General features: G+C 71.1%; 53 protein-coding genes and 1 tRNA gene (2 of these 54 running past the window's edge). 29 read left to right on the forward strand and 25 right to left on the reverse strand.

Translation table 11 applies throughout. From position 1 onward, the window contains the following. Window positions 1-519: the 3' portion of a FadR/GntR family transcriptional regulator gene (locus ACZ5L9_RS04030; protein ID WP_464534211.1), read on the forward strand. The gene continues 228 nt to the left of window position 1, outside the view; the window shows 519 of its 747 coding nt (coding positions 229-747); its start codon lies beyond the left edge, outside the window; it ends in the stop codon at window positions 517-519. A gap of 29 nt (window positions 520-548) precedes the next feature. Here the strand turns inward: ACZ5L9_RS04030 and ACZ5L9_RS04035 are convergent, their stop codons facing one another. Beyond that, complete coding sequence (locus tag ACZ5L9_RS04035) at window positions 549-710, reverse strand: hypothetical protein (RefSeq protein ID WP_464534213.1); 162 nt, start codon at window positions 708-710, stop codon at window positions 549-551. A gap of 101 nt (window positions 711-811) precedes the next feature. On the opposite strand from ACZ5L9_RS04035, the gene ACZ5L9_RS04040 reads away from it, so the two are divergent. Then, window positions 812-2,245 carry a GMC family oxidoreductase gene (locus tag ACZ5L9_RS04040; RefSeq protein ID WP_464534215.1) on the forward strand — a complete coding sequence of 478 codons (1,434 nt, stop codon included), beginning with the start codon at window positions 812-814 and terminating at the stop codon, window positions 2,243-2,245. A 16-nt stretch (window positions 2,246-2,261) separates the two neighbouring features. Here the strand turns inward: ACZ5L9_RS04040 and ACZ5L9_RS04045 are convergent, their stop codons facing one another. The 9 genes from ACZ5L9_RS04045 to mftA all read right to left on the reverse strand — a co-directional run bounded on the left by ACZ5L9_RS04045 (window position 2,262) and on the right by mftA (window position 10,332). Next, complete coding sequence (locus ACZ5L9_RS04045; protein WP_464534217.1) at window positions 2,262-3,077, reverse strand: mycofactocin-coupled SDR family oxidoreductase; 816 nt, start codon at window positions 3,075-3,077, stop codon at window positions 2,262-2,264. A 112-nt stretch (window positions 3,078-3,189) separates the two neighbouring features. Further along, window positions 3,190-4,821, reverse strand: a complete 1,632-nt coding sequence (locus ACZ5L9_RS04050; protein WP_464534220.1) for an FAD-dependent oxidoreductase — start codon at window positions 4,819-4,821, stop codon at window positions 3,190-3,192. 113 nt (window positions 4,822-4,934) lie between these two features. Beyond that, complete coding sequence (locus ACZ5L9_RS04055; RefSeq protein ID WP_464534223.1) at window positions 4,935-5,180, reverse strand: hypothetical protein; 246 nt, start codon at window positions 5,178-5,180, stop codon at window positions 4,935-4,937. Window positions 5,181-5,249: 69 nt separating this feature from the next. After that, window positions 5,250-6,713 (reverse strand): mycofactocin biosynthesis glycosyltransferase MftF, encoded by a 1,464-nt coding sequence (gene mftF, locus ACZ5L9_RS04060; protein ID WP_464534225.1) that lies wholly within the window; start codon window positions 6,711-6,713, stop codon window positions 5,250-5,252. Then, entirely contained in the window at window positions 6,710-7,399 is a 690-nt protein-coding gene (mftE, locus tag ACZ5L9_RS04065) for a mycofactocin biosynthesis peptidyl-dipeptidase MftE (RefSeq protein ID WP_464534227.1), read from the reverse strand. The genes mftF and mftE overlap by 4 nt, the downstream gene beginning before the upstream one ends. A gap of 28 nt (window positions 7,400-7,427) precedes the next feature. Beyond that, window positions 7,428-8,654, reverse strand: a complete 1,227-nt coding sequence (gene mftD / locus ACZ5L9_RS04070) for a pre-mycofactocin synthase MftD (protein WP_464534229.1) — start codon at window positions 8,652-8,654, stop codon at window positions 7,428-7,430. A gap of 11 nt (window positions 8,655-8,665) precedes the next feature. Next, on the reverse strand, window positions 8,666-9,940 hold the full coding sequence (gene mftC, locus ACZ5L9_RS04075; RefSeq protein ID WP_464534231.1) for a mycofactocin radical SAM maturase: 1,275 nt from the start codon (window positions 9,938-9,940) through the stop codon (window positions 8,666-8,668). Beyond that, window positions 9,937-10,233, reverse strand: coding sequence for a mycofactocin biosynthesis chaperone MftB (mftB, locus tag ACZ5L9_RS04080; protein ID WP_464534234.1), 297 nt, complete (start codon window positions 10,231-10,233; stop codon window positions 9,937-9,939). The genes mftC and mftB overlap by 4 nt, the downstream gene beginning before the upstream one ends. Window positions 10,234-10,239: 6 nt before the next feature. Continuing rightward, on the reverse strand, window positions 10,240-10,332 hold the full coding sequence (mftA, locus tag ACZ5L9_RS04085) for a mycofactocin precursor MftA (RefSeq protein ID WP_464534236.1): 93 nt from the start codon (window positions 10,330-10,332) through the stop codon (window positions 10,240-10,242). A gap of 88 nt (window positions 10,333-10,420) precedes the next feature. Between mftA and ACZ5L9_RS04090 the strand changes: the two genes are divergently transcribed. From ACZ5L9_RS04090 to ACZ5L9_RS04100, 3 genes are all read left to right on the forward strand, one after another. Further along, window positions 10,421-11,011 (forward strand): acyl-CoA-like ligand-binding transcription factor, encoded by a 591-nt coding sequence (locus tag ACZ5L9_RS04090; RefSeq protein WP_464534239.1) that lies wholly within the window; start codon window positions 10,421-10,423, stop codon window positions 11,009-11,011. 63 nt (window positions 11,012-11,074) lie between these two features. Next, entirely contained in the window at window positions 11,075-11,305 is a 231-nt protein-coding gene (locus tag ACZ5L9_RS04095; protein WP_464534242.1) for a hypothetical protein, read from the forward strand. 29 nt (window positions 11,306-11,334) lie between these two features. Then, window positions 11,335-11,688 carry a PadR family transcriptional regulator gene (locus ACZ5L9_RS04100; RefSeq protein ID WP_464534244.1) on the forward strand — a complete coding sequence of 118 codons (354 nt, stop codon included), beginning with the start codon at window positions 11,335-11,337 and terminating at the stop codon, window positions 11,686-11,688. On the opposite strand, the gene ACZ5L9_RS04105 is transcribed toward ACZ5L9_RS04100, so the two are convergent. After that, window positions 11,664-12,881, reverse strand: a complete 1,218-nt coding sequence (locus ACZ5L9_RS04105) for a cation:proton antiporter (protein WP_464534247.1) — start codon at window positions 12,879-12,881, stop codon at window positions 11,664-11,666. The two genes, ACZ5L9_RS04100 and ACZ5L9_RS04105, sit on opposite strands and share 25 nt — an antisense overlap. A gap of 65 nt (window positions 12,882-12,946) precedes the next feature. Then, window positions 12,947-14,155, reverse strand: a complete 1,209-nt coding sequence (locus ACZ5L9_RS04110) for an ROK family protein (protein ID WP_464534249.1) — start codon at window positions 14,153-14,155, stop codon at window positions 12,947-12,949. Between the two features lie 133 nt (window positions 14,156-14,288). On the opposite strand from ACZ5L9_RS04110, the gene ACZ5L9_RS04115 reads away from it, so the two are divergent. The 3 genes from ACZ5L9_RS04115 to ACZ5L9_RS04125 all read left to right on the forward strand — a co-directional run bounded on the left by ACZ5L9_RS04115 (window position 14,289) and on the right by ACZ5L9_RS04125 (window position 18,104). Next, complete coding sequence (locus tag ACZ5L9_RS04115; protein ID WP_464534251.1) at window positions 14,289-15,287, forward strand: TauD/TfdA dioxygenase family protein; 999 nt, start codon at window positions 14,289-14,291, stop codon at window positions 15,285-15,287. Between the two features lie 123 nt (window positions 15,288-15,410). After that, window positions 15,411-16,757, forward strand: a complete 1,347-nt coding sequence (locus ACZ5L9_RS04120; RefSeq protein ID WP_464534253.1) for a peptidoglycan-binding protein — start codon at window positions 15,411-15,413, stop codon at window positions 16,755-16,757. 87 nt (window positions 16,758-16,844) lie between these two features. Beyond that, complete coding sequence (locus ACZ5L9_RS04125; protein ID WP_464534255.1) at window positions 16,845-18,104, forward strand: intradiol ring-cleavage dioxygenase; 1,260 nt, start codon at window positions 16,845-16,847, stop codon at window positions 18,102-18,104. Window positions 18,105-18,108: 4 nt separating this feature from the next. Here the strand turns inward: ACZ5L9_RS04125 and ACZ5L9_RS04130 are convergent, their stop codons facing one another. Both ACZ5L9_RS04130 and ACZ5L9_RS04135 read right to left on the reverse strand, forming a co-directional pair. After that, window positions 18,109-18,729 (reverse strand): VC0807 family protein, encoded by a 621-nt coding sequence (locus ACZ5L9_RS04130; RefSeq protein WP_464534257.1) that lies wholly within the window; start codon window positions 18,727-18,729, stop codon window positions 18,109-18,111. A 216-nt stretch (window positions 18,730-18,945) separates the two neighbouring features. Beyond that, the gene (locus tag ACZ5L9_RS04135) at window positions 18,946-21,309 is read right to left on the reverse strand and encodes an arylsulfatase (RefSeq protein ID WP_464534259.1); all 2,364 of its coding nucleotides are present in this window, start codon (window positions 21,307-21,309) and stop codon (window positions 18,946-18,948) included. 213 nt (window positions 21,310-21,522) lie between these two features. Between ACZ5L9_RS04135 and ACZ5L9_RS04140 the strand changes: the two genes are divergently transcribed. Both ACZ5L9_RS04140 and ACZ5L9_RS04145 read left to right on the forward strand, forming a co-directional pair. Beyond that, entirely contained in the window at window positions 21,523-23,058 is a 1,536-nt protein-coding gene (locus ACZ5L9_RS04140) for a long-chain-fatty-acid--CoA ligase (RefSeq protein WP_464534261.1), read from the forward strand. 69 nt (window positions 23,059-23,127) lie between these two features. Next, window positions 23,128-24,348, forward strand: coding sequence for a TetR/AcrR family transcriptional regulator (locus tag ACZ5L9_RS04145; RefSeq protein WP_464534263.1), 1,221 nt, complete (start codon window positions 23,128-23,130; stop codon window positions 24,346-24,348). Window positions 24,349-24,384: 36 nt separating this feature from the next. Here the strand turns inward: ACZ5L9_RS04145 and ACZ5L9_RS04150 are convergent, their stop codons facing one another. Then, window positions 24,385-26,097, reverse strand: coding sequence for a class I adenylate-forming enzyme family protein (locus ACZ5L9_RS04150; protein ID WP_464534265.1), 1,713 nt, complete (start codon window positions 26,095-26,097; stop codon window positions 24,385-24,387). 190 nt (window positions 26,098-26,287) lie between these two features. Between ACZ5L9_RS04150 and ACZ5L9_RS04155 the strand changes: the two genes are divergently transcribed. The 11 genes from ACZ5L9_RS04155 (at window position 26,288) to ACZ5L9_RS04205 (ending at window position 39,265) form a co-directional block, all read left to right on the forward strand. Next, on the forward strand, window positions 26,288-27,448 hold the full coding sequence (locus ACZ5L9_RS04155; protein ID WP_464534267.1) for a thiolase family protein: 1,161 nt from the start codon (window positions 26,288-26,290) through the stop codon (window positions 27,446-27,448). A gap of 5 nt (window positions 27,449-27,453) precedes the next feature. Beyond that, window positions 27,454-28,917 (forward strand): aldehyde dehydrogenase, encoded by a 1,464-nt coding sequence (locus ACZ5L9_RS04160; protein WP_464534269.1) that lies wholly within the window; start codon window positions 27,454-27,456, stop codon window positions 28,915-28,917. An 8-nt stretch (window positions 28,918-28,925) separates the two neighbouring features. Beyond that, window positions 28,926-30,005: a zinc-binding dehydrogenase gene (locus ACZ5L9_RS04165; RefSeq protein WP_464534271.1), complete on the forward strand. Its 1,080-nt coding sequence runs from the start codon at window positions 28,926-28,928 to the stop codon at window positions 30,003-30,005. 34 nt (window positions 30,006-30,039) lie between these two features. After that, window positions 30,040-30,843 (forward strand): SDR family NAD(P)-dependent oxidoreductase, encoded by an 804-nt coding sequence (locus tag ACZ5L9_RS04170; protein ID WP_464534273.1) that lies wholly within the window; start codon window positions 30,040-30,042, stop codon window positions 30,841-30,843. Between the two features lie 10 nt (window positions 30,844-30,853). Further along, a complete protein-coding gene (locus tag ACZ5L9_RS04175) occupies window positions 30,854-32,008 on the forward strand; it encodes an acyl-CoA dehydrogenase family protein (protein WP_464534274.1) in 1,155 nt (384 codons plus the stop codon). Window positions 32,009-32,218: 210 nt separating this feature from the next. Further along, a complete protein-coding gene (locus ACZ5L9_RS04180; RefSeq protein WP_464534275.1) occupies window positions 32,219-33,070 on the forward strand; it encodes an ABC transporter ATP-binding protein in 852 nt (283 codons plus the stop codon). Next, window positions 33,067-33,855, forward strand: coding sequence for an ABC transporter ATP-binding protein (locus ACZ5L9_RS04185; protein WP_464534276.1), 789 nt, complete (start codon window positions 33,067-33,069; stop codon window positions 33,853-33,855). Before ACZ5L9_RS04180 ends, ACZ5L9_RS04185 begins: the two co-directional genes overlap by 4 nt. Further along, the gene (locus ACZ5L9_RS04190) at window positions 33,852-34,739 is read left to right on the forward strand and encodes a branched-chain amino acid ABC transporter permease (RefSeq protein ID WP_464534277.1); all 888 of its coding nucleotides are present in this window, start codon (window positions 33,852-33,854) and stop codon (window positions 34,737-34,739) included. Before ACZ5L9_RS04185 ends, ACZ5L9_RS04190 begins: the two co-directional genes overlap by 4 nt. After that, on the forward strand, window positions 34,732-35,940 hold the full coding sequence (locus ACZ5L9_RS04195) for a branched-chain amino acid ABC transporter permease (protein WP_464534278.1): 1,209 nt from the start codon (window positions 34,732-34,734) through the stop codon (window positions 35,938-35,940). Before ACZ5L9_RS04190 ends, ACZ5L9_RS04195 begins: the two co-directional genes overlap by 8 nt. A gap of 41 nt (window positions 35,941-35,981) precedes the next feature. After that, window positions 35,982-37,238, forward strand: a complete 1,257-nt coding sequence (locus ACZ5L9_RS04200; RefSeq protein ID WP_464534279.1) for an ABC transporter substrate-binding protein — start codon at window positions 35,982-35,984, stop codon at window positions 37,236-37,238. Between the two features lie 101 nt (window positions 37,239-37,339). Continuing rightward, window positions 37,340-39,265: an alkyl/aryl-sulfatase gene (locus ACZ5L9_RS04205; protein ID WP_464534280.1), complete on the forward strand. Its 1,926-nt coding sequence runs from the start codon at window positions 37,340-37,342 to the stop codon at window positions 39,263-39,265. Between the two features lie 19 nt (window positions 39,266-39,284). Here the strand turns inward: ACZ5L9_RS04205 and ACZ5L9_RS04210 are convergent, their stop codons facing one another. Genes ACZ5L9_RS04210 through ACZ5L9_RS04220 form a run of 3 tightly spaced genes read right to left on the reverse strand, consistent with a single transcriptional unit; the run spans window position 39,285 to window position 42,243 of the window. After that, complete coding sequence (locus ACZ5L9_RS04210) at window positions 39,285-40,052, reverse strand: enoyl-CoA hydratase/isomerase family protein (protein ID WP_464534281.1); 768 nt, start codon at window positions 40,050-40,052, stop codon at window positions 39,285-39,287. Continuing rightward, the gene (locus ACZ5L9_RS04215) at window positions 40,049-41,110 is read right to left on the reverse strand and encodes an acyl-CoA dehydrogenase family protein (protein ID WP_464534282.1); all 1,062 of its coding nucleotides are present in this window, start codon (window positions 41,108-41,110) and stop codon (window positions 40,049-40,051) included. Before ACZ5L9_RS04215 ends, ACZ5L9_RS04210 begins: the two co-directional genes overlap by 4 nt. Then, on the reverse strand, window positions 41,107-42,243 hold the full coding sequence (locus ACZ5L9_RS04220; protein WP_464534283.1) for an acyl-CoA dehydrogenase family protein: 1,137 nt from the start codon (window positions 42,241-42,243) through the stop codon (window positions 41,107-41,109). The genes ACZ5L9_RS04215 and ACZ5L9_RS04220 overlap by 4 nt, the downstream gene beginning before the upstream one ends. Before the next feature lie 168 nt (window positions 42,244-42,411). Here ACZ5L9_RS04220 and ACZ5L9_RS04225 point away from each other — a divergent pair, with 168 nt between their 5' ends. Genes ACZ5L9_RS04225 through ACZ5L9_RS04250 form a run of 6 tightly spaced genes read left to right on the forward strand, consistent with a single transcriptional unit; the run spans window position 42,412 to window position 47,574 of the window. Continuing rightward, window positions 42,412-43,578 (forward strand): thiolase family protein, encoded by a 1,167-nt coding sequence (locus tag ACZ5L9_RS04225; protein WP_464534284.1) that lies wholly within the window; start codon window positions 42,412-42,414, stop codon window positions 43,576-43,578. A gap of 8 nt (window positions 43,579-43,586) precedes the next feature. Continuing rightward, on the forward strand, window positions 43,587-44,048 hold the full coding sequence (locus tag ACZ5L9_RS04230) for a MaoC family dehydratase N-terminal domain-containing protein (protein ID WP_464534285.1): 462 nt from the start codon (window positions 43,587-43,589) through the stop codon (window positions 44,046-44,048). Beyond that, the gene (locus tag ACZ5L9_RS04235) at window positions 44,045-45,163 is read left to right on the forward strand and encodes a CaiB/BaiF CoA transferase family protein (protein WP_464534286.1); all 1,119 of its coding nucleotides are present in this window, start codon (window positions 44,045-44,047) and stop codon (window positions 45,161-45,163) included. Before ACZ5L9_RS04230 ends, ACZ5L9_RS04235 begins: the two co-directional genes overlap by 4 nt. A 44-nt stretch (window positions 45,164-45,207) precedes the next feature. Next, the gene (locus tag ACZ5L9_RS04240; RefSeq protein WP_464534287.1) at window positions 45,208-46,008 is read left to right on the forward strand and encodes an SDR family NAD(P)-dependent oxidoreductase; all 801 of its coding nucleotides are present in this window, start codon (window positions 45,208-45,210) and stop codon (window positions 46,006-46,008) included. Window positions 46,009-46,010: 2 nt separating this feature from the next. Beyond that, window positions 46,011-46,391: a MaoC/PaaZ C-terminal domain-containing protein gene (locus tag ACZ5L9_RS04245; protein WP_464534288.1), complete on the forward strand. Its 381-nt coding sequence runs from the start codon at window positions 46,011-46,013 to the stop codon at window positions 46,389-46,391. 25 nt (window positions 46,392-46,416) lie between these two features. After that, window positions 46,417-47,574 (forward strand): acyl-CoA dehydrogenase family protein, encoded by a 1,158-nt coding sequence (locus ACZ5L9_RS04250; protein ID WP_464534289.1) that lies wholly within the window; start codon window positions 46,417-46,419, stop codon window positions 47,572-47,574. Between the two features lie 318 nt (window positions 47,575-47,892). Here the strand turns inward: ACZ5L9_RS04250 and ACZ5L9_RS04255 are convergent. Then, window positions 47,893-47,973 (reverse strand) — tRNA-Tyr (locus tag ACZ5L9_RS04255). 84 nt (window positions 47,974-48,057) lie between these two features. Here ACZ5L9_RS04255 and ACZ5L9_RS04260 point away from each other — a divergent pair. Beyond that, window positions 48,058-48,549, forward strand: coding sequence for a YajQ family cyclic di-GMP-binding protein (locus ACZ5L9_RS04260; RefSeq protein WP_464534290.1), 492 nt, complete (start codon window positions 48,058-48,060; stop codon window positions 48,547-48,549). Window positions 48,550-48,552: 3 nt separating this feature from the next. Here ACZ5L9_RS04260 and ACZ5L9_RS04265 read toward each other — a convergent pair whose 3' ends face one another. The 6 genes from ACZ5L9_RS04265 to ACZ5L9_RS04290 are packed head-to-tail and all read right to left on the reverse strand — an operon-like array spanning window position 48,553 to window position 55,503. Then, the gene (locus tag ACZ5L9_RS04265; protein WP_464534291.1) at window positions 48,553-49,356 is read right to left on the reverse strand and encodes an ABC transporter ATP-binding protein; all 804 of its coding nucleotides are present in this window, start codon (window positions 49,354-49,356) and stop codon (window positions 48,553-48,555) included. Next, window positions 49,353-50,345, reverse strand: a complete 993-nt coding sequence (locus ACZ5L9_RS04270; protein ID WP_464534292.1) for an ABC transporter ATP-binding protein — start codon at window positions 50,343-50,345, stop codon at window positions 49,353-49,355. The genes ACZ5L9_RS04265 and ACZ5L9_RS04270 overlap by 4 nt, the downstream gene beginning before the upstream one ends. Continuing rightward, window positions 50,345-51,148: an ABC transporter permease gene (locus tag ACZ5L9_RS04275; RefSeq protein WP_464534293.1), complete on the reverse strand. Its 804-nt coding sequence runs from the start codon at window positions 51,146-51,148 to the stop codon at window positions 50,345-50,347. Before ACZ5L9_RS04275 ends, ACZ5L9_RS04270 begins: the two co-directional genes overlap by 1 nt. Further along, window positions 51,145-52,089 carry an ABC transporter permease gene (locus tag ACZ5L9_RS04280; RefSeq protein WP_464534294.1) on the reverse strand — a complete coding sequence of 315 codons (945 nt, stop codon included), beginning with the start codon at window positions 52,087-52,089 and terminating at the stop codon, window positions 51,145-51,147. The genes ACZ5L9_RS04275 and ACZ5L9_RS04280 overlap by 4 nt, the downstream gene beginning before the upstream one ends. 16 nt (window positions 52,090-52,105) lie before the next feature. Then, window positions 52,106-53,797 carry an ABC transporter substrate-binding protein gene (locus ACZ5L9_RS04285; RefSeq protein ID WP_464534295.1) on the reverse strand — a complete coding sequence of 564 codons (1,692 nt, stop codon included), beginning with the start codon at window positions 53,795-53,797 and terminating at the stop codon, window positions 52,106-52,108. Window positions 53,798-53,823: 26 nt separating this feature from the next. Beyond that, the gene (locus ACZ5L9_RS04290) at window positions 53,824-55,503 is read right to left on the reverse strand and encodes an amidohydrolase (protein WP_464534296.1); all 1,680 of its coding nucleotides are present in this window, start codon (window positions 55,501-55,503) and stop codon (window positions 53,824-53,826) included. Between the two features lie 110 nt (window positions 55,504-55,613). Between ACZ5L9_RS04290 and ACZ5L9_RS04295 the strand changes: the two genes are divergently transcribed. Beyond that, window positions 55,614-55,815, forward strand: partial view of a TetR/AcrR family transcriptional regulator gene (locus ACZ5L9_RS04295; RefSeq protein WP_464534297.1) — the 5' portion only. 515 nt of this gene lie beyond the right edge of the window; 202 of the gene's 717 nt are visible here — the first part of the coding sequence; its start codon is at window positions 55,614-55,616; its stop codon lies off the right edge, out of view.

A 55,815-nucleotide genomic window follows, 5' to 3' on the forward strand; every position in this document is an offset into this window, starting at 1 on the left:
CGCGGCGGTGCCCGCGCGATCAAGCCGGACATCTCGGTCGCGGCGCGCTACCTCGGCGTGATCATGCAGTTCGACAAGGTGCAGCTGCTGGACGTCTTCGTCGCCCGCGCGCACTTCGAGCCGCTCGGCTTCCGGCTGCTGGCCGAGAACCCGGACCGCAAGGAGGCGGCCGAGGAGCTGCGCGGCCTGCTCGACGAGCTGGCCGAGAGCCCGTCCATCCCGCAGGCGTACGTCACGTTCTTCCTGCGCCTGTTCAGCCTCGCCGGCAACCGTCCGCTGGAGCTGCTCTACGGCGCGCTCACCGAGGTGGTCGGCACCGAGCTCGAGGACGCGACCGAGACCACGCCCTCCACCGCGGCCGCGGTCAAGCGCGTCCTGGGCAAGGCCCTCGACCTGGCCGAGAAGGGCGACGGCGGCGGTGCCGCCGACTACTGGACCAAGCAGATGCTGCGAGCGGTCGACGGGGTCGCCGAGAACCACGCGGGCCGGACGCTCGTCGAGGCGCCCGAGGGCTTCTGAGCCCGCTCTGAGCCCGCTCTGGGCCGGCGTCAGCCGGCGTGCGCGTACGGCTCGGCGTAGAGGTCGCGCTGCTCCGGGCGGCTCGGCTCGGGCAGCAGGACCGGGGGCTCGAGGATGCTGCCGTAGTACCCCAGCGGAGCCCACAACGGCCGGCTCATCACGTGGTTCAGGAACGAGATCACACCGGACACGACGACTCCCTCAGCCTGATGGATTGTGGCTCGCGTCACACTCAAACGCGCTTCCGTGGTACATGTCAATAGATCCAATGATCTAACCGAAAGTGGTCTGGATGAGGTGCGACGTCCTCGTCATCGGAGCGGGCGGCTCGGGCGCGGTGGTCGCCGCTCGATTGAGCGCGAGCCCCGACCGCGAGGTCGTGCTGCTCGAGGCCGGCACGGCGCGATCCGACGGCGTCGGGGAGGCCGCCGACCTGCTGCGCGATGCGGCCACGCTGCGGGCCTCGATCGATCCCCGCACCTCCTGGGCCCACCCCGCGGAGCTGATGCCGGGACGCCCGTGGACGCTGGCCCGCGGCCGCGCACTGGGTGGATCGACGGCCGTCAACGCCGGCTACTTCCTCGCTGCCGGGCCGGTCGACGTCGAGCGGTGGCACGAGCGGATCGGCTGGGCACCGGAGGCGGTCGAGGAGGCGTACGCGCGGGTGGCCCGGGCCATCCCGGTCGAGCGCCCGCCCCAGGACGACCCGATCACCCGCTCCCTCACCGAGGCCGCCACCGCGCTCGGCCTCCGCCTGGCGCCCCTCCCCCTCAACGTCGCCGGGCAGCGGCGCTGGGACAGCGCCCGCGCCTACCTGGAGCCCGCGCGCACGCGCCCGAACCTCGACGTCGTCACCGGCGCCGAGGTGCTCCACGTGGAGACCCGGCGCACCGCGTCCGGTGGGATCCGGGCGACCGGTGTCCGGGCACTCGTCGACGGGGCGCAGCGGCGCTACGAGGCCGCCGAGATCGTGCTGTGCGCCGGGGCGATCGGCACCGCGCACCTGCTGCTGCGCTCGGGCATCGGGCCCGCCGCAGACCTGGGGTCCGCCGGCGTCCCGGTGGTCGCGGACCTGCCGGTGGGCCGGGCGACGAGCGATCACCCGCAGGTCGCGCTCCGGTGGACACCGCGCCTGCGGCCGCCGGCGGGCACACCGCTGCGCAGCGTCATCGAGGCGGGGGACATCGAGCTGCTGCCCCTCCTGACGCCGACCGACGAGCTCCTCGGACTGCGACCGGCGGCCGCGAGCGCCGCACCTGCGATGCTCGACGTCCTGGTCGCCGACCAGCGTCCCGACGCACGCGGCACCCTCACCCTGGACCCGGGCGACCCGGCCGGGGCCCCGCTGATCCGCTCGGGCTATCTGGCGACGGAGCGCGACCGGCGCACGCTGCGCGAGGGCGTACGCCTGGCTGCGGCACTGCTGGACGAGGCATCCGAGGCGGTCGACGCGACCGCCGATCTCGACCGGGACACGCTCGCGACCGACGACGCCCTCGATGTCTGGGTCCGGGATCACCTGGGCACCGCGCTGCACCTCAGCGGCACGGCCAAGGCCGGGCGAGTGGGCGACCCGGAGGCCGTCACCGATCCGTGGGGCCGGGTGCTCGGCGTCACGGGCCTGCGCATCGCCGACCTCTCGCTCCTGCCGCAGGTCCCCGCACGCGGGCCGGCCGCGACCGCGGTCATGCTCGGCGAGCTGCTCGCCGAGCACGACCGCCCCTGAGTGGCTTCGGCGCGGCTCAGAAGGAGATGCAGCCCGCGTCGACCTTCATCTCCATCGACGTGACGAACTTCGACTCGTCCGAGGCCAGCCACAGGACGGCCTGGGCCTGGTCCTCGGGCATGGTGATCGGGACGTCGAGCATGTTCATCATCATCGGACCCAGCCGCGGGTTGCTCCCGAAGAGGTCCTGGATGGAGCTCATCCCCTCGCCGCTGCCCATGCCGGTGAGCACACCGGTCGGGTGCAGCGTGTTGACCCGCACGTTGTGCTGGGCGAGCTCCGCGGCATAGGCCTTCATCAGGCCCACGACGGCGTGCTTGCTGGCCACGTACGGCGACAGGAACGGCTGGCCCTTGAGACCCGCCACCGAGCTGGTCAGGATCATCGAGCCGCCGCCGGCGGCGATGACGTGCGGGGCGGCGAGCTGGATCGTGTTCCAGGTGCCGGTGACGTTGACGTCCTGGATGATCGCGAAGTCCTCGGGGGTGACGTCGTCCCACGCCTTCATGATCATGATCCCGGCGTTGGCGACGACCACGTCGAGCTTGCCGAACGCCTCGACGCCGGCGTCGATCGCGGCCTTGAGGGCGGCGCGGTCACGGGTGTCGGCCCGGGACGCGATGATCTTGCCGCCGACACCCTCGACGAGACGCACGGTCTCGGCCAGGTCGTCCTCGGTCGCCGGGTCGTACTGGACGCCCGGCAGCGGGGCGCAGACGTCGACAGCGATGATCGCGGCACCCTGCTCGGCCAGGAGGATGGCCTCGGCCCGGCCCTGACCGCGAGCCGCTCCGGTGATGAGGGCGACCTTGCCCTCGACGCGTCCTGCCATGGGAGTTCCTTCTTTCGGGTGGGCTTTCGGGTGGGCTTTCGGGTGGGCTTTCGGGTGGGCTTTCGGGTGGGCTTTCGGGTGGGCTTTCGGGTGGGTGGGAGAGCGGGTGGGGTTAGCGTGCCTGGGCGATCCGCAGCTGCTCGGCGGCATCGACGACCTTGACCCGGGGGCGGCCGGAGGCCGCGCCCTCGCTGACCTCGAAGGCGTCGAGCACCTTCCAGCCCTTGATGTCGAGGGTCGGCAGGCCGCGCTCGGTGAGCGCGGCGTCCAGCTCGGCGGCGCCGCCGTCGGGATCGGCGAGCCGGCCGGCGGCGTAGTCGTCGAGCAGGCTGTGCACGGTCTCGGCGGCGCACGACCGGTTGGTGCCGATGACACCGCTCGGACCGCGCTTGACCCAGCCGGCGGCGTAGGTCCCGACGACGGGCTCGCCGGACGCCGGGTCGAGGACGCGGCCGTTGTCGTGGCGGAACCGGCCGGCGGTCTCGTCGACGGCCACCCCGGCGACGCCGTCGCTGAGGTAGCCGGTGGCGCGCAGCACCAGACCTGCCTCGATCTCCTCGCCTGCCGCGCCCCGCAGACCGGTCACCCGGTCCGCGCCGAGGATCTCGGCCGGCGTGAGGTTGAAGCGCAGGACGAGCCGCTTGCCGCCGGTGCGCGAGCGGCCGGCCGCCCGGGTCAGCAGGGCGGCCTTCTGCTGCATGGCGAAGCCCGCCGGGCTGACCTCGTCGATCGCCGCCGTCGCCTCGGCGAGCTCGGCGGCATCGGCGGCCTCCACGACCAGGTCGATGTCCGGGTCGTTCACCAGCGCCCGCAGCTCGGGCGAGGTGAAGGCGGCGTACGCGGCGCCGCGCCGGCCGACCACCACGACCTCCTCCACGGCCGAGCCGGCCAGGGCGGCCAGGGCGTGCGGCGCGATCTCCGACTCGTGCAACCGCTCGCTCGGGAGCAGCAGCTGGCGGGCCATGTCGAGGGCGACGTTGCCGTTGCCGATGATGACGGCGCGCTCGTGCGAGAGGTCGAACTCGTGCGCGGTGTGGTCCGGGTGGCCGTTGTACCAGCCGACGAACTCGGCGGCCGACGCGCTGCCCGGCAGCTCCTCGCCGGGCAGTCCGAGTGTGCGACCGCGCGGCGTACCGGTGGCGTAGACGACCGCGTGGTGCGTGTTCAGCAGCTCGTGGTGCGTCAGGTCGCGGCCGATCTCGACGCCGAGGCGCACGGTGGTCTGCTTGTAGTTCGCCACCCGGGCGAAGGCCGCGGCAGCGCCCTTGGTCTCGAGGTGGTCGGGGGCGACGCCGTGCCGGACCAGCCCGTACGGCACCGCGAGCCGGTCGATCACCGTCACCTGCACGTCCGTACGACGGCTGCGGGTGAGCTCGTCGGCGACGAACCACCCGGCCGGACCGGCGCCGACGACGGCGACTCGCAGCGGGCCCTCCCGGTCGATCTTCGCGCCGGCGGCGGGGCGCGAGCCCGGCTCGTAGTCGTTGCCCGCGTAGGTGTAGAAGTCCGCGTTGACCATCAGGTAGTCGCCGAGGTGGTCGGGAAGCTCGTAGTCCGGGTAGATCGCGGAGACCGGGCAGACGTCCACGCACGCGCCGCAGACGATGCAGTCGTCCGGGTGGATGTAGAGCATCTCGGCGGTGCCGAAGCCGGGCTCGTTGGGCGTCGGGTGGATGCAGTCGACCGGGCAGACGTCGACGCACGAGGCGTCGTTGCAGCAGGACTGGGTGATCACGTAGGTCATGCGGGCTTCTCCGGGGAACGTTCTGTGCGGGCCGGATCAACATCGGCCTGTGACGCAGGACACAATATTGACAAGGACGGTCAAAAACTAGGGGCAGGGCGCCGGGGACGAGCTCAGGCGACGCGCTCCCGCCGCCGGGTGGAGCCCGAGGAGACGCGGGCACAGTCGGCGCAGGCCTCCACCTCCTCCGACACCTCGAACGCGAGGTGCCAGAAGATCGGCCAGCCGAGCACGCCGAGCCCGCAGGCCGTGTAGTTGCAGCCGCTTCGTCGCGCGTGCCGCACCCCGAGCGGCTGTCGCCCGTCGGGGTGGCGCGAGTCGACGAACCGAGCCGTCACGAACCAGACGCTGGGGTCCATGGCATCCTCCGAGCATTCATCGATAGATATAGACCAATCATATACTTATATGACCCGATAGTGGAGGGGTTAGCTGCGAGAACGTGGTGTGCCGCGCAGGACGGGCGCCAGCGGGCGCCAGGTGCGGTGCCGCAGGGCCCCCAGCCACAGCCCCGCGCCGTACGCGAGGTCGTCGAGCCGACGGCCCACCAGCACCACGATCGGGCCGACCGGCTGCCCCGGCTCGGGACGGGCCCGGTCGACGGTGGCGGCCACGACGGCGTCGGCGACGAGCGCGGTGATCGCGGCGCGGCGCGCGCCACGGCTGACGAGGCATGCCGCGGCGGCCGCCGGCCACCAGTGCCGCAGCAGCAGCGCCGACTCCTGCCGCACCGACCAGCCCAGCCCTCGCACCGCCATCGCGGCCGCGACCCGTGGCCGCTGCTCGACCGGCGGGAGGGCATGGTGCACCGTCCGGCCGGCCCACGCGGTGAGCGCGAGCGACCCGGCGATCGACCACGGCCTGCGCAGCAGCACGCCCGCGCCGGCGGCCGCCATCAGCGGCGAGAGCCGGGCCACGGCGACGGCGTCGCCATGCCGCTCGGCGAGGGGTGCGCCGCCGGTCCCGTAGAGCACCTTGCGTCCCAGCCAGCCGCGGATCGACGACCGTACGTCGTGGTCGGCCGCGTGATCGGGCTGGTAGCGCACCCGCCAGCCCGCCTTCAGCAGCCGCCAGACCAGGTCGACGTCCTCCCCCACCCGCATCTCGTCGGCGAAGCCGGTCACGCGCACCGCGTCGGTGCGCGCCACGAGGCACGCACTCGGCAGCCAGCCGACCGCGGCGCCGACGGCGACCGAGCAGGACCGCTCGCCCAGGGCGAGGGAGGAGGAGGCGGCGTCGTAGCGCTCGAACCAGCGCGGCGAGGCGCTGGTCGTCCGGCCGCGGACGATGGGGCCGACGAGCGCCACCAGCGGGTCGGCGAAGTGGCCACCGAGGGCGAGCAGCGTCGCGGCCGCGACGGTGACGTCGGAGTCGACGAAGGCGACGTACGGCGTGCCGACCCGCGCGAGACCGGCGTTGCGAGCTCCGGCCGGGCCGACGTTGACCGGCAGCGGCACCAGGCGCCCGCCCCACCGCTCGACCACCCGGCGGACCGCCTCGCGGTCGTGCGAGGCGTCGTCGACGACGATCACGTCGAGCCCCGCGAGCGCCTGGAGGCACCGCGCGAGCTGGGCGGGTCGGTCCCGGACCGGGATCACGACCGTGACCTCACTCGCCTCGACCGGAGAGCCGGGCACGGGGTCGGCGACGTTGCCGTCGAGGAGCCGTCGGGCCATGGCCGCCGTCGCGGAGTCCGTCACGGTGAGCAGGCCGGCGGGCATCAGCTCGTGGGCGCGACGGCTCAGCCGGGTGGCGCGGACCGGGGAGCCGCCGAGCAGCACCCGCTCGCCCGCCGTGTCGGTGCGGCGCTCGGCGACGTCCTCGCGCAGCACCACCCGGAATCCGTCCGGCAGCCGCACGTCCCGCACAGCGTCGAGCGCGGAGTCGGTCATGACGCGACGCCGAGCAGCCGGTCGATGCTCGCGGCCACCATCGAGTCGAGCAGCCGGGCGCCCTCGGCCGCGGTGGCGCCGGCGGGGTCGCCGAGCACCCCGTTGGGCGAGACGGCGGCCACGCCGCCGGCGATCATCGCCGGCAGCAGGTCGGCGACCGGCTCGGTGTTGCCGGCGGCGGCGCGGTCGAGCAGGACCCGATCGGGCTGCAGGTGCAGCATCAGCGAGGTCTCCGAGCGCCCCGCGTGGGCGTCCCACGGCAGGCCGTCGGGGGTGTGCGTGGCCCACTCGCACGGCGCCCAGCCGACCCGGTGCCCCTCGTCCGTCAGGCGCCGGCACGCACCACGGACCGCACCGGCGTTGCCCCCGTGGCCGTTGACGAAGAGCGTGCGATCGGCCCAGGTGGCCGCGGAGCGGACCATCTCGATCAGGACCGACGCCAGCACCTCCGTGCCGATCGAGACCGTCCCGGCGAACGACTGGTGCTCGCCCGAGGAGCCGTACGCCAGCACCGGGGCCACCACCGCGCCGAGCCCGGCACCGACCCGCGTCGCCACCGCCGAGGCGATGACGGCGTCGGTGTCCAGCGGCAGGTGGGGCCCGTGCTGCTCGAGCGATCCGACCGGCACGACGAGGGTGGTGCCGCGACGTACGTCGGGCCAGGTCGCGTCGGCCAGGATGCTCATCGCCGCGCCCGCCCGTTCGCCCTCCCCATCACTCGCCGAGCGCGAGGATGAAGTCGTGGGGGATGAGCAGGTGCTCCGGCGTCACCTCGTGGATCGAGGACAGACCCAGGCCGAGCAGGGTCGAGTCGATGCCCATCCGCATGATGTCCAGGACGTTCTCGACACCGGTCTGGCCGTTGGCCGCGAGACCCCAGAGGTAGGCGCGGCCGATCATGACGGCCCGGGCGCCGAGCGCGACAGCCTTGACCACGTCGGAGCCGCGGCGTACGCCACCGTCGAGCACGACGTCGATCTGGTCGCCGACCGTGTCGGCGATGGGCTTGAGGATCCGGATCGGTGCCGGCGTGCCGTCGAGGTTGTTGCCGCCGTGGTTGGAGACCGAGATCGCATCGACCCCGGCGTCGACCGCGCGGCGCGCGTCGTCGACTCGGCCCACGCCCTTGAGCATGAACGGCTTGCCGGTCATCTCCTTCCACCGCGCGGTCATCCAGGCCACGTCCTCCCAGGTGGGCGGCGGGGTGGACATCCACTCGTAGTAGGCGCCGAAGAAGGTCGGTGCGGGGCCGCCGTTGGGCGGGGCCAGGTTCGGCGCGGTGAGGTCCGGGATCTTGCCCGTCTTGCGGAAGTCCTTGCCGAACTCCCACATCCAGGCCGGCTTGGTGACGACCTTGGGTGCCAGCCGGACCATCGCCTTGAGGTCGACCTTCTCCGGGATCTCGGGGCTGCCCCAGTCGCGGCCGACCGAGAACGACCAGTCGAGGGTGGCGATGAGCGCGTTCGCGCCGGCCTTGTGAGCCCGCTCCATCCGCTGGAGCATCACGTCGCGATCGCCGGTCCAGTACATCTGGAAGAAGGTGTTCGCACCCGTCTCGCAGACCTCCTCGACCGACTTGGAGGCGAAGTTCGACAGGCCCATGATCGTGCCGCGGGCCGCGGCGGCGCGCGCGACGGCGACCTCGCCGTCGGGATGCACCGCCTGCACGCCGGTCGGGCTGATGATGACCGGCAGGGAGATGTCATGGCCGAGGACCGACGTGCCGACCTGGCGCTCCGGCTGGTGACCGGCGACGTGCGGCGAGACGCCGATCCGGGCGAAGGCGGCCTCGTTCTCCGCGATCGACTGACCGCGCTCGGAGCCGGCCACCAGGGCGCCGTACACCGGCTGCGGGAGCCGCCTGCGGGCGCGCTCCTGGGCCACCGCGACCGACTCGAACCAGGGGTTCTGCTTCCAGGGGTTCTCGAACTTCTTGCTCATCGTGGTCCGCCTCAGACGGTGGTGGGGGTGAAGCCGGCCAGCGGGTTCTCCTCGCAGAGCGAGACCGGGGCGGCGGTGGGGTTCGGCATCGGGTTCGAGACGACATCCGGGCGTCGGCCGAGCTGTAGCAGGACGGGCTGGTTGCGGGTCGGCGTTCGGCGGCTGTGGTCCTGGCTCGCCGCCGGCACGGTCCGCTCGGCGCTCAGCGCGTGCTCGCCGTGGCCCTGGACGCACTCGGGGTCGGGGCCGTCCAGCGGGAGGCCGGTGAAGAACTTCGCGGCCATGCAGCCGCCACGACACGAGTCGTAGAACGTGCACGAGGCGCACGCTCCGCCGGTCTGCGGGGCACGCAGCTCGGCGAACAGCTCCGAGTTGCGCCACACCCGACCGAAGCCACCGTCGGCGACGATGTTGCCGGCCAGGAACTCCTCATGGATCGCGAACGGGCAGGCGTAGACGTCGCCGATCGGGTCGATCAGGCACACCACCCGGCCCGCACCACACAGGTTGAGACCCGGCAGGCTCTCGCCGAACGCGGCGAGGTGGAAGAAGGAGTCGCCGGTCAGGACGCCCTCACCGTGGGCGAGCAGCCAGTCGTAGAGCTCACGCTGCTGCTCCGGCAGCGGGTGCAGCTCGTCCCACACATCCGCACCCCGACCCGAGGGCCGCAGGCGGGTCAGGCGCAGGGTGGCGCCGTAGTGGTCGGCGATCTCCTTGAACGCGTCGAGCTGGCCGATGTTCTCCCGGGTGCAGACCACCGAGATCTTGGCGTCCTTGAAGCCGGCCGCCTTGAGGTGCTCGAGCGCCATCAACGCGGTGTCGTAGGAGCCCGGGCCGCGGACCCGGTCGTTGACCTCGGCGGTGGCGCCGTCCAGCGAGATCTGCACATCGACGTAGCCGTCGAGGGCGGGCGAGGTGAGGAAGCGGGCGCGCTCGGGATCGATCCGCACGCCGTTGGTGGAGAACTTCACGCCCACGTGGTGGGCGACCGCGTACTCCACCAACTCCCAGAAGTCGGGACGGATCGTGGGCTCGCCACCGCCGATGTTCACGTAGAACACCTGCATCCGCTCCAGCTCCTCGATCACCGCCTTGGCCTGCTCGGTGCTCAGCTCACGCGGGTCGCGTCGTCCCGAGGAGGACAGGCAGTGCGCGCACGACAGGTTGCACGCATACGTCAGCTCCCACGTCAGACAGATCGGCGCGTCGAGACCGAGCTCGAACTGCTGGAGCAGGTCACCGCCCACCGGGCGCGTACGGACGGGCGGGCTCTCGAGAATGGTCACTGCTGCTCCTCCTCGTCCGCGGCGGCGCGCGGGCGGATCATGTCGGTCGCGGCCAGGCCGCGCAGGGCGGCCGCGTAGGCGTCGTGCTGCCGCTCCGGCACACCAGCTGCCGTCAGCGCCGAGCGGACGTCACGATGCTCGACGAGTGCCTCGACCACCCGCACCAGCTCCGGGCGCTTGAGGAAGGTCAGCTTGCGGTTGCCGAAGTGGTACGCCAGCGCACCGAACGGCTCCGGTCGCAACGCCACCGCGGGCGACAGGGCCCACGGCTCGTCGAGCATCGTGTCCGTCATGGCGGGTCAGTAGACGCCGCACATGCCGTCGATCGAAACCTCTTCGATCAACGACTCCACGGTCAGCTCGTCCTGGTCCTCGACGATCTCGTTGCTCATGCGCGACTCCTCTCCTCGGCGGCTGTGACGCCAGCCACAATATTGTCTACCGTGGTCAAAAGGAAGGGGTGCGCTAGATTCCGGCACCATGAGTGGCTCCACGCTCCGCGGACGGCCGGCGGCGACCAGTCACGCGGAGATCGAGCAGGCCGCCTTCGAGCTCTTCGCCGACCGTGGCTTCGAGGCGACCACCCTCGGGGCGATCGCGGAGCGGATCGGGGTCTCGCAGCGGACGATCACCCGCTACTACCCCTCGAAGAACGACATCCCATGGGGCCAGTTCGACCGGACGCTGAGCGAGTTCGCGGCCCTGCTCGCCGCCACCTCGGCGGACCTGCCGCTGTGGCAGCGCGTCCACGAGGGCGTGATCGCGTTCAACACCTTCCCCGACGACGCCGAGCCGCCACACCGCGACCGGATGCGGGTGATCTTCGAGTCGCCGACCCTGCTCGCCCACTCGATGCTGCGCTACACCCAGTGGCGGGCGGTGATCGAGGAGTTCGTGGCCGACGCCGCGGGCCTCGACTCCCGCCGCGGCCTGCCCCTCGTCGTCGGGAACGTCAGCCTGGCCCAGGCGCTCAGCGCGTACGAGCAGTGGCTCGCCGAGGACGGCGACAACGCCCGGCTCCGCGAGATCCTCGCGACCGAGATGATCGAGCTCCGCGCCTACCTCCGCTAGGACTATCGTGACTGTAATGCGATATATCGTGCTACAGTCGAAGCATGAGAGATCAAGAGTTCAATGACGAAGGCCCCTCCGACGAGCGCCGCGGGCGCCGGGGTGGGCGAGACGGACATCGAGGACGCGGCGGCGAGCCGCGCGGGAACGGTCGACCCGAGGGCGCCCGAGAGGGTCGCGGCGACGTTCGCGGCGGTGGGCGCCGCGGGCCGGGCGGACGTGGACCGGGCGGGCGAGGCGGACGCGGCGCTCGCCGGCACGGCGACATCCGACGACTGCTGCTCGCGGGCCTGATCGAGGGCCCGGCGAACGGCTACCAGCTGATGAAGCGCCTGGAGGAGACCTCCGACGGCCGTTGGCGACCGAGCCCCGGCTCGGTCTACCCGATGCTCCAGCTGCTCGAGGACGAGGGCCTCGTGCTGGCCACCGAGGTCGGCGGGCGCAAGGCGTACGAGCTGACCGAGGCCGGCCGGACGGAGGCCGACCCGGCCGCCCTCGCGAGCCTCGCGGCCGAGGTCGACGAGGACCCGGGCGCCGACCTGCGCGCCGAGCTGGAGCAGCTCCACCTCGCCGTGCGCCAGCTCCGCGTCGCCGGAAGCCCCGAGCACGCGGTCGAGGCCGCGGGCGTGCTGCGCCAGGCGCGTCAGACCATCTACCGGCTGCTCGGCGAGGCCTGAGAGCCGGACGGCTCCACCAGCGATCCGGCCTGGCGGCGGTGCACGATCAGGCCGAGCAGCGGGAGGGTCAGGACCGAGAGCATGCCGGCGCCGACCAGGGCGGCAGCGGTCGAGGACCGCAGCGTGCCGTGGTCGAGACCGATGCTCGTCACGGCGACGATGATCGGGAGTCCCGTCGCAGCGAAGAGGGCGATCGGCAGCCGCTCGCGAAGCGGCGTGCCCGGCGGTGCGGCCAGGGTGGCGGGCAGGCCCCGGACGAGGAGGAACAGGACCAGGAAGGTGGGCACCAGCGCGAGCGTCGCCGGGTGATCGAGCAGCGCGTCGAGGTCGAAGGTCACGCCGGTGTTGATGAAGAAGACCGGCACCAGGAATCCGAAGCCGACGGCATCGAGCTTCGCCTCGACCATGCGGGACGCGGCGGGATCGGCGGAGCGGAGCAGCACGCTCAGCAGGATCCCGGCGGCGAACGCGCCGAGCAGCATGTCCAGCCCGAACTCCGTGGCCAGGCCCGCGAGCGCCGCCAGGATGAGGATGACCAGGCGCACCGCGAACTGCCCGCTGGTGTGCAGGGTCGCCTCGATCAGGCGATGCACCCGCAGATGCTCGTAGCGCAGCGCGACATAGACGGCGACGCCGATCAGCGCCGCGAACGTGACCAGGATGAGACCCGCCCGCCCCGGGCTGCGCCCGCTCAGGAAGAGGGCGACCGCGATCAGCGGTCCGAACTCCCCGACCGCTCCGATCGCGAGCAGCGAGGTCCCGAACGGGGTCTGCAGCTCCCCCGCATCGCGGATCACCGGCATGATCGTCCCGAGCGCGGTGCTGGTCAGGCAGATCCCCACCATGACGCCCGCCGCCGCGGTCGGACTCAGCAGGAGCCCCAGCGCCACCCCGGCGACCAGCGAGCCGAGCCACGCCAGCGCCGACAGCCGCAGCGGCCGACCCCGGACGGCCCGGAAGTCGATCTCGTAGCCGGCGAGCAGGAAGAGCATCGCCAGGCCGAAGGTGCCGAGGAAGTCGATGTACGGATCGACGCTGATCCAGCCGACCACCTGCGGACCGAGCACGATCCCGAACGCGATCTCGAAGACCACCAGCGGGATCGCCACCCACCGGGCGAGCAGGCTCCCGCACAGCGGCGCGGCAGTGGCCGCGGCAGCGACCAGCACCAGGCTGCTCACCGACAGGTCCATTCCAGCGATCCTCGCAGCCCGGCGACGTCGGCGCCAGGGTCGCCTGCTGGCAGCGCGCGCAGTCGTCAGCCGGCTGCCGCGGTCGACGGCATCGGGCGGCCGCGGTCCCGGTCGGCCGGTTCGCCCGCGATCACGGCCAACGGGTCCTCGATGACGGGCCCGAGCCCGACGGCGCATGCCGCCGCGGCCCCGGTCGCTCCGGCACGAGCGAAGACGATCGGGACGTCGGCGTACGGCCGGGAGCGCTCGTAGGCCTCGACGACGTCCTCGAGGACCTCGGCGCAGCCGTTGAATGCACCGCCCAGGAGGACGACGCGGTCCAGGATCGAGTCGGCCGTCACGTACATGTCGCGCACGATCGCCACTGCCTCGCCCAGGTGGCGGGCGCGCTGCCGTAGGACGGCGAGCACCTCCGGGTCTCCGGCCGCGGCGTAGACCGCCTCGATCGTCGGAGCGGGGATGAGCGCCGCGAGGTGCAGCGCCCCGGCGACCTCCAGGTCGCCGGCGGTCGCCTGCAGGCAGCCGAGTCGCCCGCACGGGCACGCCACGTCGGCCCGGACCGGGAAGTGCCCGAGGTTGCTCCCCCGGTAGATCTCGACGCGGGTGGCCCGGTCGGCGACCACGGTGAACCCGAAGGTGTCGCCGCCGTACACGTAGAGGGCCGTGCCCCGATTGCTGCCGCGCTGCTGCATGTGGTGAGCACCGGCGCTCGCCGCGACCCGGTCGCCGGCGCGTACCGGCAGGGCGGTCAGCTCGTGCAGCTCGGCGGCGAAGGCCTCGGACCCGAGCCCTACCTCGTGCCACTGCGCCACCAGGCCCACCGAGATCGGCCGACGCCCCGGCACCCTGCCCAGGAGCCGTGCGGCGGCCCTGCTCAGGACGTCGGGGACAGGCCCGCCCGCCCGGTCGTGCGGCACGGAGGCATGGGCGACCACGCGACCGGTGAGGTCCCCCAGGGCGACGGTCGTCTCGGCGCGGCCGATGGTGAATCCGATGACGAGGTGCCCGTCACGGTCGATCTCGAGGGGCACGCCCGGCCGCCCGATGGCGCCTTCGCGGACCAGGTCGCCGCGCTCGCGCAGCACGCCGGCCTCGATCAGCGAGGTGACCGCCCGGCCCACGGTCGCGACGCTCAGCCCACTTCCGGCGGCGATGTCGTCGCGCGAGGCCACTGCGCCGGCGCGGACCTGCTCGAACACCTGGGCGGCAGGCGGGCCGAAGCGCCCGCGCATCAGCGTGAACGTCGGCAGGATCCGCTCGGGCAGTCGTGACATGGGCGTCCTCCGGATCGCGCGGGTTGTTCTCACGGTGATCGAATCCCTTGTCGGGCTCAATCTCTATCAAGATACTAGAGAAAGTCAGCGGTGACCCCGCACGACGATCAAGACTCCGAGAGAGGGACGCTCCATGACCATCAGCATCGATCGCGATCGGGTGACCGAGACCCAGGCCCCGGCCATCACCGTCAAGAAGCTGACGCACAACATCGGTGCGCTCATCGAGGGCGTGACGCTCTCCGGCGACCTCCCGGCCGAGACGGTGGCGCAGATCCGGGCGGCGATCGTGGAGCACAAGGTGGTGTTCTTCCACGACCAGTTCCTGGACGACGACACCCAGATCGCCTTCGCCGAGCGGCTCGGACCCCTCACCACGGCGCACCCGACGGTCAACACCGGCAGCGCCCGGGTGCTGTCGCTGAAGGCGACCCGCGGCATGGCCGCCAACTCCTGGCACACCGACGTGACGTTCGTCGATCGCCCGCCGGCGTTCTCGGTGCTGCGCGGCGAGACGGTGCCGGAGTACGGCGGCCACACGGTCTGGGCGAACGGCGCCACCGCGTACGCCGACCTGCCGGATGCTCTGAAGGCGCTCGTCGACGGCCTGTGGGCACTGCACACCAACGAGTTCGACTACGCGAAGTACGCCGAGCAGATGGAGGAGGCCGGCGAGGCCCCCGGTCTCGAGAGCGAGGCGGGCGAGGGCAAGGCTCCCGGCTCGAGCAAGATCTTCGACCGTGGCCAGTTCCAGTCATCCATCTACAAGACCGAGCACCCCGTCGTGCGCATCCACCCGGAGAGCGGCGAGCGCGTCCTCCAGCTGGGCCACTTCATCAAGAAGTTCGTCGGCTTCAACGACAAGGAGAGCGCGATCCTGTTCAACCTGCTGCAGGACCGCGTGACCAAGCTGGAGAACACCATCCGCTGGGCCTGGACCCCGGGCGACATCGCCATCTGGGACAACCGGGCCACCCAGCACTACGGCGTCGCCGACTTCGGACTCAACCTGCGCGAGGTCCGCCGGATCACCGTCCAGGGCGAGGAGATGGTCGCGATCGACGGACAGCGCAGCCGCGTGATCCAGGGCTCCTCCGAGGTCTACAACAACCTGGACGCCCTGATCCGCTGACCTCCCCCAGACCCAGAGGCCCGGCACGGCCGGCAGCACCCGCTGGCCCGTGCCGGGCTTCTGTGCTCCCCCGAGCACGCTGACTCCTAGGATCTCCCCGACGGGTGGGACGGAGGGATCAGCATGCACAGCACCACCGGCCGGACGGCCACCACGCCCGCCGCCGCCATGGTCGCGGCGGCGATCGCCGTCATCGTGACCTGCGCGGCGCTGCTCGTCCTACCGGCCCGCGGCGAGATCGCACCGACGTCGCACCGCACGGGCACCACCAGGATCGTCGATCCCTTCGCGCCCTACGAGAAGCGGACCCTCCGATTCGGGCAGACGAACGCCGCCACCAGGGTCGTCCAGAGGTATCTGAAGGTCCACCCGGCGAACGGTCACTTCGGCCGGTCGACCCGTCGTGCCGTCAGGGCGTTCCAGCGGGCCCACCGACTTCCACGGACCGGGCGGGTCGACCGGCGTACGTGGGCGGCTCTGCGCGCGAGGTTCTCCCACGCCGTCACGACGCCCTCCGCAGGTGGCAACACCGGCTCCGGCCTACCGCGGCAGCTGTTCGCGCCGTACTTCCAGTCCTACCGAGGCACCGACCTCGCGGCCACGACCGTGGCATCCGGTGCCCGCTACGTGGACATCGGCTTCCTCGAGACGGCCGGATCGGGTTCCTGCACCCTGCTGTGGCGCGACGTCGGCGCGGCGGAGAAGGGCGGTGTCTTCGCCGACGGCATCGCGCAGGTCCGGGCGAGCGGCGGAGACGTGATCATGTCGTTCGGCGGAGGCGCCGGATCGGCCCGGATGGACGAGCTGGCCGACTCCTGCACCAGCGTCGATGCCATCGCCGCCGAGCTCGAGCGGGTCATCGGGCTCTACGACCTCAGGCGCATCGACTTCGACATCGAGGGTGCGTCGCTGAACAACCGCGCCGGCATCGAGCGGCGCAACCGGGCCCTCGCCAAGGTCGCGGCCTGGGCAGCGGCGTCCCACCGCCCCCTCGACGTCCAGTACACGCTCCCGGTCGCCACCTACGGCCTCCTGGACGACAGCCTCGCCCTGCTGCACTCCGCGGTGAGCAACGGCGTCCCCGTCGCGATCGTGAACGTGATGACCTTCGACTACTACGACGGGGCGCGGCACGAGATGGCCCAGGACACCATCGACGCCGCCACCGCCGTGCAGCGGCAGCTGAGGTCCCTGTGGCCGAGAAAGACCGACGCCCAGCTGTGGGCGATGGTCGGGGTCACCGAGATGCCCGGCATCGACGACCACGGAGCCGACGAGACCTTCACCCTCGCCGACGCCGCGACCGTGCGGCGCTGGGCGAGCAGCAAACACCTCGGCCTGCTGTCCTTCTGGGCGCTGCAGCGCGACAACGGAGCCTGCCCCGGGACCGTCGGGTCCGACACCTGCTCGGGGGTGAGCCAGGGCCCGTACGCGTTCGCGAAGGCGTTCTCCGGCTTCACCGCGAGCTAGCCGTGCCAACTCTTCAGGCTCGTCTCACGCTGCTTCCAGGCTCGCGCTGAAGCATGGCGGTCACCACCGACCCATGGGGAGACCGCCATGAGCAACACGCCGCAGCCCGACCAGACCCCGCGCGGCCCCTCGTACGAGGGGCGCCTCCTGCACCGACCCGACGAGGACGTCGTCGACCAGGGTGCGCACTTCGACATCCAGACCGTCCTCACGCGCCGCCGCATGCTCGCCGTCATCGGCCTCGGCGCCGGCGGCGCGACGCTGCTCGCCACCGGCGTGAAGCTGCCCAGCGCACAGGCCGCCGGTGCCGCCATCGCGGTCAGCAAGGAGATCCCCGACGAGACCGCCGGCCCGTACCCGGGCGACGGCTCCAACGGTCCCGACTTCCTGGAGAAGACCGGCATCGTGCGCAGCGACATCCGGTCCAACCTGGACGGCAGCGCCACCGCCACCGGCGTCCCGCTGACGTTCTCGCTGCAGATCGTCGACATGGCGAACGGCAACGCGCCCTTCGCCGGCGTCGCCGTCTACGTCTGGCACTGCGACTCCCAGGGCCGCTACTCGATGTACTCCTCCGGAGTCGAGAACTACACCTACCTGCGGGGCGTCCAGGTCGCCGACGACGACGGCATCGTCACGTTCACCTCGATCTACCCCGCGTGTTACTCGGGCCGCTGGCCGCACATCCACTTCGAGGTCTACCCCGACCTGGCCTCGGTCGCCGACTCGACCAACGCGATCGCGACCTCACAGATGGCGATGCCGGACAGCACCAACAAGGTCGTCTTCGCCGACAGCCGCTACAGCGCCTCGGTCGCCAACTACGCCCAGATCTCCCTGGCGACCGACAACGTCTTCAGCGACGACAGCGGGGTCAGCCAACTGCCGGCGATCACGGGCAACACCACGTCGGGCTACACCGCCACCCTCGTCGCCGGCGTGGACACCACCACGACACCGACCAGCGGCTCGGCCCCGGGCGGCGCGCCCGGTGGATCGGGCGCAGGCCCGGGAGGCCCGGCCGCCCCGCCCTCGTCGGGCACGACCTCGACGACCCCGAGGACCACGAGCACGACCCTGAGGCTGGTGGACCGCACCGTCCGGCGCGGGCGACGGCCCGTGGTGCGGGTCAAGGTGCGCCCGGCCACGGCCGGCACGGTGCGCATCCTGGTCGACGGCAAGGCGGTCAGGACGGTCAGCATCACCGCGGCCGACGCCGGCGCGTGGATCCGGGTACGGCTCCCCCGCGCGAGCGTGGGCACCCACCACGTACGGGCGCACTACCTGGGCGGCAGCGACTTCGCGTCGTCAGCCTCCGCGGTGAAGCCGTACCGCGTCGGGGGCTGAGGGGTCACGCGACGGATTCACCGCCGGTGGTCGCGGGACGATGCAACAGGCCCTGCTGGCGCACCACCACGTAGGACCACGCGATGGTGACGACCACCGCGGTCAGCGTCAGGGTGATGATCGCGCCGCCCTTGATGAGGAGGAAGTTCGCCGTGGACAGCGACTCCAGCAGCCACAGCGTGATGGCGCCCTTGACCAGGATCACCAGGCCCCACAGCAGCGTGAGTCGCCAGAAGTGGGCCCGGATCTCGGGGCGATCGGCGACAGCGGCGCTCATCGGGTAGAAGTCCGGAGCGAGCCGAGCGATGATCGGGCGCGACGTCCACAGGGAGCCGAGGAAGATCGTCGAGACCGCGAGATCGCCGAAGACCGGCTGGACGAAGTAGACGAAGCTGCTGCCCGTGATGAGCGTGAACGCCGTCTTGATCGTCAAGATCCCCAGGCTCAGCAGGAGCAGCCCGGAGACCGGTCGCTTCGTGGCGTAGCGCCAACCCATCGCAAGCAGCATCCAGGCCAGGCAGACCAGTACCGCGACCGTCACGTTGAAGAGCTCGACCATCGCCCACAGCAACGTCGCCGGGACGATCACGGCGAGCATCAGGCTCGAGGCGATGCGAACGGCCACCTCCCGCACCCGGAGACCGTGGGGCTGCGGGATGGAGGTGTCGTGTCGTACGACGGTCGCTTCTTCCAAGGTCGCCCGACCCGCCCCCGGCCGCACGACCGGATCCAAGCACCGAAGACGACGAAGACACATTCTCCATACAGGAGCCGTCGGTACCATCCACACTACTCGCGTGCCCGGCGTCTCGTCGCGTGAGCGAACGGGGCGATGCGGGGCTCACTGCTTGAGCATCGCCACCTGGTAGTGGTGCTCGGGGTCGATGAGGTGGCTGTGGTCGTCGTCACCCAGTGAGATGACGACCTTCTTCAGCTCCCCACTGAACTCGTTGCCCCGAGCCTCGTAGTCAGTCGACACCGGGGAGGCGAGGTCGCACCCCACGTCGACGGTCTCGTCGAAGGTGAACTGGAAGGGGATGGTCCGCTCCACCCGTCCTTCGCCGATCCTCTCGTCGTCGACGAACAGGCTGACCGTGCCGCCCTTGGCGACCCCGCCGCCGTCGTAGGCGAAGTGCGCGCGCAGCTCGTGCTCGCCGGCCGGCACCGTGCCCTCGGAGGCGACGATGTCGACGTTGATCCCGAGCAGGTTGTAGGCGAACCGCAGCGTGCCCTCGTGGGCGTAGAAGCTCCAGCCGCCGTAGGCGCCGCCCTGGGCGATGACCACCCCGGTCAGCGGGTCGCCCTCGGGGATGGAGGCCGCCGCGGCGACCGTCCAGGACTTGTTCTTGATGTTGATCGTGGAGTTCTCGCTCATCCGCCGCATGCCGGGGTAGAACGTCTGGGTGTCCGCGGTGATCAGCGCCGGCCGGCCGGCGAGGTCGGGGTTGAACCGCTCCGCCGTACGGATGTCCAGCGGCAGCACGTTGAACCGGGCGGCCTGGATGAGGAAGAGCTGCTGGAGGTGCGCCAGCCGCTCCGGCTCCTCGGCGGCGAGGTCGTGCGACTGGGTCCAGTCCGCCTCGATGTCGTAGAGCTCCCAGACGTCCTCGTCCAGACCGTGCGTCGAGGGCAGCCACGGGTCCTTGTGCTTGGCGACAGCCGTCCAGCCCTTGTGGTAGATCGCCCGGTTGCCGACCATCTCGAAGTACTGCGTGACGTGCCGCTCCTCGGCGTCCGCATCGTTGAACGAGTAGTTCATCGCCGTCCCCTCGTAGGGCCGCTGCGTGACACCGTGCACGGTCACCGGCTCGGGGATGCCGGCCGCCTCCAGCACTGTCGGCGCGACATCGATGACGTGCGCGAACTGGTGGCGGATCTCGCCTCGGGCTGCGATGCCGGAGGGCCAGCTGACGATGGTGCCGTTGCGGGTGCCGCCCCAGTGCGAGGCCACCTGCTTGGTCCACTGGTACGGCGTGTCCATGGCATGCGCCCAGCCCACCGCATAGTGGTTGTACGACGAGGGCGTGCCGAGGTCCGCGATGTGCGCCGCGACGTACTCCTCGTCCTCGATCTCGTTCATGTGGTTGATCGTGAAGCCCTCGTTGGTGGTGCCGTGCAGCGACCCTTCGGCGCTGGCGCCGTTGTCGCCGATGATCACGTAGACCAGCGTGTCGTCGAGTGCCTCGAGCTCCTCGAGGGCGTCGAGCAGCCGGCCGACGTGGTGGTCGGTGTAGGCGAGGAAGCCGGCATAGACCTCCATCTGGCGGCGCAGGGCGGGCTTGAGCGTCTCGCTCATCTCCTCCCAGGCCGGGATGCCGGGACTGCGCTCGGTCAGGACGGCGTCCCGCGGGATCACGCCGAGCTCGAGCTGACGGGCGAAGGTCTCCATGCGCAGCTCGTCCCAGCCCTGGTCGAACTGCCCGGCGTACTTGTCGGCCCACTCGGTCGGCACGTGGTGCGGTGCGTGGGTCGCGCCGGGCGCGAAGTAGGTGAAGAACGGCTTGTCCGGCGCCATCGACTTCTGCTGCCGCGTCCAGGCGATCGCCTTGTCGGTCATGTCGGCCATGAAGTGGTAGCCCTCCTCCGGCGTACCCCACGGCTCGACCGGTGTGGTGCCCTCGTAGATCGCCGGGTACCACTGGTTCGTCTCGCCGCCGATGAACCCGTAGAAGTATTCGAAGCCGTTGCCGGGGCTCGGCCAGCCGTCGAACGGTCCGACCGCGCTGGCCTGCCAGACCGGAACCTCGTGGCACTTGCCGAACTGGGCGGTGCTGTATCCGTTGAGCTTGAGGGTCTCGGCGAGCGGTGCGCAGGTGTTGGGCCGCAGCGAGCTGTAGCCGGGGGCGCTGGTGGCGATCTCGGTGATGCCACCCATGCCGACGGTGTGGTGGTTGCGCCCGGACAGCAGGGCGGCACGGGTCGGTGAGCAGAGCGCGGTGGTGTGGAAGCGGGTGTACTTCAGGCCGGCGGCGGCGACCCGCTCGAAGTTCGGCGTCTGGACCGGACCGCCGAAGGCGCTGGACGCGCCGAACCCGACATCGTCGATCAGCACCACCAGCACGTTCGGTGCACCCTGAGGCGGCAGGAGTCGCTCGATCTTCGGAAAGGACGTGTCCGGGTCGGTCGCGTCATAGGTGACGGTGCCCGTATAGGCGAGGTCGGCGATCGGAAGAGCGCCGCGCTGGAGGTCGTCGGAAGTGCCCACTGTCTCTGCTCCCTGAGTCGTGCCGGGTCGGTCCGACCACGATCTCCCGCAGTCCTCGCAGCGAGATCACCCTCATCAGGTGATACGTGCGCCAGGCGACGCCGAGTGACGTTCCACCCGGCACCGGGTCGGCGTCGTCGCCATGGCGCTCATTGACAAAGGAGTGGGACTTGTACGAAAGTGAATCTTGACTAACCGAAGGAACAAGAGCTGATGTACCTCACTCAGACGCTGCACCAGGCCGTCTCCCACGCACCGACGCGGACCCTCACCGTCTGCGGCGCGCGCCAGCGCACCGCCACCGAGGTCTACGACCGGGTGAGCCGGCTCGCCAGCGGATTCCAGAGCCTCGGCGTCGCGCCGGGCGACCGAGTGGCGATCCTCGCCCTGAACTCGGACCGCTACCACGAGACGTTCTTCGCGACCTGGTGGTCGGGCGCCGCGATCAACCCGGTCAACATCCGCTGGAGCGTCGCCGAGATCGTCTACTCGCTGCACGACGCGGGCTCCGAGATCCTCTTGGTCGACGACGCCTTCCTCCACGTCGTCCCCGAGCTCCTCGCCACGGGCGCCACCCTTCGCGCCGTCATCTACTGCGGCGATGGCGAGGCACCGGACGGGACCGTGCCGTACGAGGAGCTGATCGCCGGCTCCGACCCGGTCGAGGATCTGAGGGTCGGGGACGACACCCTCGCCGCCGTCTTCTACACCGGCGGCACCACCGGCAACCCCAAGGGCGTCATGATGAGCCACCGCGGGCTGATGACGTCGGCGTTGACCTCCCAGGCGGCCGAGCCGTCGTGCCTGCCCGACGGCGTCGTCCTGATCGCCGCGCCGATGTTCCACATGGCCGCCGTCCAGGGATGGGTGCAACAGCACCTCCTCGGCGGCGCATTCGTCTTCCTGCCGACGTTCGACCCGCTGGAGGTGCTCCAGCTGATCGAGCGTCACCGGGTCTCGCGCATCACCCTGGTCCCGACGATGCTGCAACGCGTGCTCGACCACCCCGACCGCGCGTCGTACGACCTGAGCAGCGTCTGGACCCTCGGGTACGGCGCTTCGCCGATCTCCGAGACCCTGCTCGAGCGAGCCCTCGAGGCCTTCCCCGGGACCGGCATCGCCCAGGGCTACGGCATGACCGAGACCGGGATCATCAGCCTCCTCGGACGCCGCGACCACCGCATCGGAGGGCACCTCCTGCGCTCGGCGGGCCGCGCGGTGCCGCTGTGCGAGGTCAAGGTCGTCGACGCGTCGGGGGCCGAGGTGCCCCGCGGCGAGGTCGGCGAGGTCGTCGTCCGTGCCGACCAGGTGATGCTCGGCTACTGGAACCTTCCCGAGCTCACGGCCGAGACGATCGTCGAGGGGTGGATGCACACCGGCGATGCGGCGCGGATGGACCAGGACGGCTACCTCTACCTCGTCGACCGACTCAAGGACATGATCATCACGGGCGGGGAGAACGTCTTCTCCGCCGAGGTGGAGAACGCCTTGGCCAGTCATCCGGCCGTGCACTCCTGTGCCGTGATCGGCATCCCGGATCCGACCTGGGGCGAGACCGTCCACGCGGTGGTCGTACTCGCCCCGGACGTCCCCACCCCCGCCACCTCCGAGCTCGTCGCCCACGTGCGCACACGGATCGCCGGCTACAAGGTGCCCCGCAGCATCGAGGTGGTCGAGGCATTGCCGATCTCGGCAGCGGGCAAGATCCTCAAGCGCGAGCTGCGCGACCGGCATCAACCGGCGACCTGACGCCTCCCCGGCCGGACGGCGCACGAACGCTAGGCTGACCCGACGACGCCGAAGGTAGGAGAAGGACCCGTGACCGCCGAATCGACCGCCCGGCGCCCCGTCCGCAAGCGCCCCGCCAACAGGCGACAGCTCATCCTCGCGGCTGCGGGCACGCTCTTCGCCGAGCGCGGCTACCACAACGTCTCTCTCGCCGAGGTGGCTGCCGCGGTCGACATCACCGCGCCCTCGCTCTACCGCCACTTCCACAACAAGCACGACCTGCTGCTCGAGGTGGTCCGCGAGAGCATCACCGGCATCGAGGGGCAGATCGCCGCCGCCGACTCGGTCGCGTCAGTGCTGCGGATCGGCACGGCACTGAGCCTCGATCGCAGGGAGGCCCCGACCCTGTGGCAGCGCGAGGCGCGCCATCTCTCCGATCAGGATCGGCTCGGGCTGTGGCGCGAGCTGCGCACGATCAGTGACAGCATCGACGCCCTCATCGCCGCGGAGCGGCCCGACCTGGATCGGCGGGACACCGAGTTCCTGGCATGGGCGCTCACCTGCACCTTCAGCAGCGTCTCCTTCCACCGGATCACCCTGCCCCGGCGCGCCTTCGAAGCACTCCTCATCGAGATCGGGCGAAGCGTCGTGACCTGCCAGCTCGAGAGCCTGCCGTCCACCGCGCCCACGGCGATGCCCGCCCACGGCGATCTCCCGACCTCCACCCGCGAGTCGCTGCTGAACGAGGCGGTGAAGCTCTTCGACCAGCGCGGATTCCGGTCGGTGAGCACCGACGACATCGGCGAGGCGGCGGGTACGTCGGGACCCAACATCTACAAGCACTTCGCGACCAAGGTCGACCTCCTGGAAGCGGCCGTGCTGCGGGCCGGGGAGCGCCGCAGGCTCGCCACCGCCGCCGCCCTGATCGAGACGGCCGAGCCGGCCCCGCGTCTCGACGCCCTGCTCTCGGCCTACGTGCGGTTCGCCCTGGAGAACCGACACCTGCTCGGGGTGCTCGCGAGCGAGCTCGACCAGCTGCCGGAGCTGCAGCGACGCGCCAGCCGCCAGTCGCAACGCGACTTCTTGGCCCTGTGGGTCGCGCTGCTCGACCAGGTCCGCCCGGGCCTGGACCCCAAGTCGGCGCGGATCACGGTGCTTGCCGCGCTGACGATCGTGGACAACCTCGTACGCACGCCGCCGTTGAGCGCCCGGCCCGACCTGGGAGCCCGACTCGTCGAGGTCGGGAGGGCTGTCCTGCTCAACGGCGCCTCGGCGGTACCGGCCGGAGAGTCCGCCGACGTACCAGCGTGACGCCGGCCCGTGCCGGCGTCACGCTCCTCGCACGCCTCAGCCTGCGACGCGGGCACGCAGGTCGACCTTGCGGACCTTGCCCGTCGGGGTCACCGGCAGAGCGTCGAGCACGATGAGCTCGCGCACGCGCTGGTAGGGGGCGACCTGGGTCGCAACGTGGGCCAGCACCTCCTCGGCCAGCCCGTCGCTGCTCTCGAAGCCGGGACGCAGCACCACGAAGGCCACCGGCACCTCACCCGCAGACTCGCTGGGCCTTCCGACGACGGCAGCCTGCGCTACCGCCGGGTGCGAGCAGAGCAGCTCCTCGAGCGGCTGCGGGTAGACGTTGTAGCCCTTGTAGATGACCATGTCCTTGGAGCGGCCGACGAGGTAGAGGCAGCCGTTCTCGTCGACCCGTCCGCTGTCCCCGGTCATCAGCCAGCCGTCCTGGAACTGCCGTGCGGTGAGCTCGGGCTCGTCCTGGTAGCCGTCGGCGACCTGTGGGCCTCGGACCCAGAGCTCGCCGACCTCGCCGACGGCGACGGGCCCCCCGACGGCATCGCGGATCTCGACCTGCGTGTCGAAGAGGGGCACCCCGATGCTGCCCAGCGGAGGCGTCGGCTCAACCCCCACACCCAGCCCCGCGACACCCATCGTCGCCTCGCTCAGGCCGTAGCCCTCGAGCACGAACGAGGACGGGAAGACCTCGCCGAGCATGCGCAGAGCGGTCGTGTCGATCGGCGCCGCACCCGAGATCAGCAGCACGATCGAGGAGAGGTCCCGCTCGCCGATGCCCGGGCTGCGCAACAGCGCGTAGTACATGGCGGGCGAGCCGATGACATGGGTGACCCGATGGGTCTCGACCAGCGCAAGGAATCCATCGGGATCGAAGGAGCCGGTCGGGATCACGACCGTATTGCCCAAGATGACCTCGATGTTGTGCCCGACGAGACCGAGCCCGTGGAAGAACGGTGGCACGGCGAGGTAGACACCGGCCCCCGGCGTCAGAGAGCCGGCGCTGGCGGCCTCGGGGATCTGCCGCACGCTCACGCCACCGAGGTCGTCGATCACCGGGACGGCGGCGGCGCGCCAGCACGCGTTCTGAACAACGCTCGCCACGAGGTTGCGGTGCAGGACCCGTACGGCCTTCGAGCGGCCGGTCGTGCCCCCGGTGAGCTGGAGGTGGGCGACCAGGGAGGGGTCGAGGGTCTCTCCGGTCAGCGGCTCGGCAGCCTCCAGGTCGGCGAGCGGAACCACGTCGGCGGGGAGCTCTGCGACGGCGTCCTCGCCAGGGACGCAGACAACGAGCGCGCCGCACCCGGCGGCAGCCTCGATCGCGATCGCCAGGCATGCGGGACTGGTGACGATGGCCCTGGCCCGGACGTCCTGAAGCTGATCGCGCAGCGCCTTGACCGGTTGCGCCGGGTTGACCGGAGCCACGGCCGCGCCAGCGCACAGCGCTCCGTAGTAGGCAAGAACGAAGGAGATCGAGTTGGGCATGTGAAGCGCCACGACGTCCCCCTGCTCGATGCCGCGAGCCCGGAGGCCTCCGGCCACCCGGAGTGAGCGCTCGTGCAGCTCTCGGTAGGTGAGGGTGGTCCCCCCTTGGCGCAGCGCGATCCGCTCCCCATGGGCGCGCGCCGCGCCGGCAAGCAGCGCGTCGACTCCCGCCGCGGGATAGTCCAGGCTGCGCGGGAGATGGGCGAACCACGGCCCGGTCTCGGGGCTGGCGATCGAGGGGGTCGCGGTGCGGCTGAAGGCTGTGGACACGAACTTCTCCTCGGGTGTGTTACGAACGTCACTCCAGAAGTTAATCGCCGATAACGGCCTTGTCTAGACGGCGAATCGCTCGTTTTGTGAATCTTCGCTCACTCGTCTGCGGGTTGACGTGGAGGTTATTGGAGATTAACTTTTCTCGGGACTCGGGGACCCCCGAGCACTGGAGATCCAAGGAGATCCGATGCGAGACGCCGTCATCGTCGATGCCGTGAGGACCCCCGTCGGCAGGCGCGGGGGCGCCCTGTCCGGGATGCACGCGGCAACGCTGTCCGCCCACGTCCTGACCGCGCTCGCGGCCCGCAACGGCCTCGACCCGAGCCTCGTCGACGACGTCGTGTGGGGCTGTGCGGGCACCGTCGGCATGCAGTCAGGCTGCATCGGACGGGCCGCTGTGCTCGCCGCCGGCTGGCCGGAGTCGGTGCCTGGGGTGACCGTCGACCGCCAGTGCGGCTCCTCCCAGCAGGCGGTCCACCAGGCGGCCGCCGGTGTGATCGCCGGTCAGTACGACGTCGCCGTCGCCGGCGGGATCGAGATGATGAGCGCGATCCCGCTGGGAGCCACCCGCGCCGACGAGCGGTTCGGCGAACCCTTCGGTCCGGCCGTCCTCGAACGCTACGGCGTGCGCTTCAACCAGGGCACGGGCGCTCAGCTGATCGCGGACGAGTACGGCATCACCCGCGAGGAGATGGACCAGCACGCGCTGGACTCGCACCGTCGCGCGGCGGCCGCGATCGACGAAGGCCGCTTCAAGGACCAGGTCGTGCCGGTCACGGTGCCGGGTCCCGACGGCCCCACCGAGTTCTCGGTCGACGAGGGTGTCCGCCGTACGACGTCGCTCGAGACCCTCGCCGGACTCCGTCCGGCCTTCCGCGAGGACGGCAGCATCACCGCAGGCAACGCCTCGCAGATCTCCGACGGCGCCGGTGCACTGCTCGTGACGACCAGCGAGATCGCCGCTCGCCACGGCTGGACGCCGCTCGTCCGGGTGCACACCGCCGTCGTCACCGGCACCGACCCGGTCACGATGCTCAAGGGCCCGATCCCGGCGACCGAGAAGGTGCTCCGCCGAGCCGGCCTGTCCCTCGACGACATCGGAGTCTTCGAGATCAACGAGGCGTTCGCCTCGGTCTCGCTCGCCTGGCTGCGAGAGACCGGCGCGGACTACGAGCGGATGAACCCCAACGGCGGTGCGATGGCCATCGGGCACCCCATCGGCGGCTCCGGCGCCCGGATCATGACGACCCTCGTCCACCACATGCGCGACCAGGGCATCCGCTACGGCCTGCAGTCGATGTGTGAGGGCGGCGGGATGGCGAACGCGACGATCCTGGAGCTGGTGTGACACCGATGAGCGACGTCATCGAGCACTCCACCCTGTTCATCGGGGGCGCATGGACCGAGCCGGTGGGGACCGACGCCATCGAGGTCGTCTCACCGCACACCGAGAAGGTCGTGGGCCGCGTCCCGCACGCGTCGATCGCCGACGTCGATCGCGCGGTCGCGGCTGCCCGGGAGGCCTTCGACCACGGGCCGTGGCCGCGGATGAGCCTGGCCGAGCGCGCCGAGGTCGTGGGTCGCATCCGCGACGGCCTCGCCGCCCGCGCCCGCGAGCTCGCCGAGCTGGTCTCGCGGCAGAACGGCTCGCCGATCAGCTTCGCCGTGCCCGGCCAGGCACTCAGCGCCGTCGCGGCGTACTCGGCGGCCCTGGCCGTGGCCGAGCACGTCGAGCTCGAGGAGGAGCGCCCTGGCCTCACCGGTCCGCTCCTCGTCCGGCGTGAGCCGGTCGGCGTCGTCGCCGCCGTCGTACCGTGGAACGTGCCCCAGCTGGTCATCGCCGGCAAGCTCGGTCCGGCCCTGCTAGCCGGCTGCACGGTGGTGCTCAAGCCCGCACCCGAGACGCCCCTGGACTCCTACCTGCTCGCCGAGGTGTGCGAGGCAGCCGGACTGCCGCCGGGGGTGCTCAACGTCGTCCCCGCGGGCCGGGAGGTGGGTGCCCACCTGGTGGCGCATCGCGACGTCGACAAGATCGCGTTCACCGGATCGGTCGCTGCCGGTCGCGCCATCATGGCGTCGGCTGCGGCGAACCTGAGCCGGCTCACCCTCGAGCTCGGCGGCAAGTCGGCCGCGATCGTCCTCGAGGACGCCGACTTCGGCTCCGCCCTGCCGGGTCTGGTGGCCGACGCCTTCGCCAACAGCGGACAGGCGTGCGTGGCACGCACGCGGATCCTGCTGCCCGCGAGTCGGTACGACGAGTGGGCCGTCGCGATCACCGCGGCTGTGGCCGCCCTCCCTGTCGGCGACCCCTCCGACCGGGCAACGGCCATCGGCCCGATGGCCAGCCAGACGCAGCAGCGTCGCGTCCTCGACTACATCGGGATCGGCATCGACGAGGGCGCCGTGGTGCTCACCGGCGGCGGCGTGCCGGCCGACCGCGAGACCGGGTGGTACGTCGAGCCGACGCTCCTCGGCGAGGTCGACAACGCGATGCGGGTGGCTCAGGAGGAGATCTTCGGCCCGGTCGTCTGCCTGATCCGCTACAGCGACGAGGAGGAGGCGATCCGGATCGCGAACGACTCCCCCTACGGCCTGTCCGGCACGGTCTGGGCGGGCGAGGTCGAGCGCGGTGTCGAGGTCGCCCGACGCATCCGCACCGGGACCTACGCCGTGAACTGCGTGCGCTTCGACGTCGCCGGACCGTTCGGCGGCTACAAGAGCTCCGGCATCGGGCGGGAGTTCGGGCCGGAGGGCTTCGCGGCGTACCTCGAGACGAAGACCATCCATCTGCCGGCGCCGGTCGCCGCGAAGTCCTAGGAGCAGTCATGCAAGCAGCAGTTCTCCGTCGTACCGGCGACACCTCGCTCGCGGTGAGCGACGACGTCAAGGCCGTCTCGTTCGGTCCGGGCCGGGTCCGGATCCGGATCCATCGGGCGGGCCTGTGCCATTCCGACGTCTCGGCGATGAACGGCGTCCTCCCCCACCCCGCCCCCTTCGTGCCGGGTCACGAGGGTGCCGGCGAGGTCATCGAGGTGGGCGCGGACGTCACCCACGTGAAGGCCGGCGATCGGGTGATCGTCTGCTGGATGCCGCCGTGCGACCGGTGCGCCGCCTGCCGGGCGGGCGACGGGCACCTCTGTCGCTCGGGCCACCGTGACCTCGCCGTACCGAACTTCGTGGTCGACGGCGCGACGATGCCGGGCATGCTCGGCAAGGGCACGTTCGCCGAGGAGGTCGTGGTCGCCGCGTACGCCGCGATCCCGATCCCGGACGACGTCCCCTACGACATCGCTGCCCTCATCGGCTGCGGCGTCACGACCGGCATCGGCGCCGCGCTCAACACCGCCCGGGTGAGCGAGGGATCGACAGTCGTCGTGATCGGTCTGGGCGGGGTCGGCATCAGCATCGTCCAGGGCGCGAAGGTCGCCGGAGCGGCCCGCATCCTGGCGGTCGACCCGACACCGCAGCGTCGCGAGTGGGCGCTGAAGTTCGGCGCCACCGAGGCGGTCGCCCCCGATCAGCTCGCGGAGGCCACCGCAGAGGTGACAGGACGGCGCGGCTTCGACTACGCCTTCGAGGCGGTCGGCAAGCCGGGCACCCTGCGGGCGGCGTACGACGCGGCACGCCTCGGCGGCACGGTCTGCCTCGTCGGCGCCGGGTCCGCCACCGACCTGCCGGACATCTCGATGTCCGAGCTGGTCTTCTCCGAGAAGCGGATCCTGCCGTCGTTCTACGGCGGCGACGACATCCGCCGGACCTACGCCCGGATCATCGAGCTCTGGCGCGAGGGGCGGGTGGACCTGGACGGCATGGTCACCCACCACGTCTCGCTGCCCGACATCAACGAGGCCATCCGTCAGATGCAGACCGGTGAGGCGCTCCGCACCGTCATCGACCTCGCCTGACCTCTCGATCGACAGTCACCGAAAGGACACCGTCATGGGAACCCTCCAGAACAGGGTCGCGATCGTCACCGGCTCCGGCCGCGGCATCGGCCGCGAGATCGCCCTCAAGCTCGCCGCCGAAGGCGCCGACATCGTCGTCAACGACCTCGACCCCGAACCCGCCGAAGAGACCGCCCGCGACATCAAGGCAGCCGGCGGCAACGCGGTGGTCTGCGCAGGATCCGTCGCCGAGGACGGCTTCGCCGAGCGCTTCATCACCACCGCCACCGAGTCCTTCGGTGGCCTCGACATCATCGTCAACAACGCCGGCTACACCTGGGACACCGTCATCCAGAAGATGAGCGACGAGCAGTGGGACGCCATCCTCGACATCCACCTCAAGGCGCCGTTCCGGATCCTGCGCGCCGCCCAGCCCTACCTCAAGGCCCACCCCGTCGAGCACCACCGCAAGGTCGTCAACATCTCGTCGGTGGCCGGCGTCTTCGGCAACGCGGGTCAGGCCAACTACGCCGCCGCCAAGGCAGGCGTGATCGGCCTGACCAAGACCCTGGCCAAGGAATGGGGTCGCTACAAGGTCAATGTCAACGCGGTGGCCTACGGCTGGATCATGACCCGGATGACCGCGGCGGTCGCCGGCGACGACTCGTTCATCGACGTCGACGGCCGGCGGATCAAGTCCGGCATCAACGCCGACCGGGCGGCGGCCGCCGCACAGCTGATCCCGTTCGGTCGGCCGGGCACCCCGGTCGAGGCGGCCGGTGCCGTCTACCTGCTCTGCACGCCCGAGTCCGACTACGTCAACGGCCAGTGCCTGACCGTCGACGCCGGTCAGCGTTGAGGAGGCAGCCGTGAAGCGCACCGTCTTCGACGAGGACCACGAGACCTTCCGCGACACGATCCGGTCGTTCATCGCCAAGGAGGTCGTGCCCGACTACGACCGCTGGCTCGAGGAGGGCACACCGCGCGACCTCTTCCGGCGCCTCGGCGACCTGGGCGTGATGGGCTTCGACATCCCCGAGGAGTACGGCGGGGCAGGTCCGACCAGCTTCAAGTACCAGGCCGTCCTGCTGGAGGAGGCTGGCCGCGCGGGTGTCGTGCTCGGCCACTTCGGGGTGACGTCGGGCATCGTGCTGCCCTACCTGCTGCGACTGGCCAACGCGGAGCAGCGTGCGCGCTGGCTGCCCCGGATCGCGACGGGCGACATCACCTGCGCCATCGCGATGACCGAGCCGGGCACCGGCTCCGACCTGGCCGGCATCAGGACGAACGCCTCGCTGTCGGCGGATGGGACGCACTACGTCCTCAACGGAGCGAAGACCTTCATCACCGGTGCCCGGAACTCCGAGCTGATCGTCGTCGTCGCGCGCACCTCGCCGGCCGCCCCCGAGGACCGCCGCACCGGGCTGTCCCTCCTCGTCGTCGAGACGGACTCGCCGGGCTTCACCTTCGGGCGCAAACTGCAGAAGCTCGGCCTGCACGCCTCGGACACCAACGAGCTGTCCTTCGTCGATGTCCGCGTTCCGGTCGAGAACCTCCTGGGCGAGGAGGGCCGAGGGTTCTTCTACCTCGGCCAGAACCTGCCGCGCGAACGGCTCGCGATCGGCGTCACCACGGTGGCCTCGGCCACCGCCGCGATCGAGCACGCACGGGCCTACGCACTCGAGCGCGAGGTCTTCGGCAAGCCGGTCGCGGGGTTCCAGAACACCAAGTTCGTGCTTGCGGAGTGCGCCACCGATCTCGAGGCTGCGCGTGCCCTCCTCGACAAGGGGCTCGACCTCGACGAGAGGGGCGAGCTGACTCCGGCCGATGCCGCCAAGATCAAGCTCTTCTGCAGCGAGATGGCCGGGCGGGTGATCGACAAGTGCCTGCAGGTGCACGGCGGCTACGGCTACATGCTCGAGTACCCGATCGCGCGCCTGTACGCCGACACCCGTGTTACGCGCATCTACGGCGGCACGAGCGAAGTGATGAAGACGATCATCGCCAAGGACCTCGGCCTCTAGGTCACCGGTCGCGATCACGCGCCCCTCCGTCGCAGTCCCATGACTGCCGACGGAGGGGCGCCGCCGTCTGTCTAAGTGAATCCGCGGTGCCATCCGAAAGATCATCGCCTTTCCCCTTGACACTGTGACGCCGCTCACGCTTAAGTGAACTTCCAATAACCACTGCGGCGGGTCCTTTCGGACCGGCCCGTGATGATGGGAGGAGCCGGGATGGGTACGCCAAGCACCGCCGAGGCCCTGGTCGTCCGCGAGCTCGCGGTCACCTACGGCCGGGCGGTCCAGGCCCTCGACGCAGTCGGTCTCGAGGTCTCGACGGCGGACGTCGTCGCGCTGCTCGGCGCCAACGGCGCCGGCAAGACGACGCTGCTGCGCGCTGTGTCCGGGACGCTTCCCCTGCATGGCGGGACGGTCGAGTCGGGATCGATCTCGTTCGGCGGGCGCCCCTTGCGCGGCGACGACTCCGCCCAGGTAGTACGGGCCGGCGTCGTCCAGGTCCCCGAAGGGCGCCGGGTCTTCGCCAGCATGTCCGTCGAGGAGAACCTCCGCGCAGGCGCCCTCGGGGTCCGCGGTAGGTCCCGCCGGCAGACGGCCGACGCCCACGCCCGGGTCCTCGACCTCTTCCCCCGGCTCGCCGAGCGCCGTACGCAGGCCGCCGGGCTGCTCTCGGGTGGCGAGCAGCAGATGCTGGCACTGGGTCGGGCCCTGATGTCAGGGCCCCGGGTCCTGTTGCTCGACGAGCCGTCCCTGGGCCTGGCGCCGCAGATGGTCGAGCGGATCGCGTCGATCATCCGTGCCATCCACGCCGACGGCATCGGCGTGCTCCTGGTCGAGCAGAACGCGGCGCTCGCACTCGACCTGGCCGACCACGCCTACGTCCTCGACGTCGGCCGCATCCGGCTGCACGGCCCAGCAGCCGACCTGGCCAGCTCCGACGAGGTCCGCCGCCTCTACCTCGGCGAGGCCGTCGCCGGTTCGCCCGAGAGCGCACCCGAGAGCGCACCCGAGATCGCGACCGGCGCGCCCGAAGCCGGCGTGCCGACGCTGACGAGGTGGGCGGGATGACCGCGGCGCGCCACACGCCCGCCACCTTGACGGTCACCGACCTGACGGTCCGGTTCGCCGGCATCGTCGCTCTCGACGACGTGTCGTTCACCGTGCGGCCCGGCACCATCCACGCACTGATCGGCCCGAACGGCGCGGGCAAGTCGACCTGCTTCAACGTCATCTCAGGCGTCTACCGACCGGCGGCGGGCAGCATCCGGTTGGGCGAGGACGAGCTCGCCTCGCGTCCGCCGGCCGGCGTGGCGAGCCTCGGCGTAGCCCGGACGTTCCAGAACATCGTGCTCACCCGCGGCACCGTCGCCGACAACGTCATGCTGGGGCGTCACACGGTCACCCGAGCCGGTTTCGTCGCCTCAGCGCTCCGTCTCCCCTCGGCCGTGGCCGAGCAGCGCCGGCACCGCGAGCGCGCCCGTGAGATCGCCGAGTTCGTCGGCCTCGGGCCCTGTTTCGACACCCCGGTCGCCGCCCTGCCGTACGGCACCCGCAAACGGGTCGAGCTGGCGCGCGCCCTGTGCCTGGAGCCTCGGCTGCTGCTGCTCGACGAGCCCGTGGCCGGGATGAACACGACCGAGCGCGTCGAGATGGCCAGCACCATCGAGCACGTCCGCGACGCGCTGGGGATCTCGGTCCTCGTGGTCGAGCACGACATGGGTCTGGTGATGCGTCTCGCCGACGACGTCACAGTCCTCGACTTCGGATGCCGGATCGCCTCCGGCACACCGGAGAGCGTGCAACGAGACCCCGAGGTGATCCGCGCCTACCTGGGCTCGGAGGTGCCCCGATGAACACCCTCGCGCAGATGCTCGTCAACGGCGTGGCGCTCAGCTCGGTCTACGCGCTGGTCGCCCTCGGCTTCACGATCATCTACCAGGCCTCGCACGCGATGAACTTCGCGCACGGGTCCCTGATGGTCCTCGGCGGCCTGGTCCTCGCTCGGCTGCACAGTGCACTCGGCTTCTGGCCCGCGCTGCTCGTCGCCGCGCTCGCCACAGCCGGTGCCGCCCTGGTGGAGGCGCTCGTCCTGCGCGCCGCCCGTCGCCACGACGTCGCGACGCTGGCGATCATGACGATCGGCTTCAACGTCCTCCTCTCGGCCGAGCTGGCGCGTCGGATCGGCATCGACGTCCTCTCCCTCGGCGACCCGTGGGGATCGGGGATCGTCACCATCGCCGGAGTCACCCTCGCCACGACCCGGCTCGCCTCGATCGTCGTGGCCGGCGTGCTGATCGGCCTGTTCTTCGCCGCCTTCCGCCACACCCGCTGGGGGCTGGCGATGCGCGCCTCGGCCGTGGACCGCGAAGCCGGCGCACTCATGGGCATCCGCCACCGCCGCCTGGAGCTGTCCGGGTGGGCGATCGCCGGTGCACTCGCCGCCGTGGCGGTCGTCTTCATCGCCGCGTTCCCCAGCCAGGGCCTGGACCAGACGACCGGGACGATCGCCCTCGCCGCCTTCCCCGCCGCCGTCATCGGCGGCATGGGCAACCCCGCCGGGGCGCTCCTGGGCAGCCTCGCGATCGGAGTCACCGAGGCCGCCACCGCGACCTACCAGGATCACCTCACCGTGCTCGGCTCCGGGCTGCCCGTGATCGCGCCATACGTCGTGATGGTCGCCGTCCTGCTCGTCCGACCCGAGGGCCTGCTCGGTGCGAAGGAGACCACCCGTGTCTGAGTCCACCGCAACGACCGCGCAGCGGTCGTCCACTCCCCGCCGCACGCCCGGTCCTCGGTCCGGTCCGCGACGTGCCGGCCTGCGCACGGCCCCGTGGCGCGCGATCCTCCTGATCGCGGCAGCCGTCGTCCTGCTCGCGCTGCCGCTCTACCTCACTGCCTTCTGGTTGCAGGTCGGGCTGTTCGCCATGTCCGCCGCCGTCGGCGCGATCGGCCTCAACCTGCTCCTCGGCACCGCGGGCCAGCTCTCCCTCGGGCACTCGTTCTTCCTGGCCGTCGGCGCCTACGGCTACGCCTGGCTGGCCGGCGACTCGGGTCACGACGGCACCATCGATCTCAGCGGCCTCGGACTGCCGCCGCTCCTGGCGTTCGTGCTGGCCGTCGGCCTGGCCGGGCTCGCCGGCGCGGCCTTCAGCCCGATCTCGGGACGCCTGCGCGGCCTCCACCTCGGCGTCGCGACGCTCGCGCTGGTCTACGTGGGGCAGCACGTGATGCTCAACGCACGCTCGGTGACAGGCGGCTCCGACGGGCGCGGCATCCCGTCGATGGACATCTTCGGATTCCGGCTCGCGGACTCCGGGGCGCACCCGCTGCTCGTGCTGGGCGTGCCGTTCGACCGCCTCGAGCGGCTCTGGTACTTCGGCCTCGCCCTCGTCGCCCTCGCCTGGTGGCTGGGGCGCAACCTGTTGCGCGGCCGGCCCGGACGGGCCCTGGGCGCATTGCGTGACAGTGAGCTCGCCGCATCGGTGATGGGCGTGCGGGTGGCCCACTACCGCGCGGCGGCGTTCACCGTCTCCTCGATGTACGCCGGTGCAGCCGGGGCCCTGCTCGGCCTGGCCTATGAGCGCATCGTGCCCGACTCGTTCGGGATCATGGTCTCGATCAACTTCCTCGCGATGATCGTGATCGGCGGTCTCGGCTCGGTGGGCGGTGCGGTCGCCGGCGCTGTCTTCGTCTCGTCCCTGCCCCAGGTGCTCGGCTACTACGCGCCCCACCTGCCACTCGTCGTACCTGATGGATCCATCGAGCCCGGAATCCTCCCGGTGGAGGCGTCGAACTACCTCTACGGCACGGCGATCCTCCTGGTGATGATCTTCGCCCCCGGAGGCCTGGCCGGCATCCCGGCGTCCCTCCGCGTCCGAGTCCTGCGACGACGACGCCGGCCGGCGTCGGCGTCCCCCCCATCGCGCGCCGAGATCTGACGGCCCGTGTCTCTGCACCGCCCACTCACCAAGGAGATCCGTTGAACAGCATCACCAAGATGGTCGGCGTCGCATCGGCGGCCGTGCTCACGCTGGCGCTCGCCGGGTGCGGTACGAAGTCCGCCGCTGACCACCCAGCATCCGCCGACGGCATCAAGACCGGCCCCGGCATCTCCAGCTCCAGCATCGATCTCGGCGCGTTGACAGTGACCAGCGGCCCCGGAGCCTCGCTGGGCACGTCGGTGCTCCAGGCCCAGCAACTCGTCGTCGACCAGACCAACGCCGCCGGCGGCGTCTGCCACCGTGACCTGCACCTCGAGGTCCGCGACACCGCACTCGACCCACAGCGCGCGGTGGCGGCGTACAACGAGATCGAGCCGAAGATCGCGGGCATCAGCCAGCTCCTCGGCACCGCACCGACCGCGGCGCTCGTCGACAGCATCGAGCAGGATCAGATGATGACGATGGTCGGCGGCTTCTCGGCCGATCTCCTCGGTCACCAGCACCTCCAGATCCCGGGCAGCACCTACGACATCGACATGATCAACGGCCTCAACTTCCTGGCGAAGGCGGCCGGGCTGAAGCCCGGGGACAAGGTCGGCCACGTCTACATCTCCGGCGAGGCCGGCAGCAACGCGCTCGCCGGCTCGACGTACGCCGCCAAGAAGCTCGGCCTCACCATCGTGGGGCAGGAGGTCTCGCCGACCGCGACCGACCTGACGCCACAGGTCTCCGCGCTCAAGGCGGCCGGTGTCAAGGCCGTCCTGCTGACGGTTCTGCCGCCCGCGACCGCCTCCTTCGTCGGCGTCTCGGCCGCAACCGGCATGACGGTGCCGATGCTCGCGAACTCCGTCGGGTACGACGTCGCGCTCCTCGGCACTCCGGCGGCGGCCGCCCTGGAGAAGATGCTGTACGTCGCCTCCCCCATGGCCGGGCCCGATTCCGACGCTGCGGGCGTCAAGACGTTCATCGCCGACTACGAGAAGAAGTACCCGAGCTCCAAGCCGTCGTCGGCGACGCTGCAGGGCGCCGCACTGATGCGGATGATGGTCGCGGCCCTCAAGGGTGCGTGCGAGGCGGGCGATCTGAGCCGGGCCGGCATCACCACAGCACTGCACAAGCTCTCCGACTTCGACACCGGCCTGGGCACCACCCTCGACCTCACCGACCCGAGCAAGGCGCCGAGCGACAAGACCTTCATCCAGCAGCCGTCGAAGGACTCGGTCGGCGGTCTCAAGTCCGTCAAGGACGGATTCACCGATCCCTCCGTCGCGGACTACCTCTCCTCGCAGGGCTGACCATCCGGCCGGGAGGGGGTGACCTCTCCCGGCCCGCTCGTCGCCGCTCGCTCCACCCGTCTCGTCCGCCTGCCCCGCACGTCTCACCGAAGGAGCACTCCATGTGCCACGCCCCCAAGGACGCCACGGCCACCACGGCCCAGGTCAACCGGGACGCTCTCCAGCGCTACGACATGGGAGACGTCGCTGACTTCCACGACGTACGTCGCGGGTTCATCGCCCCGCTCCCCGGCGGGCACGTCACCGCCGAGGACGGCCGCGTCCTCTTCGACACCGCGGCCTACGACTTCCTCGACGACCAGCCCTGCCCCGACACGGTCAACCCGAGCCTGTGGCGTCAGTCCCAGCTGCTCCGCCGGGCTGGGCTCTTCCGGGTCGTGGACAACCTCTACCAGGTGCGCAGCTCCGAGGTGGCGAACCTGACGATCGTCGACGGCGAAGACGGCCTCGTGGTCATCGACGCCATGACGTCGGTCGAGTCGGCACGGGCCGGGCTGCAGCTCTTCCGTGAGCACGTCAGTGACAAGCCGGTGGTCGGGGTGATCTACACCCACACGCACGTCGACCACTACGGCGGTGTCAAGGGCCTGGTCGACCCGGCCGACGTGGCCGCGGGCCGGGTGCGGATCATCGCGCCGGGCCATGAGTTCGAGAAGCACGCGATCGGCGAGAACATCGTCGTCGGCAGCGCGATGTCCCGGCGAGCGTCGTACGCGTTCGGCAGCATGCTCGATGTCGGCCCGCGGCAGACCGTCAGCTGCGGAATCGGCATCGGGTCCGGCGGAACCGGTCGCACCGTCTCCTACCTGTCACCGACCGACCTGGTCACCCAGACCGGGCAGAAGCACCACCTCGCCGGGCTGACCTTCGAGTTCCTCTACGCGCCCGACACCGAGGCACCCGAGGAGATGCACATCTGGATCCCCGAGCTCAAAGCGCTCACCTGCGCGGAGAACGCCCAGCACTCGCTGCACAACATCCAGACCTTGCGCGGCGCACGCACCCGCGACGCCCGGAACTTCGCTCGCTACCTCGACGAGACCCTCGAGCGCTGGGGAGACGAGGCCACGGTCCACTACGGCCCGCACACGTGGCCGGTCTGGGACAACGAGAACGTGGTGGAGTTCCTCTCCTCCCAGCGCGACACCTACAAGTACATCCACGACCAAGCCCTGCGGATGGCCAACAAGGGCTACACCGCGATCGAGGCCGCCGAGATCCTGGAGCTGCCGGACGCGCTGGGCCGCAAGTGGTGGAACCGCGGCTACCACGGCACCGTGCACCACAACGTGCGAGCGGTCTTCCACAAGGAGCTCGGCATGTGGGACGGCGACCCGGTCTCCCTGAACCCGCTGCCGGCCACCGAGTCGGCCACCCGGTACGTCGACCTGATCGGTGCCGACGCCGTGCTCGCGGAGGGCCGGCGGGCATTCGAGGCCGGCGACTACCGCTGGGCCGTGGAGATCCTGCACAAGCTGGTCTTCGCCGAGCCCGACAACGAGCAGGCTCGCCTGCTCCAGGCCGATGCCTACGAGCAGCTCGGCTACCAGGCCGAGGGCCCGCAGTGGCGCGGCGTCTACCTGACGATGGCGAGCGAGCTGCGCAACGGCATCGCCGTGCAGACGTTCAGCTCGGTGGCCGGCGACATCGTCCTGGGCATGCCCACCGAGCTGCTCTTCGACTACGCCGCCGTCCGGGTCATCGGCGAGCGCGCGGCACAGGTCGACCTGCGCATCGACTTCGTCTTCACCGACCTCGACGAGACCTGGACCATGTGGATCCACAACGGCGTGCTCAACGCACGCCACGGCGCCTCGCCGGACGCCCAGCTCACCGTGTCCGGGCCGAAGAGGGCCCTCGTCGGCGCAGTGATGCGACCTGCGGAGATCTCCCCGGCCGTCGAGGCCGGGGTGCTCTCGACACTCGGCGACGCCGGCGTGCTGACGACGTACGCCGGGCTGCTCGACGAGTTCGACCGCGACTTCCCGATCGGGGTCCCCGAGCGAGCGCCGCTCGGCGGACGTTGAGCCGAGCGGCCGGTGAAGCTCAGCGGCCGATGAACTCGGGCTTCTCGCGGACCAGGTTCGCCGCGATTCCGCGGCGGCTGTCCTCGGTGTCCCACAGCCACGCCTGCTCCGCGAGCTCGCGCTCCAGCGCGAGTCGAGCACGGGCCGCCACCGGTCCGCGCAGGGTGGTCTTCATCGACTGCACCGCCAACGGTGCTGCGGCTGCGATCTCGGCGGCCCATCGCACGGCCTCGGCACGCTGCTCGCCGTCCGGCACGAGCCGGTCGACCAGCCCGATCTCGAGCGCGGCTGCGCCGTCCAGCCGGCGGCTGGTGTAGAGCAGGTCGGCCGCCCGTTGCGGGCCGACCAGGTCCGGCAGCGTCACGCTGAGGGCGAAGCCCTGGTGGAAGCCGAGGGCCGAGAAGTTGGCGTGCAGGCGCGACGACGGGGACGCGACCCGGAAGTCGGCGGCACAGGCGAGGCCGAGGCCGCCTCCGACCGCCGAGCCCTGGATGGCGGCGATCATCGGGACCGGAAGCTCGAAGAGCCGCATCGCCTCGGTGTAGAGACGACGAGCGGTGGCCTGCCGATCACCGCCGGCCAGCTCACCCGCCCCGAAATCGGCCCCGGCACAGAAGTGCTTCCCCTCCGAGCAGAGGACCAGGGCCCGGATGCCTGATCGGTGGAGCTCGGTGGCCGCGTCGGCGAGATGGGCGATCGTCTCGCGGTCGAAGTAGTTGGCCGGCGGCTTGGCGATCTCGAGGATTCCGACGAGTCCCTGCGTCTCGACCCGGACCGGAGTGCTCATCGGACGCCCACCTCGACCCGGTTGACATCCGCGTCGACCACGGCGTCGACGAGGCCACCGGCGGCGATCGCGGCGCCGCCGAGGCGCGTCGTCACCGCCAGCTCGTCGCCGAAGCCGCTGCGCCAGGCCTGCAGTCGCCGGGTGAGCAGCTGGAGGGGATACTCCCTCGTCATCCCGATCGCACCGTGCGCCTGGTGGGCCGCGGAAGCCGCGAGTCGGGCCTCACGCGAGGTGACCGCCTTGGCGGCCAGGCATGCCAGCTCGAACGAGCCCAGGTCGGCAGCGAGACCGGCCCGCTCGACCGACAGGCGGGTCACCGTCGCGGCCTGGGCGAGGGTGACGACGTGGGCCTGCACGGACTGGAAGGTCGAGACCGCACGGCCGAACTGGATCCGCTCGGTGACGTAGTCGCGGGTGAGCTGGAAGGCTCCGGCGATCGCACCCGCGAGCTGCGCCGAGCGCAACAGCGCGCCGCGGAACAGCACGGCCTCCGGCGTCCCCTTCCACGCCCACGCCTCGACGGCGAGGTCGTCGACGTGCAGGTCGTCGCTGGGCATCCCGGCCAGATCGCTTCCCGCTCGGGTGCGCGCCTGCTTCGGGTCCAGCCGGACGACGTACGGCGCCCCCGACACGTCGGGCACGAGCGCGACGACCGTGTCGACGGCGCCGCCCCACGGCACCGACCTCGCCACGCCGCTCAGGACACCGTCCGCGAGGCTCAGCCCGCGGACCTCCGGTACGACCGTCATCGGCGCGTCGGTCACCTGCACACCGACCTCGGCGAGCAGCCAGGCCGCGAGGCTGGTCTCGGCGAGCGGCAGCGGTACGGCGTGCCGTGCAGCGACCCGGAGCACGACGAGGAGCTCGGCCAGGCTGCCCCCGGCTCCCCCATTTCCTTCGTCGATGCCCACCAGCGGGAAGCCGAGCTCGGCGACCCCCGGCCAGGTCGCGAGGTCGCGTGCCGTCGGCTCGATCGCGCTCACGGTCTCGGTCGGGTAGCGATCGCCGAAGAGCCGATCGGCCACGCCCTCGAGGTCGACGCCGGTCGATGTGCTCACAGCTGCAGTCCTTTCGCGACGACGTTGCGCAAGATCTCGGTGGTGCCACCGCGGATGGTCCACGACGGTGCGACGAGGAGCGCCCGGGCCAGGAGCGACTCCCAGGGGTCCTCGGCGGTCAGCTCGGGGGCGTGACCGAGGTGGCGGACCACGATCTCGACGCACTCCTGCTCGAACCGCGTCGCCATGTCCTTGACCAGCGCTGCCTCGACCGTGGGCGACTGCCCCCGATCGACCATCCGCGCGATCGACATCGACAGGCCGTGGAACGCCCAGCAGCGCGCGAGGATCGAGCCGACGTCCGCCCGGACAGTGTCCACCGCGGAGGAGTCCAACGAGGCCACCCAGTGCTCGAGCACGGGCATCAGCGACATCCAGCGGTCGACGCCACCACGCTCCAGGACGAGCTCGGCGGTGTTCTGGCCCCATCCCGCGCCGACCTCGCCCAGGCGCATCTCGTCGGGGACCAGCACGTCCTCCAAGACCACCTCACAGAACTCGCCGGTGCCGTCGATGAACGGGATCCGGGAGACCTTCACCCCGGGGAGGTGCCGATCGAGGATGAACTGCGTGAGGCCGCGGTGCCGGTCCTCGGAGGTCCGGATCAGCGCGAGGATGTGGGTGGCGCCGTATGCGCCCGTGGTCCAGACCTTGGTGCCGTTGACCCGCCAGCCACCGTCGACGCGCTCGGCGCGGGTGCGCAGGGAGGCGAGGTCGGATCCGGAGTCGGGCTCGCTCATACCGATCGCGAACGAGAGCTCCCCCGAAGCGATGCGAGGCAGGAACCAAGCCTTCTGCTCCGGCGTGCCGTTGGCAGCGATGTTGGGCCCCGACTGTCGGTCGGCGATCCAGTGCCAGGCCACCGGCGCGCCGACGGCGAGGAGCTCCTCGACCACGATCAGGCGCTCGACCGCAGTCCGGCCACCGCCGTACTCGGGCGGGAAGGACATGCCGAGCCAGCCGCGCTCACCCAGGGCCCGCGAGAACGCCGGATCCGCCGGCGCGCCCATGCCGAGACCGATCTCGTAGCTGCCCGGGGGTAGCCGCTCGGCGAGGAACGCGCGCACCTCGGCACGCAGCTCCCGCTCGGCTTCACTCAGCTCGGTCGCCTCCAGGGCGGTCAGGACCGGCACGCACCGTCACCTCCGTCAGATGGGCCACGAATCGGCCCGTTATCGCTCTTGCGAATTTACGCTACCTTAGATTTGGGCTGTTTTGCACTGAGAAGTGAATCTTGACGACCACAACGACTGCGATCATGATGCTGATGAACGCCTAACCCATACGACCTAGGAGGACCCATGACGGACGCCGTCATCGTGGATGCGGTGCGGACCCCGATCGGCAGGCGCGGAGGCGCGCTGGCCGGCATCCACCCCGTGGACCTGTCCGCGCACGTCCTGACCGCACTCGCCGCCCGGACGGGGCTGGACCCCGCCGAGGTCGACGACGTCGTCTGGGGATGTGTCACCCAGATCGGCGAGCAGGCCGGCGGCGTGGGGCGGTACGCCGTGCTCGCTGCCGGTTGGCCCGAGTCGGTTCCCGGGGTCACGGTGCATCGCGCCTGCGGCTCCTCGCAGCAGTCGGTCCACTTCGCGGCCGCAAGTATCGCGGCCGGCCACTACGACATCGCCGTCGCCGGCGGCGTCGAGAGCATGTCTCGCGTCCCGATGGGGGCGGGCCGCGACCTTCCGCAGTATGGAACGCCGTTCGGTCCGGCCGTCCGAGCCCGCTACGACCACGTCGAGTTCAACCAGGGGGTGGGGGCCGAGCTGATCGCGCAGCGCTATGGCTTGACCCGCACCGACCTGGACGAGCACGCGCTCGAGTCCCACGCCCGAGCCGCCTCGGCGGCGGCCGAGGGCCGCTTCAAGGACCAGATCGCACCCGTCGAGGTCGACGCCACAGACGGCGGCACCATCACCTTCGACGCCGACGAGGGCATCCGGGTCGGCGGCACGACGGAGAGGCTCGCCTCGCTTCCGACGCCGTTCCTGCCCGACGGTGTGGTGACCGCCGCGAGCTCCTCGCAGATCTCCGACGGGGCGGCAGCGCTGCTGATGACGTCCAGCGAGGTCGCCGCCCGACACGGCTGGGCCCCGATGGCGCGCGTCCACACGGTCGCACTCGCCGGAGCCGATCCCGTGACGATGGCGCTCGGCCCCATCCCGGCGACGTTCAAGGCCCTCGAGCGCGCCGGGCTCGGCATCGACGACATCGGCGCCTTCGAGGTCAACGAGGCGTTCGCCCCGGTGACCCTCGCCTGGCTGCGCGAGACCGGCGCCGACCCGGCCCGCCTCAACCCGCTGGGCGGGGCGATGGCTCTCGGCCACCCGCTGGGGGCCTCGGGGGCACGGCTGGCGACCACTCTGCTGCACCACATGCGCGACCAGGGCATCCGCTACGGCCTGCAGGCGATGTGCGAGGCCGGCGGCATGGCGAACGCGACCATCTTCGAGCTCTTGTGAGGACAACGATGACGACACTTGATCAGAGCATCGTCGGCACGACCGTGCCGGCGCACACCGCACAGGTCGAGGCCGGCCGGCTCCGCTTCTTCGCGACCGCTACCGGACAGACCGACCCCGTCTACACCGACCTCGCCGCGGCACAGGCCGCTGGTCATCGCGACCTGCCGGTGCCGCCGACCTTCCTGTTCTGCCTGAACATGGAGACGCCCGACCCCTTCGCGATCTACGCGACCCTGGGCATCGACCTGCGCACGATCCTGCACGGCGAGCAGGTCTTCACCTATCACGCCATGGCGTACGCCGGCGACGTGCTGCGCTTCGAGACGCGCGTCAGCGACGTCTACGCCAAGAAGGGCGGCGCCCTGCAGTTCCTCGTGCGCACCACCGAGGTCACCCGCGACGCGGAGGCCATCGCCACCCTCACCTCCACCAGCGTGATCCGCGAGCTCGCCGGAGCGGCCTCGTGAGTGCGGCCACAGGAGCGCTGGGCGGTCTGCGCGTCATCGAGCTCGGCGGCATCGGTCCGGGACCGTTCGCCGGGATGCTCCTGGCGGACCAGGGAGCAGAAGTCATCCGGATCGAGCGGGCCGCGGACGCCGGCCGGCCCTCAGGGCATCCGGTGCTGCACCGCAACCGCCGCTCGATCGCCCTCGATCTCAAGGATCCCCGCGACGTCGACGTCGCGCTGCGCCTCATCGACACCGCGGACGCGCTGATCGAGGGCTTCCGGCCCGGCGTCGCCGAGCGGCTCGGGCTGGGGCCCGCGACCTGCCTGTCCCGCAACCCACGGCTCGTCTACGGCCGGATGACCGGCTGGGGCCAGGACGGACCGCTGGCCGACGAGCCCGGGCACGACATCAACTACATCGCCGTCGCCGGCGCCCTGGGGGCGTTCGGCCCCGGCGACGACGTTCCGTCGGCTCCGCTCAACCTCGTTGGCGACATGGGCGGAGGCGGAATGCTGTTGGCCCTCGGCATCACGACTGCACTCGTCCACGCGGTCAGGTCCGGCGAAGGCCAGGTGGTCGACGCCGCGATGACCGACGGCACGGCGATCCAGATGGCACTCATCCATGGACTGATGGCGTCCGGCCGTTGGCCCGGAGGTCGCGGCGAGAACCTCTTCGACGGTGGCGCACCGTTCTACCGGGCCTACCGGTGCTCGGACGGCCGCTTCATGGCCCTCGGAGCCGTGGAGCCGCAGTTCTACGCCGCTGCGCTCGGCGTGCTCGGTCTGAGCGAGGACCCGGCGTTCGCCCGGCAGCTGGATCGGGACACGTGGACGACGATGACCACTCGGCTGGTCGAGCTCTTCGCGACCCGGACCCGCGACGAGTGGGACGCAGCCTTCGCCGGACAGGGCGCCTGCGCCTCGCCGGTCCTCGATCCGCTCGAGGCGGCCCAGCACCCCCACAACCTCGCGCGCGGGACCTTCAGCACGTTCGGCAACGGCCACGTCCAGCCCAGCCCCGCACCCCGCCTCCTGACGACGCCGGCCGGCGTCCCACGCCCCGCTCCGGTGATCGGCGCGGACACCGAGGCCATCCTGGCCGAGCTCGGGCTCGCGACCAGCGACCGCTGATCCGCCCGCCACCACCGACCCAACGACCAGACAGGAACAACACCATGGGAACCCTCCAGAACAGGGTCGCGATCGTCACCGGCTCCGGCCGCGGCATCGGCCGCGAGATCGCCCTCAAGCTCGCCGCCGAAGGCGCCGACATCGTCGTCAACGACCTCGACCCCGAACCCGCCGAAGAGACCGCCCGCGACATCAAGGCAGCCGGCGGCAACGCGGTGGTCTGCGCAGGATCCGTCGCCGAGGACGGCTTCGCCGAGCGCTTCATCACCACCGCCACCGAGTCCTTCGGTGGCCTCGACATCATCGTCAACAACGCCGGCTACACCTGGGACACCGTCATCCAGAAGATGAGCGACGAGCAGTGGGACGCCATCCTCGACATCCACCTCAAGGCGCCGTTCCGGATCCTGCGCGCCGCCCAGCCCTACCTCAAGGCCCACCCCGTCGAGCACCACCGCAAGGTCGTCAACATCTCCTCGACCTCCGGCGTCTTCGGCAACGCCGGGCAGGCCAACTACGCCGCCGCCAAGGCCGGCGTGATCGGCCTGACCAAGACCCTGGCCAAGGAATGGGGTCGCTACAAGGTCAATGTCAACGCGGTGGCCTACGGGTTCATCCGCACCCGGATGACCGAGGTCATCGAGGAGGACAAGACCCTGCGCATCGACGGGCGTGACATCAAGGTGGGCGTCCAGGCCGACCGGTTGGCCATGGTCGAGCGCACCATCCCCTTCGGACGGGGCGGCACAGCACAGGAGGCGGCCGGCGCCGTCTACCTGCTCTGCATCCCCGAGTCCGACTACGTCAACGGCCAGTGCCTCGTCGTCGACGGCGGAAGGGTCTGATCATGCAGACCGGTGACACCTTCACCCTCGAGGTCCCCCAGATCCGGCGCCGGACCCTCGCGCTCTACGCCGGCGCTTCGGGCGACCACAATCCCGTCCACATCGACACCGACGAGTGCCACGCGGTCGGCATCCCGGACGTCTTCGCGCACGGCATGCTCTCGATGGCCTACCTCGGCCGACTCCTGACCGACTGGCTGCCACAGGAGCGGATCAGCTCCTTCGGCGTACGGTTCGCGGCCATCACGCCCGTGCACGCGACGCCGACGTGCACCGGCACCGTCGCGCGGATTGAGGACGGCGTCGCCCACCTCGATCTCAGCGTCACCCTCGCCGACGGCACCCAGACCCTCGCCGGCACGGCGATCGTCACCCTCGACTGACCTCCCACCTGAGAAGGAAACACCCATGCAGCGCAGCGTCTACAACGACGACCAGGAGGCGTTCCGGCAGACCGTCCGGGCCTTCATCGCCAAGGAGGTCACGCCGTACTTCCCCGAGTGGGAGGCCGCCGGCAAGACCCCGCGAGATCTCTTCTTCAAGCTCGCCGAGCTCGGCGCCACCGGCTTCGACATCCCCGAGGAGTACGGCGGCACCGGACCGATCAGCTACAAGTACCAGGCGATCCTGACCGAGGAGGCGAACCTCGCCGCCGTCGGCCTGGGGCATTACACGGTCAGCATCGGCATCGTGCTGCCCTACCTCCTGCGGCTGGCGACCGAGGAGCAGAAGCGGCGCTGGCTGCCGGGCATCGCCTCCGGCGACACCATGCTGTGCATCGCCATGACCGAGCCCGGGACAGGCTCAGACCTGGCCGGCATCCGGACTTCCGCACGCCTCTCCGACGACGGCACCCACTACGTGCTCAACGGTGCCAAGACGTTCATCACCGGTGCGCTGAACTCGGAGCTCTGCGTCGTCGTCGCCCGCACCTCCCCCGCGACCGAGGAGGACCGCCGGCACGGCCTCTCGCTCCTCGTGGTGCCGACCGACAGCGAAGGCTTCGACTACGGCCGCAAGCTGCAGAAGATCGGGCTGCGCGCCCACGACACCAACGAGCTGTCGTTCACCGACGTCGCGGTGCCGGTCGAGAACGTGCTGGGCGAGGTCGACCGGGGCTTCTCCTACCTCGGGCAGAACCTGCCGCGCGAGCGCCTCGCCATCGGGGTCGGCGCGGTGTCGATGGCGCAGAGCGCGGTCCGCCAGGCCCTCGACTACACGAAGCAGCGCGAGGTCTTCGGCACGCCGGTGGCGTCGTTCCAGAACACCAAGTTCGAGCTCGCCGCGTGCGACACCGAGGTCCAGGCCGCCCAGCTGATGGTGGATCGCGGCCTCGAGCTGGACGAGGTCGGCGAGCTCACCGCCGCGGACGCCGCCCGGATCAAGCTCTTCTGCACCGAGGTCGCGGCCCGGGTCATCGACCGCTGCCTCCAGCTGCACGGCGGCTACGGCTACATGCTCGAGTACCCGATCTCCCGGCTGTACGCCGACACCCGCGTCCAGCGGATCTACGGCGGCACCAGCGAGGTGATGAAGACGATCATCGCGAAGGACATGGGGCTCTGACCTCTCTCCGCCGGTACACGGCGGACCAGTTCGCACGTGCCCGCATGGTGCTGCCCCGTGGGGACCCTGACCTCCCCGGTCCTCACGGGGCAGCACAGGCCGCCGACGAGGATGGCAGCGTCGGATCAGCCCACCCGTCCGGCGCGGCCCGCGCCCGTGGCTCGAGGCGACGCGACCAACCACGCCATCGCACCGGCTACCTCGATGCCGATCCGTGCCCAGCCGTTGGGAACGTACAGGCACCTAGGGGGCACGAACCAGAGACCCAAACGGCCTCTGATCTGCGTATCCGCAGATCAGAGGCCGTTTTTCGGAGTGTGGCAGGTGAAGGATTCGAACCTTCGAAGCTTTCGCGACGGATTTACAGTCCGCTCCCATTGGCCGCTCGGGCAACCTGCCATGTCGTTGCCCCGACTAGGCGGGAACACCAACGGTTCGGAAGAATAGCCCAGGCAACGCCCCTAGGAGAAAACGGAGACCGTCATGGCCGACTCGTCGTTCGACATCGTCAGCAAGTTCGACCGCCAGGAGGTCGACAACGCGCTCGGCCAGACAGCGCGTGAGATCGCCACCCGCTTCGACTTCAAGGGCACCGGCGCCACCATCGAGTGGCAGGGCGAGAACGCCATCGAGATCACCGCCTCGGCCGACGATCGGGCCAGCGCGGTGCTCGACGTGTTCCAGGGCAAGCTGATCAAGCGCCAGCTCTCGCTCAAGATCCTCGACGCCTCCGAGCCGCGCCAGTCCGGCCAGGTCTCCAAGATCGGGATCACGCTCAAGGAGGGCATCTCCTCGGAGGACGCCAAGAAGGTCTCGAAGCTGATCCGCGACGAGGGGCCCAAGTCGGTGAAGGCCCAGATCCAGGGCGACGAGCTGCGCGTCACCTCCAAGTCCCGCGACGACCTGCAGGCCGTCCAGGCGCTGGTCCGCGGCCAGGACTGGGACTTCGCGGTCCAGTTCCAGAACTACCGCTGAGCCTCAGCGGGCGACAGGCACCCAGCCCGGCCGCGGGGTCGACTCCAGCAGGAGGCGGGTGTACTCGTGGCGGGGCGAGCCGAGGACGTCGTCCACGGGACCGGACTCGACGATGCGACCACCGCGCAGCACGACCACGTCGTGCGCGATCTGGCGCACCACGCCGAGGTCGTGGGTGACGAAGAGGTACGCCGTGCCCAGGTCGCGCTGCAGCCGGTTCAGCACGTTGAGCACCTGAGCCTGGACCGACACGTCGAGCGCGGAGACCGCCTCGTCCAGCACCAGCACCTCCGGGCGGGTGGCGAGAGCACGCGCGATCGCCACCCGCTGCCGCTGCCCGCCCGAGAGCGAGCGCGGGACCAGCCCGGCGTGAGCGTCGCCGAGGCCGACCAGCTCCAGCAGCTCGGCGACCCGCTCGGCGCGCCCGGTGCGCGACTGCCCGCTCAACGCGACGGCCTCGTGCAGCGCCGACTCGACGCGCTGGGTCGGATCGAGCGTGGTGTACGGGTCCTGCGGGACCAGCTGCAGCTGCGCGCCGCGACGGCGCCGGTCGCGCGCGGACCGGGCCGCCACGCTGCGGTCCTCGCCGCAGACGACCGCCCGGCCCGACGTGGCCGAGGTCAGGCCGCTCAGGATCGCGGCGATGGTCGACTTGCCGGCACCGGACTCGCCGACCAGGGCGGTGGTGCGCCCGCGACGGACCTGGAACGAGACGTCGTCGACGACGACCGGGCCGCTGCCGTAGCGCTTGACGAGGTGCTCGACCTCGATGACGACGTCGGCGGACTCGGGGCTCGGGTGGCTCATCGCACTTCCTCACGTAGCGGCAGCTCGGCGTCGAGAGCGCCGGCGGCGATCTCCTCGGCCCGGTGGCAGCGCACCAGGCTGCCGGCCACGCGGCGCTCGTCCGGCAGGTCGGTGGCGCACGCATCGACGGCGACCGGGCAGCGGGACGCGAACGGGCAGCCCGGTCCGGTGGCCGACGCGGCGAGCGGCGTGCCCGGCACGACGGGGATGACGTCGAGGCGTCGGGTCAGCGGTGGGCGTGAGGCCAGCAGCCCGCGCGTGTAGGGGTGGACGGGCCGGGACGCGATGTCGGCCGTCGTCGCCGTCTCGAGCACCCGGCCGCCGTACATCACCACGATCCGGTCGCAGACCGCGTTGGCGAGGTCGAGGTCGTGGGTCACCAGCAGCATCGCGGTGCCGGACTCGCGGCGCAGCTCGCCGGCCAGTGCCAGCACGTCGGACTGCGTCGTCACGTCGAGCGCGGTGGTGGGCTCGTCGGCGAGGAGGAGTCGGGGCCTCTCCATCAGCACCGATGCGATCATCACGCGCTGCAGCAGGCCGCCGGAGAGCTCGAACGGGTACTGCGCCATCCGGCGCTCGGGGTCGCCGATGCCCATCCGCCGCAGCATCGTGGCGGCGCGCTCGCGGGCGGCGTCGAGGTCGCCACCAACGTCGCGGGCACGTTCCAGCAGGAAGCTGCCGACCGTGTGCACCGGGTTGATCGCGGCCCGCGGGTCCTGGAACACCATGCCCAGGTCGCGCCGATGGGCGCGCAGCCCGCTCCGCGAGAGGCGCAGAGCGTCATCCCCCTCGAGCAGCACCTGCCCGGTCGTACGGGCCTGCTCCGGCAGCAGCCGGGCGAGGGCACGCAGGGTCATCGACTTCCCCGATCCGGACTCCCCCACAAGCCCCACGGCTTCGCCCGGGGCGACGGTGAACGAGACGCCTCGCAGGATCGGGACCCCGCCGATCTCGAGTCCGAGGTCGCGGTACTCGACCAGCGCGCTCATCAGCGTTCCTCTCCGGAGAGCTTGGACCCCAGCACGAAGAGCGAGAGCACGGTCGCCACGATCATCACGGCGGCCGACACCACCCCGAGGGGATGTCCCTGGTAGATCGCGTCGCGGTCGTTGACCAGCACGCCCCAGTCCGCCGCGGGCGGCTGCACGGCGAGCCCGAGGAAGGACAGGGCGGCCAGGTCGAGCAGGGCGTACGCGAAGGCGACGGTGGCCTGGCCGGCGAGGAGCGGCGTCAGGTTCGGCAGGATGTGGCGCACGTTGATCCGCAACGCGCCGTGCCCCTGCACCGAGAGCGCCTGCACGTACGGCAGCCGCCGCTCGCGCTCGGCCGCCGACGAGGTCAGCCGCCCGACGTAGGGCAGGTAGGCGACCGCGAGGGCGAGCGCCGCCGGACGAAGGCCGGCGCCGAACGTGGCCACCGCGAGGATGCCGAGCAGCAGGCCGGGGATGGAGAACAGCACGTCGAAGACCCGGTTGATGCCGAACGCCGTCCCGCCGCCGCGCCAGGCGCTGAGCAGCGAGAGCGGCACCCCCGCCAGGAGCGAGAGCACGATGATCAGCGTGGGCCCCAGCAGGCTGGTGCGCGCGCCGTAGACCAGCCGGGAGAAGGTGTCCCGGCCGGTGCCGTCGGTGCCGAGCCAGTGCTGCGGGCTGGGCCCGGAGTAGACGGCGAGCAGGTCGCCGGAGTTCGGGTCGTGCGGGGCGATGAGCGGAGCGAAGACCGCCATCGCGACGAGCAGCAGGAGGATCGCGACGGCGATCCAGCCCGTGATGCCGAGCCTGATGCTGTTCATGCGCTCACCGCCGCGCGCACGCGCGGGTCGAGCAGCGCGACGATCAGGTCGGCCGCCAGGTTGAGCAGGACGAACGCCGTCACCACGATCAGCGCGACCGCCTGGACGACCGGGAAGTCCTTCTGCTCGACCGAGGTGATCAGCAGCTGGCCGAGACCGCTCAGGCCGAACGCCTGCTCGACCACGACGGCGCCGGCCACGAGGCCGGCGATCTGGAGGCCGGCGACGGTGACCACCGGGCCGGAGGCGTTGCGCACGACATGGCTGCGGACCATCCGCGCGCCGCTGATGCCGCGCATCCGGGCGGTCACCACGTGCTCGGAGGCCAGCTCACGCCGGGCACTGGCGCGCATCACCCGCGAGAGCATGCCGCTGGAGATGATGGCCAGCGCGACCGCCGGCAGGGTGAGGCTGCGCAGCCAGCCGCCGAACCCGCTCGCCGTCCCGTACGCCGGGAACCAGCCGAGCTTGACCGCGAACAGGCTGGCCAACAGGCCGGAGGCGACGAACGCGGGCACCGCTGTCGCCACCGAGGTCACGGCGGTGACGGCGCTGTCCACCCAGCCCGGCCGCAGGGCGGCCAGGAGCCCGCTGCCGAAGCCCACCACCAGGATCAGCAGCGCGGCGTAGGCGACCAGGGAGAACGTCACGGCCGCCGGATGGCCCAGCAGCGAGGAGACCGGCTGCTGGTTGATCAGCGAGGTGCCGAGGTGTCCGGTGAGGACGTTCCCGAGCCAGTCGAAGTAGCGCACCAGGACGTTCTGGTCCAGGCCCATCGAGTGACGGATCTGGGCCTGGACCTCCGGCGAGGGCGGTCGCGAGCCGAAGAGCACCTGCTCGGGGCTGCCCGGCGCGAGGAACACGCTCAGGTAGACCACGAGGCTGGCCACGAAGAGGGTGACGGCGACGCCGAGGAGGCGCCGGAGCACGTAGGCGGACATGAGGTCTACCGATCGCTCACTTGCCGCCGATGGCGGCGGCCCACGGCGAGCTCATGTAGGAGAACGTCAGCGTGGCACCGGTGAGGGCGTCGTTCTCGAAGACGACGGCGCGCGGCTGGACCACCGGGATCGCGGGCAGCCCGGTCGCCATCGTGTCCTCGGCGGCGAGCACCAGCTTCGCCCGTGCGGCGGTGTCCTCGGTGGCGTCGGCCTGCTGGAGGGAGGCGGTGACGCTCGGGTCGTCGTACCCGCTGAAGTCCATCGTGCCGTACGGCACGGCGACCAGCTGGTCGAGGATGGCCGGCTCGGGCAGCTCGATGTAGTTCTTGGTCAGGATCATGTCGTAGGGCTCGCGGGCCTTGGCCGAGGCGAATAGCGAGCCGTACTGCTGGATCGGGATCGCGGTGATCTTGAGGTTGAGCCCGATCTGCTGGGCCTCCTGCTGCACCACTGTCGCGAGCTGCTGGCTCTCGCTGTCGCCCGACGGGTAGCCGAAGACGATCGGCTCCTGTCCGACGCCGGCGGCCTTCACCTTGGCGGCGGCGGCCGCCGCGTCCGGGGTGATGGCGGCCTTGTCGTACGCCGCCTGGTAGGTCTCCTTCTCGTAGCCGAAGACGCCGGGACCGGAGATCTTGTAGAGCGGGTCGGCGGCACCGTGGAAGACGGATGCGGCGATGCCGGCCCGGTCGATGACCTGCGACAGCGCCTGCCGCACCTCCGGCACGGAGGCGGCGCCGGTCTTCTTGGTGAAGAGCAGGTCGACGTTGACCGGCGTGGAGCCCTTCTCGCCGATGTAGACCTTGCCGCTGCTCGCGTTCTGGAGCGCCGCGACCAGATTGGTCGGCAGCGAGAACGCGCCCTGGATGCTGCCGCTGGTGAGGCCGTTGACGATCGCCTGCGGGTCGGTCGGGTAGACCAGGGTGAAGGTGTCGGCGTGGGCTGCGTTCGTGGCGTCCCAGTACGTCGGGTTCTTCGTCATCACCAGCTTGCCGGTGCCGTCGAAGGAGCCGAACTCGTACGGCCCGGTGCACATCACGCCCACCTTGGGCGAGCCGAAGGACCGGCCGGCCTTCTCGGCGAACGCCTTCTCCACGACCGCGCCGCCGAGGGTCGCCAGACCGTCGACCGCCGAGACCGAGTGGCTCTTCAGCGTCAGGGTGACCTCGAGCGGCCCGGTCGCCTTCACGCCGGTCACCAGCGCGAAGCTGCCGTAGTAGTTCGAGGCGTACTTCGGGTCGAGGTTGCGCCCGATGCTGTACGCGACGTCCTCGGCCGTCATCGGGGTGCCGTCCCAGAACGTCACGCCGCTGCGCAGCTGGAGGACGAGGGTGTGCGCGTCGGTGTACTTCCACGACGTGGCCAGACCCGGCTTGAGGGTGTAGTCCGGCTCGACCTTGATCAGCGGCTCGCACATGTTCGGGATCGTGGTCTCCTCCGGGTAGTCCGCGAGGCCGATCGGGTCGAGCGTGAGCGGCGCCCGGTAGCCGCCGTCCCAGGTCACCGAGGCGACCGGCTTGGTGGCGGTCCCGGTGGTGTCCTGGTCGGCGCCGATCGAGGAGACGGCCTGGCCGGACGGCGCGGCGGAGCCGTTGCCGGATCCCGAGCAGGCGGCGAGCCCGGCGGCGAGGGCGAGGGCGCTGACGCCGGTCAGGAGACCGGTCACGGTACGTCGCGCCGGCGCGGTGGTGCGGGCGAGGTGGTGAGACATCGTGGTTCTCCTAGTCAGGATGCGGATCAGCGCTGGAAGACGAGACGGCCGCCGACGTAGGTGCGCTGCACCTGGGTCCGGCAGATCTCCTCGGTCGGCAGGTCGAACGGGTTGCGGTCGTGCAGGACCACGTCGGCCGCCTTGCCGACGGCGAGGCTCCCGGCGATGTCGTCGAGGCGGGTGGTCCAGGCGGAGCCGGTCGTGTAGGCGGCCAGTGCCGCGCCCAGCGGGAGGGCGTGGTGGCGGCCCAGCGGCTCGGTGCCGGGCGGCGCGTCGGGGCCGACCCGGTTGACGGCCACGTGGATCCCGGCCCACGGGTCCGGCGAGCTCACCGGCCAGTCGCTGCCGGCCACCAACGTGGCGCCGTCGCGGAAGAGATCGCCGAACGGGTACTGCTCCTCGGCCCGGTCGGGACCCATGAACGGCAAGGTGAGCTCGTCCATCTGCGGCTCGTGGCAGCCCCACAGCGGCTGCAGGTTCGCGGCGGCGCCGAGCTGGCGGAACCGGGGCCGATCGTCGGGGTGGACGACCTGCAGGTGGGCGAGCTGGTGGCGCCGGTCGGCCGATCCGTTCGCCTCGCGGGCGGCCGCGATCGCGTCGAGCGCGAGCCGGACGGCGCGGTCGCCGAGGGCGTGGAAGTGGACACCGAACCCGGCGGCGTCCAGGGCTGTCACCGCCTCGCGTACGAAGGCGGGCTCGAAGAACGTCAGGCCGTTCCCGCCACCGTGGCCGTCGTGCACGCAGTAGGGGTCGAGCATCGCGGCGGTGAAGGTCTCGGCGACGCCGTCGAGCATCAGCTTGACGGTCGGTGCCGCATAGCGCGGCGCGACGGCATCGGTCGCGCCGCCGGCCGTCGCCTGTGCACGGCTCTCGAGGTGGCGGGCGACCTGGGCGGCGATGTCCGGCTCGTCGCGCTCGAACCAGAGCGCGGCGGCGACGCGGGCGCTCAGCCAGCCCTCCGCCTGAGCGTCGAGGTAGGTCTGGTGCACCGAGTCCGGTCCGGCGCCGACCATCGCGTCCTGCCATCCGGTGATGCCGAGGCTGTGCAGGTAGGGCTGCGCGGCGCGGAGGCCGCCGGAGAGCTCCGCCTGGGTCGTGGTCGGCAACACCCGCTCCACCAGCGTCATCGCGGCCTCGTGCAGCGCGCCCGAGGGGTGGCCGTCGGCCTCGCGCTCGATCACGCCGCCGGCGGGGTCGGGCGTATCCCGGGTGATCCCGGCGAGCTCCAGGGCCCGGGTGTTGGCCCAGCCCGAGTGGTGGTCGCGGTTGGGCAGGTACGCCGGGCGGTCGGGCACCACGGCGTCGAGGAGCTGTCGGGTCGGCAGGCCATTGGGGAACGCCTCCATCGACCACCCGGCCCCGAGCACCCAGGAGCCCGCCGCACCGGCGGGGGACGCGACGTAGGCGCGCAGCCGCTCGGCGTACGCCTCGATCGTGGTGGCGCCGACCAGATCGCAGCGGGTCCGCTCGAGCCCGCCCTGGACGGGGTGCATGTGGGCGTCGATGAAGCCGGGCGTCACCAGGGCGCCACCGGCGTCGATCACCTCCTCGGCGCCGTGGACCAGGTCGGCCACCTCGGCGTCGCCGCCCACGGCGAGCAGCCGCCCGTCGCCGAACGCGACGGCCGTCGCCCAGGAGCGGGCCGGGTCGGCCGTGAAGACGGCGGCGTTCCGGATGACAGTGGCCTGGGTCACATGCGTTGGCATGACCAGAATGAAACTCTGTGGACAGTGCTGTTGTCAACGGTGTTGACAACGATCATCCGTTACGATCGTGTGACATCACCAGCAGACCTCCGGAAGAGGAGCACGTCCCCGTGGCCAGCGACCGCACCACCACGACGCGTCGCGGGCGCAGCAGCGCCCGAGCGGCGTCGCTCAGCCCCGACTCGATCATCGCCAAGGCCCTGGAGCTGCTCGAGAAGTCCAAGACCGCCGACCTCTCGATGCGTCGCCTCGGCGAGGAGATGGGGGTGGACGCGACCGCGTTCTACCGGCACTTCCGCGACAAGGACGACC

This window comes from Nocardioides sp. JCM 18998 (assembly GCF_055391535.1).

What these genes read in the sequence shown, in the direction of transcription:
- ACZ5L9_RS04040 (WP_464534215.1), top strand. Translation starts at nt 812, where the DNA reads ATGAGGTGCGACGTCCTCGTCATCGGAGCGGGCGGCTCGGGCGCGGTG.
- ACZ5L9_RS04045 (WP_464534217.1), bottom strand. Translation starts at nt 3,077, where the DNA reads ATGGCAGGACGCGTCGAGGGCAAGGTCGCCCTCATCACCGGAGCGGCT.
- ACZ5L9_RS04050 (WP_464534220.1), bottom strand. Translation starts at nt 4,821, where the DNA reads ATGACCTACGTGATCACCCAGTCCTGCTGCAACGACGCCTCGTGCGTC.
- ACZ5L9_RS04055 (WP_464534223.1), bottom strand. Translation starts at nt 5,180, where the DNA reads ATGGACCCCAGCGTCTGGTTCGTGACGGCTCGGTTCGTCGACTCGCGC.
- mftF (WP_464534225.1), bottom strand. Translation starts at nt 6,713, where the DNA reads ATGACCGACTCCGCGCTCGACGCTGTGCGGGACGTGCGGCTGCCGGAC.
- mftE (WP_464534227.1), bottom strand. Translation starts at nt 7,399, where the DNA reads ATGAGCATCCTGGCCGACGCGACCTGGCCCGACGTACGTCGCGGCACC.
- mftD (WP_464534229.1), bottom strand. Translation starts at nt 8,654, where the DNA reads ATGAGCAAGAAGTTCGAGAACCCCTGGAAGCAGAACCCCTGGTTCGAG.
- mftB (WP_464534234.1), bottom strand. Translation starts at nt 10,233, where the DNA reads ATGACGGACACGATGCTCGACGAGCCGTGGGCCCTGTCGCCCGCGGTG.
- mftA (WP_464534236.1), bottom strand. Translation starts at nt 10,332, where the DNA reads ATGAGCAACGAGATCGTCGAGGACCAGGACGAGCTGACCGTGGAGTCG.
- ACZ5L9_RS04090 (WP_464534239.1), top strand. Translation starts at nt 10,421, where the DNA reads ATGAGTGGCTCCACGCTCCGCGGACGGCCGGCGGCGACCAGTCACGCG.
- ACZ5L9_RS04095 (WP_464534242.1), top strand. Translation starts at nt 11,075, where the DNA reads ATGACGAAGGCCCCTCCGACGAGCGCCGCGGGCGCCGGGGTGGGCGAG.
- ACZ5L9_RS04100 (WP_464534244.1), top strand. Translation starts at nt 11,335, where the DNA reads ATGAAGCGCCTGGAGGAGACCTCCGACGGCCGTTGGCGACCGAGCCCC.
- ACZ5L9_RS04105 (WP_464534247.1), bottom strand. Translation starts at nt 12,881, where the DNA reads ATGGACCTGTCGGTGAGCAGCCTGGTGCTGGTCGCTGCCGCGGCCACT.
- ACZ5L9_RS04110 (WP_464534249.1), bottom strand. Translation starts at nt 14,155, where the DNA reads ATGTCACGACTGCCCGAGCGGATCCTGCCGACGTTCACGCTGATGCGC.
- ACZ5L9_RS04115 (WP_464534251.1), top strand. Translation starts at nt 14,289, where the DNA reads ATGACCATCAGCATCGATCGCGATCGGGTGACCGAGACCCAGGCCCCG.
- ACZ5L9_RS04120 (WP_464534253.1), top strand. Translation starts at nt 15,411, where the DNA reads ATGCACAGCACCACCGGCCGGACGGCCACCACGCCCGCCGCCGCCATG.
- ACZ5L9_RS04125 (WP_464534255.1), top strand. Translation starts at nt 16,845, where the DNA reads ATGAGCAACACGCCGCAGCCCGACCAGACCCCGCGCGGCCCCTCGTAC.
- ACZ5L9_RS04140 (WP_464534261.1), top strand. Translation starts at nt 21,523, where the DNA reads ATGTACCTCACTCAGACGCTGCACCAGGCCGTCTCCCACGCACCGACG.
- ACZ5L9_RS04155 (WP_464534267.1), top strand. Translation starts at nt 26,288, where the DNA reads ATGCGAGACGCCGTCATCGTCGATGCCGTGAGGACCCCCGTCGGCAGG.
- ACZ5L9_RS04160 (WP_464534269.1), top strand. Translation starts at nt 27,454, where the DNA reads ATGAGCGACGTCATCGAGCACTCCACCCTGTTCATCGGGGGCGCATGG.
- ACZ5L9_RS04165 (WP_464534271.1), top strand. Translation starts at nt 28,926, where the DNA reads ATGCAAGCAGCAGTTCTCCGTCGTACCGGCGACACCTCGCTCGCGGTG.
- ACZ5L9_RS04170 (WP_464534273.1), top strand. Translation starts at nt 30,040, where the DNA reads ATGGGAACCCTCCAGAACAGGGTCGCGATCGTCACCGGCTCCGGCCGC.
- ACZ5L9_RS04180 (WP_464534275.1), top strand. Translation starts at nt 32,219, where the DNA reads ATGGGTACGCCAAGCACCGCCGAGGCCCTGGTCGTCCGCGAGCTCGCG.
- ACZ5L9_RS04185 (WP_464534276.1), top strand. Translation starts at nt 33,067, where the DNA reads ATGACCGCGGCGCGCCACACGCCCGCCACCTTGACGGTCACCGACCTG.
- ACZ5L9_RS04190 (WP_464534277.1), top strand. Translation starts at nt 33,852, where the DNA reads ATGAACACCCTCGCGCAGATGCTCGTCAACGGCGTGGCGCTCAGCTCG.
- ACZ5L9_RS04205 (WP_464534280.1), top strand. Translation starts at nt 37,340, where the DNA reads ATGTGCCACGCCCCCAAGGACGCCACGGCCACCACGGCCCAGGTCAAC.
- ACZ5L9_RS04210 (WP_464534281.1), bottom strand. Translation starts at nt 40,052, where the DNA reads ATGAGCACTCCGGTCCGGGTCGAGACGCAGGGACTCGTCGGAATCCTC.
- ACZ5L9_RS04225 (WP_464534284.1), top strand. Translation starts at nt 42,412, where the DNA reads ATGACGGACGCCGTCATCGTGGATGCGGTGCGGACCCCGATCGGCAGG.
- ACZ5L9_RS04230 (WP_464534285.1), top strand. Translation starts at nt 43,587, where the DNA reads ATGACGACACTTGATCAGAGCATCGTCGGCACGACCGTGCCGGCGCAC.
- ACZ5L9_RS04240 (WP_464534287.1), top strand. Translation starts at nt 45,208, where the DNA reads ATGGGAACCCTCCAGAACAGGGTCGCGATCGTCACCGGCTCCGGCCGC.
- ACZ5L9_RS04245 (WP_464534288.1), top strand. Translation starts at nt 46,011, where the DNA reads ATGCAGACCGGTGACACCTTCACCCTCGAGGTCCCCCAGATCCGGCGC.
- ACZ5L9_RS04250 (WP_464534289.1), top strand. Translation starts at nt 46,417, where the DNA reads ATGCAGCGCAGCGTCTACAACGACGACCAGGAGGCGTTCCGGCAGACC.
- ACZ5L9_RS04260 (WP_464534290.1), top strand. Translation starts at nt 48,058, where the DNA reads ATGGCCGACTCGTCGTTCGACATCGTCAGCAAGTTCGACCGCCAGGAG.
- ACZ5L9_RS04265 (WP_464534291.1), bottom strand. Translation starts at nt 49,356, where the DNA reads ATGAGCCACCCGAGCCCCGAGTCCGCCGACGTCGTCATCGAGGTCGAG.
- ACZ5L9_RS04270 (WP_464534292.1), bottom strand. Translation starts at nt 50,345, where the DNA reads ATGAGCGCGCTGGTCGAGTACCGCGACCTCGGACTCGAGATCGGCGGG.
- ACZ5L9_RS04275 (WP_464534293.1), bottom strand. Translation starts at nt 51,148, where the DNA reads ATGAACAGCATCAGGCTCGGCATCACGGGCTGGATCGCCGTCGCGATC.
- ACZ5L9_RS04280 (WP_464534294.1), bottom strand. Translation starts at nt 52,089, where the DNA reads ATGTCCGCCTACGTGCTCCGGCGCCTCCTCGGCGTCGCCGTCACCCTC.
- ACZ5L9_RS04285 (WP_464534295.1), bottom strand. Translation starts at nt 53,797, where the DNA reads ATGTCTCACCACCTCGCCCGCACCACCGCGCCGGCGCGACGTACCGTG.
- ACZ5L9_RS04290 (WP_464534296.1), bottom strand. Translation starts at nt 55,503, where the DNA reads ATGCCAACGCATGTGACCCAGGCCACTGTCATCCGGAACGCCGCCGTC.